This window comes from Actinotignum saccati (assembly GCF_051265055.1).
Taxonomy (GTDB): domain Bacteria; phylum Actinomycetota; class Actinomycetes; order Actinomycetales; family Actinomycetaceae; genus Actinotignum.
Map to the genome: position 1 here is coordinate 230,687 of NZ_JBOZCC010000003.1, position 57,671 is coordinate 288,357.

46 protein-coding genes and 1 tRNA gene (2 of these 47 running past the window's edge) are annotated in these 57,671 nt (G+C 62.1%); 17 read left to right on the forward strand and 30 right to left on the reverse strand.

The genetic code is table 11. From position 1 onward, the window contains the following. Together ACRQEC_RS03810 and pheA are read right to left on the reverse strand one after the other, a co-directional pair. A protein-coding gene (locus ACRQEC_RS03810; protein WP_284883304.1) for an aminoglycoside phosphotransferase family protein crosses the window boundary here: on the reverse strand, positions 1–743 show its 5' portion. Its footprint begins 382 nt before the window's first position; 743 of the gene's 1,125 nt are visible here — the first part of the coding sequence; its start codon is at positions 741–743; its stop codon lies off the left edge, out of view. A gap of 42 nt (positions 744–785) precedes the next feature. After that, complete coding sequence (gene pheA, locus ACRQEC_RS03815; RefSeq protein WP_284883306.1) at positions 786–1,742, reverse strand: prephenate dehydratase; 957 nt, start codon at positions 1,740–1,742, stop codon at positions 786–788. 233 nt (positions 1,743–1,975) lie between these two features. On the opposite strand from pheA, the gene ACRQEC_RS03820 reads away from it, so the two are divergent. Continuing rightward, positions 1,976–4,465: a hypothetical protein gene (locus ACRQEC_RS03820; protein ID WP_435734851.1), complete on the forward strand. Its 2,490-nt coding sequence runs from the start codon at positions 1,976–1,978 to the stop codon at positions 4,463–4,465. A 57-nt stretch (positions 4,466–4,522) separates the two neighbouring features. Here the strand turns inward: ACRQEC_RS03820 and ACRQEC_RS03825 are convergent, their stop codons facing one another. Both ACRQEC_RS03825 and ACRQEC_RS03830 read right to left on the reverse strand, forming a co-directional pair. Then, entirely contained in the window at positions 4,523–5,317 is a 795-nt protein-coding gene (locus ACRQEC_RS03825) for a glycosyltransferase (protein WP_284883308.1), read from the reverse strand. Between the two features lie 199 nt (positions 5,318–5,516). Further along, positions 5,517–6,380, reverse strand: a complete 864-nt coding sequence (locus ACRQEC_RS03830; RefSeq protein ID WP_284883310.1) for a DUF5926 family protein — start codon at positions 6,378–6,380, stop codon at positions 5,517–5,519. A gap of 100 nt (positions 6,381–6,480) precedes the next feature. On the opposite strand from ACRQEC_RS03830, the gene ACRQEC_RS03835 reads away from it, so the two are divergent. Next, entirely contained in the window at positions 6,481–6,681 is a 201-nt protein-coding gene (locus ACRQEC_RS03835) for a hypothetical protein (protein WP_284883311.1), read from the forward strand. A 63-nt stretch (positions 6,682–6,744) separates the two neighbouring features. Further along, positions 6,745–7,605, forward strand: coding sequence for a sulfite exporter TauE/SafE family protein (locus tag ACRQEC_RS03840; RefSeq protein WP_284883312.1), 861 nt, complete (start codon positions 6,745–6,747; stop codon positions 7,603–7,605). Positions 7,606–7,705: 100 nt separating this feature from the next. Here ACRQEC_RS03840 and upp read toward each other — a convergent pair whose 3' ends face one another. Further along, entirely contained in the window at positions 7,706–8,344 is a 639-nt protein-coding gene (gene upp, locus ACRQEC_RS03845; protein WP_026429144.1) for a uracil phosphoribosyltransferase, read from the reverse strand. A 102-nt stretch (positions 8,345–8,446) separates the two neighbouring features. Between upp and tadA the strand changes: the two genes are divergently transcribed. From tadA to ACRQEC_RS03860, 3 genes are all read left to right on the forward strand, one after another. Then, a complete protein-coding gene (tadA, locus tag ACRQEC_RS03850) occupies positions 8,447–8,971 on the forward strand; it encodes a tRNA adenosine(34) deaminase TadA (protein ID WP_244899301.1) in 525 nt (174 codons plus the stop codon). A 175-nt stretch (positions 8,972–9,146) separates the two neighbouring features. Then, positions 9,147–9,235: transfer RNA gene (locus ACRQEC_RS03855), tRNA-Ser, on the forward strand. A gap of 510 nt (positions 9,236–9,745) precedes the next feature. Further along, positions 9,746–11,563, forward strand: a complete 1,818-nt coding sequence (locus ACRQEC_RS03860; protein ID WP_087070063.1) for an InlB B-repeat-containing protein — start codon at positions 9,746–9,748, stop codon at positions 11,561–11,563. A gap of 221 nt (positions 11,564–11,784) precedes the next feature. On the opposite strand, the gene ACRQEC_RS03865 is transcribed toward ACRQEC_RS03860, so the two are convergent. The 3 genes from ACRQEC_RS03865 to ACRQEC_RS03875 form a co-directional block, all read right to left on the reverse strand. Further along, positions 11,785–12,969 (reverse strand): cation diffusion facilitator family transporter, encoded by a 1,185-nt coding sequence (locus ACRQEC_RS03865; RefSeq protein WP_180948684.1) that lies wholly within the window; start codon positions 12,967–12,969, stop codon positions 11,785–11,787. A 331-nt stretch (positions 12,970–13,300) separates the two neighbouring features. Next, on the reverse strand, positions 13,301–14,485 hold the full coding sequence (locus tag ACRQEC_RS03870) for a hypothetical protein (protein ID WP_435734852.1): 1,185 nt from the start codon (positions 14,483–14,485) through the stop codon (positions 13,301–13,303). A gap of 304 nt (positions 14,486–14,789) precedes the next feature. Beyond that, positions 14,790–17,654: an HAD-IC family P-type ATPase gene (locus ACRQEC_RS03875; protein WP_101595631.1), complete on the reverse strand. Its 2,865-nt coding sequence runs from the start codon at positions 17,652–17,654 to the stop codon at positions 14,790–14,792. A gap of 198 nt (positions 17,655–17,852) precedes the next feature. On the opposite strand from ACRQEC_RS03875, the gene ACRQEC_RS03880 reads away from it, so the two are divergent. Beyond that, positions 17,853–18,632 (forward strand): hypothetical protein, encoded by a 780-nt coding sequence (locus ACRQEC_RS03880; protein WP_143231815.1) that lies wholly within the window; start codon positions 17,853–17,855, stop codon positions 18,630–18,632. Here ACRQEC_RS03880 and ACRQEC_RS03885 read toward each other — a convergent pair. Continuing rightward, on the reverse strand, positions 18,629–19,666 hold the full coding sequence (locus ACRQEC_RS03885; protein ID WP_244899299.1) for a sugar-binding transcriptional regulator: 1,038 nt from the start codon (positions 19,664–19,666) through the stop codon (positions 18,629–18,631). The genes ACRQEC_RS03880 and ACRQEC_RS03885 overlap by 4 nt on opposite strands. Positions 19,667–19,781: 115 nt before the next feature. Between ACRQEC_RS03885 and ACRQEC_RS03890 the strand changes: the two genes are divergently transcribed. From ACRQEC_RS03890 to ACRQEC_RS03915, 6 genes are read left to right on the forward strand one after another with little or no spacing between them, the layout of a single operon-like run. Beyond that, positions 19,782–20,771 (forward strand): phosphotriesterase family protein, encoded by a 990-nt coding sequence (locus ACRQEC_RS03890; protein WP_026429010.1) that lies wholly within the window; start codon positions 19,782–19,784, stop codon positions 20,769–20,771. A 1-nt stretch (position 20,772) separates the two neighbouring features. Continuing rightward, entirely contained in the window at positions 20,773–21,429 is a 657-nt protein-coding gene (locus ACRQEC_RS03895) for a 3-dehydro-L-gulonate-6-phosphate decarboxylase (protein WP_087070059.1), read from the forward strand. After that, entirely contained in the window at positions 21,417–22,301 is an 885-nt protein-coding gene (locus ACRQEC_RS03900) for an L-ribulose-5-phosphate 3-epimerase (protein WP_234984425.1), read from the forward strand. The genes ACRQEC_RS03895 and ACRQEC_RS03900 overlap by 13 nt, the downstream gene beginning before the upstream one ends. Positions 22,302–22,309: 8 nt before the next feature. Further along, on the forward strand, positions 22,310–22,978 hold the full coding sequence (locus ACRQEC_RS03905) for an L-ribulose-5-phosphate 4-epimerase (protein ID WP_026429007.1): 669 nt from the start codon (positions 22,310–22,312) through the stop codon (positions 22,976–22,978). After that, positions 22,975–23,922 (forward strand): sugar kinase, encoded by a 948-nt coding sequence (locus ACRQEC_RS03910; protein ID WP_087070058.1) that lies wholly within the window; start codon positions 22,975–22,977, stop codon positions 23,920–23,922. Before ACRQEC_RS03905 ends, ACRQEC_RS03910 begins: the two co-directional genes overlap by 4 nt. A gap of 29 nt (positions 23,923–23,951) precedes the next feature. Continuing rightward, on the forward strand, positions 23,952–25,304 hold the full coding sequence (locus ACRQEC_RS03915) for an MFS transporter (protein WP_087071139.1): 1,353 nt from the start codon (positions 23,952–23,954) through the stop codon (positions 25,302–25,304). 201 nt (positions 25,305–25,505) lie between these two features. Here ACRQEC_RS03915 and ACRQEC_RS03920 read toward each other — a convergent pair whose 3' ends face one another. From ACRQEC_RS03920 to gndA, 5 genes are all read right to left on the reverse strand, one after another. Next, complete coding sequence (locus ACRQEC_RS03920) at positions 25,506–26,258, reverse strand: iron ABC transporter ATP-binding protein (protein ID WP_026429004.1); 753 nt, start codon at positions 26,256–26,258, stop codon at positions 25,506–25,508. Positions 26,259–26,365: 107 nt separating this feature from the next. Further along, entirely contained in the window at positions 26,366–27,421 is a 1,056-nt protein-coding gene (locus ACRQEC_RS03925) for an iron chelate uptake ABC transporter family permease subunit (protein ID WP_087070057.1), read from the reverse strand. After that, on the reverse strand, positions 27,418–28,419 hold the full coding sequence (locus ACRQEC_RS03930; RefSeq protein ID WP_026429002.1) for an ABC transporter permease: 1,002 nt from the start codon (positions 28,417–28,419) through the stop codon (positions 27,418–27,420). Before ACRQEC_RS03930 ends, ACRQEC_RS03925 begins: the two co-directional genes overlap by 4 nt. A gap of 63 nt (positions 28,420–28,482) precedes the next feature. Then, positions 28,483–29,535, reverse strand: a complete 1,053-nt coding sequence (locus ACRQEC_RS03935) for a siderophore ABC transporter substrate-binding protein (protein ID WP_284896028.1) — start codon at positions 29,533–29,535, stop codon at positions 28,483–28,485. Between the two features lie 567 nt (positions 29,536–30,102). Then, positions 30,103–31,560 (reverse strand): NADP-dependent phosphogluconate dehydrogenase, encoded by a 1,458-nt coding sequence (gndA, locus tag ACRQEC_RS03940; protein ID WP_435734853.1) that lies wholly within the window; start codon positions 31,558–31,560, stop codon positions 30,103–30,105. A gap of 343 nt (positions 31,561–31,903) precedes the next feature. Between gndA and ACRQEC_RS03945 the strand changes: the two genes are divergently transcribed. Further along, complete coding sequence (locus ACRQEC_RS03945; RefSeq protein WP_284889791.1) at positions 31,904–32,242, forward strand: helix-turn-helix domain-containing protein; 339 nt, start codon at positions 31,904–31,906, stop codon at positions 32,240–32,242. Then, a complete protein-coding gene (locus ACRQEC_RS03950; protein WP_435733382.1) occupies positions 32,239–33,009 on the forward strand; it encodes an ImmA/IrrE family metallo-endopeptidase in 771 nt (256 codons plus the stop codon). Before ACRQEC_RS03945 ends, ACRQEC_RS03950 begins: the two co-directional genes overlap by 4 nt. A gap of 738 nt (positions 33,010–33,747) precedes the next feature. On the opposite strand, the gene pgm is transcribed toward ACRQEC_RS03950, so the two are convergent. Together pgm and ACRQEC_RS03960 are read right to left on the reverse strand one after the other, a co-directional pair. Then, on the reverse strand, positions 33,748–35,418 hold the full coding sequence (gene pgm, locus ACRQEC_RS03955; RefSeq protein WP_284889789.1) for a phosphoglucomutase (alpha-D-glucose-1,6-bisphosphate-dependent): 1,671 nt from the start codon (positions 35,416–35,418) through the stop codon (positions 33,748–33,750). Next, positions 35,415–36,611 carry a glutathione S-transferase family protein gene (locus ACRQEC_RS03960; protein WP_284889788.1) on the reverse strand — a complete coding sequence of 399 codons (1,197 nt, stop codon included), beginning with the start codon at positions 36,609–36,611 and terminating at the stop codon, positions 35,415–35,417. Before ACRQEC_RS03960 ends, pgm begins: the two co-directional genes overlap by 4 nt. 844 nt (positions 36,612–37,455) lie before the next feature. Between ACRQEC_RS03960 and ACRQEC_RS03965 the strand changes: the two genes are divergently transcribed. Then, the gene (locus ACRQEC_RS03965) at positions 37,456–38,124 is read left to right on the forward strand and encodes an ATP-binding cassette domain-containing protein (RefSeq protein WP_284889786.1); all 669 of its coding nucleotides are present in this window, start codon (positions 37,456–37,458) and stop codon (positions 38,122–38,124) included. Then, positions 38,121–40,505 (forward strand): ABC transporter permease family protein, encoded by a 2,385-nt coding sequence (locus ACRQEC_RS03970; RefSeq protein WP_284889785.1) that lies wholly within the window; start codon positions 38,121–38,123, stop codon positions 40,503–40,505. The genes ACRQEC_RS03965 and ACRQEC_RS03970 overlap by 4 nt, the downstream gene beginning before the upstream one ends. 43 nt (positions 40,506–40,548) lie before the next feature. Here the strand turns inward: ACRQEC_RS03970 and ACRQEC_RS03975 are convergent, their stop codons facing one another. The 14 genes from ACRQEC_RS03975 to ACRQEC_RS04040 form a co-directional block, all read right to left on the reverse strand. Continuing rightward, positions 40,549–40,908, reverse strand: a complete 360-nt coding sequence (locus ACRQEC_RS03975) for a fluoride efflux transporter FluC (protein WP_435720308.1) — start codon at positions 40,906–40,908, stop codon at positions 40,549–40,551. After that, positions 40,905–41,360: a fluoride efflux transporter FluC gene (locus tag ACRQEC_RS03980; protein ID WP_435720311.1), complete on the reverse strand. Its 456-nt coding sequence runs from the start codon at positions 41,358–41,360 to the stop codon at positions 40,905–40,907. Before ACRQEC_RS03980 ends, ACRQEC_RS03975 begins: the two co-directional genes overlap by 4 nt. A 19-nt stretch (positions 41,361–41,379) precedes the next feature. Beyond that, positions 41,380–43,104 (reverse strand): DUF2079 domain-containing protein, encoded by a 1,725-nt coding sequence (locus ACRQEC_RS03985; protein ID WP_284889783.1) that lies wholly within the window; start codon positions 43,102–43,104, stop codon positions 41,380–41,382. Between the two features lie 7 nt (positions 43,105–43,111). Further along, the gene (locus ACRQEC_RS03990; protein ID WP_284889782.1) at positions 43,112–44,812 is read right to left on the reverse strand and encodes a DUF2079 domain-containing protein; all 1,701 of its coding nucleotides are present in this window, start codon (positions 44,810–44,812) and stop codon (positions 43,112–43,114) included. Then, positions 44,812–47,649, reverse strand: coding sequence for a lysylphosphatidylglycerol synthase transmembrane domain-containing protein (locus tag ACRQEC_RS03995; protein ID WP_284889781.1), 2,838 nt, complete (start codon positions 47,647–47,649; stop codon positions 44,812–44,814). The genes ACRQEC_RS03990 and ACRQEC_RS03995 overlap by 1 nt, the downstream gene beginning before the upstream one ends. A 135-nt stretch (positions 47,650–47,784) precedes the next feature. Next, entirely contained in the window at positions 47,785–50,340 is a 2,556-nt protein-coding gene (locus tag ACRQEC_RS04000) for a heavy metal translocating P-type ATPase (RefSeq protein ID WP_284889780.1), read from the reverse strand. After that, positions 50,341–50,586 carry a heavy-metal-associated domain-containing protein gene (locus ACRQEC_RS04005; RefSeq protein WP_284889779.1) on the reverse strand — a complete coding sequence of 82 codons (246 nt, stop codon included), beginning with the start codon at positions 50,584–50,586 and terminating at the stop codon, positions 50,341–50,343. A 94-nt stretch (positions 50,587–50,680) separates the two neighbouring features. Next, positions 50,681–50,869: a hypothetical protein gene (locus ACRQEC_RS04010; RefSeq protein WP_284889778.1), complete on the reverse strand. Its 189-nt coding sequence runs from the start codon at positions 50,867–50,869 to the stop codon at positions 50,681–50,683. Next, positions 50,862–51,809 (reverse strand): BsuBI/PstI family type II restriction endonuclease, encoded by a 948-nt coding sequence (locus tag ACRQEC_RS04015; protein WP_284889777.1) that lies wholly within the window; start codon positions 51,807–51,809, stop codon positions 50,862–50,864. The genes ACRQEC_RS04010 and ACRQEC_RS04015 overlap by 8 nt, the downstream gene beginning before the upstream one ends. Further along, positions 51,806–53,245, reverse strand: coding sequence for an Eco57I restriction-modification methylase domain-containing protein (locus ACRQEC_RS04020; RefSeq protein ID WP_284889776.1), 1,440 nt, complete (start codon positions 53,243–53,245; stop codon positions 51,806–51,808). Before ACRQEC_RS04020 ends, ACRQEC_RS04015 begins: the two co-directional genes overlap by 4 nt. Positions 53,246–53,332: 87 nt before the next feature. Next, a complete protein-coding gene (locus tag ACRQEC_RS04025; RefSeq protein WP_284889775.1) occupies positions 53,333–54,583 on the reverse strand; it encodes an ATP-binding protein in 1,251 nt (416 codons plus the stop codon). Between the two features lie 114 nt (positions 54,584–54,697). Then, positions 54,698–55,381: a DedA family protein gene (locus ACRQEC_RS04030; RefSeq protein WP_016441929.1), complete on the reverse strand. Its 684-nt coding sequence runs from the start codon at positions 55,379–55,381 to the stop codon at positions 54,698–54,700. A gap of 104 nt (positions 55,382–55,485) precedes the next feature. Further along, entirely contained in the window at positions 55,486–56,940 is a 1,455-nt protein-coding gene (purB, locus tag ACRQEC_RS04035; RefSeq protein ID WP_284889774.1) for an adenylosuccinate lyase, read from the reverse strand. A gap of 128 nt (positions 56,941–57,068) precedes the next feature. Further along, positions 57,069–57,671: the 3' portion of a fructosamine kinase family protein gene (locus tag ACRQEC_RS04040; protein ID WP_284889773.1), read on the reverse strand. 240 nt of this gene lie beyond the right edge of the window; only the last 603 of its 843 coding nucleotides appear in the window; the start codon falls outside the window, past its right edge — the gene reads right to left on this strand; the stop codon is at positions 57,069–57,071.

A 57,671-nucleotide genomic window follows, 5' to 3' on the forward strand; every position in this document is an offset into this window, starting at 1 on the left:
TGCACGACGACGCTGCCCGGCTGGTAGCTCGCCAGGAAATCCTCCGCTTCGGCGAGCTTCTCATCGAAAGCGGCGGGCAGGATAACCTCCGGGGAAATGGCGGGCAGCGGTCCGCCAGTAAAATCAGCGGGCAGCGATCCACCCGGAGCGAGGGCGCGAATCTCCGCGATCCGCGCTCGGGTGCGAGTAAGGGCACCCTTGGCGAAACCGTGATCAAGGCGAGCTCCCGCCCCGTGGAGCAGCGCGAGGGCGGCCCCGGCCTGGTAATGCACTCGCGGGGATAATTCCCACGGGCTGCCCAGAACGTCACATCCGGGTAGATAGTCGAGGATGGCGAGCGGGGCGGCGTCGTCGTACCAGAGCAAGCGAGCCACGGTGCCGCGCGCCTCCAAAGGGCCGGTCCACGCGCGTGCGCGGGCTTCGCGCCCCACGCTGTAAGCAGTGTTCCCGGCGGTTTTGAGAATCCAGGACACCCCGGGGCCGCTGAGGTGAAGAACGGTGCTCTCGCGCTCCGGCCAAGAAAGGTCGCGCACCCGCACGGTATCCGGGCTGGTCAGCGCGCCGCCGGAATGCCCGTCGCCGGTCAGTGACCCGCCAGAACGCCCGTCACCTAAGGCGCCGCCGGTCAGTGACCCGCCGGTTAGCGAGCCGCCGCGCAGCTCCGCCCACGCGGCCGTAAACGCTGCATACTGCTGCCCGGTAAGCAGTGTTCGCAGTGTGAGCGGTGTGTGCAGCGGGTTCATGGTGCCTCGATGAATACTGGCTATAGCGGGCAAGCGCTTCCGTTAGCGGGTGACCCGGCTGAGCAGCGAGGCGACCCAGGTGCGCGCGGCACCGAAATCTTCGTCGGAAGTCCCGGCGTGCAGGCGCGTGACCTGCCGATCCGCGCGCGCGTAACTACCCAGGAACGTCACTTCCGGGCAGATGCGATGCAGCCCGACCAGCGCGGCCTGCACCCGCTCGTCGTGAATATGGCCCTCGGCATCCAGGGAGAAAGCGTAACGCCCCAGCTGGTCGCCGGCCGGGCGCGACTCAATACGCGATAAATTAACACCAACCGCGGCAAATTGTTGCAGCATTTCCAGCAGCGCGCCGGGCTTCTCCGAGGCCAGCCGCACCATCAGCGTTGTTTTATCCGAGCCCGTCGCCGGGGGAATCTCCCCGGGTTTACTCACTTTAATGAAGCGCGTGACGGCATTGCGATTATCGGCGATCTCATCGGACAGCGAGGCGAGCCCGTACACGCCGGTGGTGGGCACCGCGCAAATCGCCGCATCAAAATCCGCATCCGGATTTTCCGCCAGTTCGCGCGCGGCGGCGGCCGTAGAGGTCGCCGGCACGTGCACGGCATCGGTCAGGTGCTCGGTGATCCAGGTGCGGCACTGCGCCCACGCGTGCGGATGGGTGGCGACCCGGCGAATATCCGCGGCGCGCGTGCCGGGCCGCACCGCCAGCGAGAACGCAATCGGAACCAGCATTTCCCCGCGAATTTCCAGCGGCGAGCCGGCGGTGAGGGAATCGAGAGTGGCATTAACCCCGCCTTCCACCGAATTTTCGATGGGTACCACGGCGGCATCGGTCTGCCCGGCGCGCACCATCCGCAGCGCCGAGGGCACGTCCACCGCGGGCACGAAGGTGGCGGTGTCCTCGCTGGCTACCTGCTGCAAAGCGGCAAAGCAAAACGTGCCGCGCGGGCCGAGGAAAGAATAGCGGACCGGTTCGGTAGCGGGCGAGGATTGCATGGTGTCCTTTCGTGCGTGGAGATTGCGTGAAGAAAAGGTACGACGGCGCAGCTGGGCGGCGGTGCACCTGCCCGCGCTGTCGCCTGGTTATTGTATCCCGCCCCGGGGTGGGGCGTTCGGGGCGTCCGAAAGGGTAGGTGCTCGGGGTGTGTTAGAGGTGTGTTCGCAGTACGCGGGGCGTGGGGGTGTTCGGGGCTTCTAAAAGTGTCGTAGGTGCCGAGTAGGCTGGTTCCATGCGGAATTCTCACGGTAATAGCCACGGCGGGCGCACGATGCGGCTGGCCGGGTTCTGGGCGGCGGTGCTTGCTGTTGTGGCGATGGTGGTTTTCGGGGCCACGCTGAGTGGGGCGCCTGCGTCCGCGCGCGCGGTGAGCTTGCCGGAAGCGCAGGGTGCGCCGGCGAGGCCGCTCGGCTCGGCAGCGCAAGCGGCACCGGAGCAAGCGCGCCCCACGGTGATGATCGGGGTGGCCGGGCTGCGCTGGGCAGATGTCGGTGAGGAAAGCACCCCGCGGCTCAGTGCGGCTTTGGCAGGTTCGGGCACGGATAATTCGGGCGGTTACGGCGCTGCGCTCGCCAATATTTCCGTGCGCACGGCCGCGCCCACCACCTGCGCGGCGGATGGCTGGGTGAGCCTCGGGGCCGGTGCCCGCGCGGCGGTCACCCCCGCGGCCAGCTCCTGCGTGGCGCCGGAATCCCTGGTTACCCCGGATGGTACGGTGCGTGATGCGGAACAGATAAGCGAAGAAAGCAGCGCCGCCCACTACCCCGTGGTTATGGGTGCGCTAGCGCAGGCCGTGGCTCCGGAGCGGACGCTCGCGGTGGGCCCGGGCGCTGCCCTCGCCCTCAACCGCCAGGCGGAATCACGTATCGCCTACCGCGATCTCGCGGATGTGCTAGCGGATGGTTCGGTGCTCGCCGGGCGGGACCTTACCGTTATTGACGCGGGAAGTTTCGATGCGGCGAACGCTGCGGCGGAAGGTGGCGATACGGGAAGTACTGGTGCAGAAAGCGCTGATGGAGGAAGCGCTGGTGCGGAGAATGTCCCCGTCGGGAGCCTGGCCGAGCTCGATGAACGCCTCGGGAATATCATCGCGCTTGTCACCGCGCATCAACCGCAGGCCCGCATCGTTATCACCACTGTGGCTGATCGTGCCGAGCGGGCCGAACTTGGTTTCTTCGCACTGCTGGAGCCGGGCGAAACAACCGCGCTCGCTCGCTCCACAACCACCCGCACCGCCGGCCTCGTTCAGCTCATTGACCTGGCACCCAGTGTGCTCGCCTGGCACAACGGCGCTCCCGCGCTGCTCACCGTAGATAGCGGTGGAAAAACCACGCTGGCCACGGCCAATGCCACCCTGCACGGCCAAGCACTCCGTGCTGATCTAACTGCGCAGCTGAGCCCGCAGTTCTACCTCCTGCTTGCCGGCCTCGGGCTGGTCTGTTTCGCCGTTATTGCCGTACACCTGGTTCGTTTCCATCGTTTCCCACCCGCAACAGTGGCAGCGGCTGCTGGCAGTTCTGCCGGGGCTTCAGTTCCGCAAGCTGCTACCGCGCCCGTACCCCCTACCCGGGCGGCAGCCCGCCGTGCCCGCCCCACCGGTTTCGCGCAGCTCCTCGCGTGGCTCGCGGCCCTGCCCGTGAGCGCGCTCCTTATCGGGATTATTCCGTGGTGGTCCTTCTCCCGCCCGCTACTTGGCTGGTGGAGCAGCCTGGCCGTCCTTGCTGCGCTTCTTGCCACCTGGGCGCTAGCCGGCCCGCGCCGCCAGGCCCCGGCGGGGGATCGTTGGATTGCCGCGCCGCTAGCACGGTTGGGAACACTCAGCGCTACCGTGATCGCGGTGGACGTCCTTGTCAGCACCTTTGGTGGGGGATACTCCCTCGCCAACACCTCGGTTATGGGATCCCTCCCCACCGTTGCCGGGCGTTTCTTCGGCTTTAATAACTCGGTCTTCGCTATCTTCGCTGTCGGCGCGCTTGCCGCAGCCGCCACCCTCGCCGCACGCATACACAGCGCCGGCGGCTCGGCCACACCCACTAACCGGGCAACCCGTATGGCTGGTTTCGCTGTACTCGCGGTGGGTGCGTGCGCCATCGCCCTGGATGGGCTTCCCGTTTTCGGAGCGGATGCCGGCGGGCCACCGGCCCTCACCCTCGGCTTCGCCTATCTCGCCTGGCACACCTGGGGAAAGCGTTGGACCTGGTGGCACACCGCGCTCGCGGCCATCGCCGGGGTGGCGGTTTCGGCCGGCCTGGCTGTGCTTGACCGTGCGGTGGGATCCACCACCCACTTGGGTAACTTTGTAGGCAGGGTGGAACACGGCGGGGCTGGCGCCGTCGTCGCCCGAAAACTGTCCCAAGCATTCTTTGGCCTGCCGCCCCTGGTGGCCGGTGCGCTGGGCGCCACCCTCCTCGTGGGAGTATGCATGGTGGTGTGGCTAGTGACCTCGGGGCGCTGGGATTTGCGGGCCCGGCCAGCAACCGCGCAGGTACATGCGTGCGTTACAGCCCATCCGCACCCGGCCGCTGCAACCGCCGCGGGCTTCCTCGCCCTCGGCTACGCCTCCCTTATTAACGACTCCAGCCTGGTCATCCTCGGAGTCGGGGTCGCGCTGCTCGCCCCCACCTTTGCCCTTGGGCTCATGCGGGCCGGGGAAAGTTCCTTCGGGGAATGCGCGGGCACGGATGCCGCCCAAGAACCACAAGAAAAACCGGCTGGCAGATAACGGCCAGCCGGGAAGAAATTCGCGGGATTAGATTGCGGAGGACGGAGCGATGCGGGCTCAGGAATGCTCCAGCACCAGCGCGCGATAAGGAGCGAAATGCTCGGTGCCGCTGGAACTAGCAGCGCCGCGAGATTCCACGGGTACCTTGACACCGTGGAAGCGGCGCGACCACACCGCCCGGAAAACATCACGATACTGCCCGGCCCGATGCAGAGTCCCAGCCACATCATTCCCGGTAGCCCGATGGCGGATATCGCACGGAATCTCCTGGAGAGTCAGGCCAGCCACCAGCATATCGATGGTCATCCCCACCTCAACGCCCCAACCCTTCGCGAGCGGACGCGCCGCATCAAAAGCCGCCGCCGTCATACAGCGCTGACCGGACAGCGGCTGAAGCGGAGACCAACCCGTAGCCCGCTCAATCGCACGGCGCCCCAAACGAGTCACAAAACCATGACCGCCCGCACCCTCCTGCGGAGGCAAAGCAGCAATCGCGCAATCAACTCGGCCATCCACAACCGGCCCGATAAGAGGAGCGCACTCAATAGCCGAATCGCCCAGATCCGCGTCAAGGAAAAGTAAATGGCGGGGCGGGCGACCCTCAACATCACGCATGCGGACCACCTTCGCCCCGGTCTCCATCGCCGAAGCCTTTCCGCGATTCACCGAATGGCGCACCACTGTAGCCCCGGAAGCGCGGGCAATAGCCTGGGTTTCGTCATCCGACCCGTCGTCAACAACCACCACGAGGTCCACACCCGGAAGCGCATACGCTGCGCGCACAGTACGCCCCACGTACTGCTCCTCGTCCTTCGCGGGCACGACCACCGCGACCTGACCGACTTTACTCACGGCATAAGTGTATAGGGAAAAACGGGGCCTTTGCTTACCGTTTCTATAAACTAGTGGAAGTTCACTAAAGACGGCTGGCTGAACGCGAGGCTACCTAAGCCGGGGCGCCGGCGCTGCTGACTGCAAGGTCCCCCAAGACCGGCGCGCGCCCGCGCCGCCTAACGCAAGGAAGCCTGGGGCCGGCTCGCGCCCGCGCCGCTTAGCGCAAGGTCACCTGGCGGGAAACCAGCCCGGAGCGGGCCCGCTTTTCTTCCGAGGTCAGCGGCTCGGTCGAAGCAATAGCTGCACTCAACTTCTCCGCGAACTTCGCCAGCGGCTCTTCCAATTCCTCCGCTTCGGTGCCGCGCGCCAATTCCCACACCGGGACCGACAATCCGTAGGCCCGGAACGCACCGATGAAGCGGGCGTCGTCGTCCCAACGCTCCTCGCCGGAGACGCGCAAACGCGCCAAACCGTCCAGCACCGCATCGCGCGGTTCGGGGCGCACCCAGCGCAAAAACTCGCGCGACATCCGGCACCAGTAAGCACCGTTCACGGATTCGATGCGCGCGGCGGGAACCATATCCGCGCGGGCATCACGCAAGGCCGCCTGCGATTCGGGGGTGGCGGCTTCCTCTTCCGTCATCCAGAAAGCCGGATCTTCTTGCAGTTCCAGCTCGGAGAACGAGGCCACAATATCCTGCAAGCGCGGGGAACCGGCCTCCGGCTGCGTGCCGCCCGGGTAGCTTTCTCCCGGCTTGAGCTCCAGACCGGCGAGCACACGCGTGGCAATATCCAAAGAAGCGTCGCCAGAATTCATAACCGTCTGCATCGCAACCAGGAGCTGGCCGTCCGTGCGCCGCAGCGCGCCGACCATATTCGGCAGCAGCGTGCCAAAAATAACCTTTTCGCTGCCGTACTCTTCGGTGAGGGTGACGGTCATGGTCGCCAGCGGCAGCAGATCGCGCATCGCCACCAGCTCCGCCTCGGCATCCAGCCCCTCAAAAGGCCGCTCAACGAAAGGAATAATCGCGCGCTTCTTCTTCGGGGTCGCCGAATCCTTCTTGCGGTTCTTCTTAGCCATAAGTCCTCGTCTTCTCGCTTCTATGCAGGATGATGCCGTTTACCCTCGAGATTCTACGTGAGATGCGGCCCGCGGGCGATGGTCACGTTAGAGTTGCGTTATGGATCTGCTCATAACGACGACGCCGCAGCTTGCCGACCTCACCACCTCTCCGGCCCTCCCCGCACCCCTGGCGGGCGAGCTCCTCGCCGCGCCCGCCGCGGATCCGACGGCGGTGTCCATTATCCGCTGGGTGGGAATCGCGGCGGTTGCCGTGGGTGTTGCTGTCATTATTTGGCGCTGGTGGGCGAATCGCGACTAAGGGTGCCTTGACTTTGCGCCGGTGGAGGCCGTTGCGGGCGCGGTGCTGCGATAGAGTGACGCTGTGCTTGCCTGCGGAGTTGGAATTGCTGTCGGTTTCGTTGTTGGTCTGCTCGGGGCCGGCGGCGGCATCCTCACCATCCCTATTCTCCTCACCATTTTCGGGCATGGCGCGCACCAAGCTTCCGCCGAATCCATCATTATCGTGGGGATTACGTCGTTAGTCGGCATGATCTCCGCGGCCCTGGCCCGGCGCGTGCGCTGGGCAACCGGCCTGATATTCGCCCTGGTGGGCATTCCAGGAACCCTGGCAGGAGCTTTCCTCGCCGGCGCGGTATCCGGGCAAGTCCTGGTGTGGTCGCTGAGCGCTCTGCTCGTGGCGGTGGCGCTGAGCATGTTCTGGCGCGCCGCGCGCTCGGACGGCGAATCGGGTGCGGACGGCGAATCGCACTCGGGCACCGCGCTGGAAAATTCGGACACTTCGGAAAAGCTAGCCGCACCGGGGAATCCGACCGCATCGGAAAACCCGCCCGCCCCCGCCCCACGCTGGCTCACCTACCTCGTCACCGTCCTGGGAGCTTTCGGCGCGGGAGCGCTCTCCGGCTTCTTCGGAGTGGGCGGCGGCTTCGTGGTGGTCCCCGCCCTCATCTTGCTGCTGCGCATGCCCGCCCGCTACGCGAGCGCCACCTCGCTGCTCGTCATGAGCATCAATATGGCGGTGGCCGGGCTCGGCCGCATCCCGCAATTCGCGGCCGGCCTCGATGTGGACTGGCTGGTCGTCGCGCTTTTCACTGCCGGCTCGGCGTTGGGAAGCATCGGCGGGGAAGCCGCTGGCCGGCGCATTCCTGATCGCATCGCCACCATCCTCTTTGGCGTGCTGCTTCTCGCGGTAGCGGCCGGCACCCTGGCCAGCGACCTCCTCTAAGTGGGGCGTGGGCCAGGAGGCGGCGTCGTCGTTCTTAAAACCGGAACGGGTGAGCACTGTTCACCGTGTAAACGGTGCTCACCCGCGTGGTTCTGGTGTTTTAGTCGACGACGCCGTACAGGCGGTCCCCGGCATCGCCCAGACCCGGCACGATGTAGGCCTTCTCGTTGAGGCCCTCATCGATGGAAGCGACGACGATCTTGACGTCCGCATCCTCGGGCAGGTGCGATTTCACTTCCTCCAGGCCCTGCGGGGTGGCCAGCAGGCACACGCAGGTGACATCCCGCGCGCCGCGTTCGAGCAGGTAGTTGATGGATTCGTGGATGGTGTGGCCGGTGGCCAGCATCGGGTCAAGAACAAAACACTGCCTCCCGGTCAGATCATCCGGGAGGCGGTTAGCGTAGGTGACGGCCTCGAGAGTTTCCTCATCGCGGCGCAGGCCGAGGAAGCCAACTTCGGCGGTGGGAAGGAGCTTCGTCATTCCTTCCAGCATGCCCAGGCCGGCCCGCAAAATCGGAACGACGATGGGCGCCGGGCGGGCCAGCTTCACGCCGGTTGTGGTAGCCACCGGGGTGGTGACCGTTACTTCGTGCACCGCCACATTCCGGGTGGCTTCATAAGCGAGGAGAGTCACAAGCTCCTCGGTTAGCTGCCGGAAAATTGCCGACGGGGTGGTTTCATCACGGAGGACAGAGAGTTTATGCGCGACCAGAGGGTGGTCAATTTCGAGGATGTGCATGCTTTAAGGATAGCGGTACCCGGCGGGCGACGCGCGCGGGCGGCTCGGCTTGAGGCTCGTGACACAGGCGGCTCGCCGTGGGGCTCGTGACACAATGGAGCCATGCGGGGAGATATGCGAGCCGATTCGCGGGGGAGTGCGGATGCGCCCGAGGACACGCCTGAGGATAGGTGCGGCGATATGCGGGCGGCGGAAAAGCTATTTATGCGCGAAGCGATGGAGCTGGCGGCACGGGCCGCGGCGGGTGGGGATGTGCCCGTCGGCGCGCTCGTGGTGGTGGACGGCGCCGTGGTGGCGCGCGGTTGGAATACCCGCGAATGCGAACATGACCCGGCCGGGCACGCGGAAATTATGGCCCTGCGCGCGGCCGGTGCGGCGCTCGGGCGGTGGCGTTTGGACGACGCCGACATCTACGTCACCTTGGAACCGTGCACGATGTGCGCCGGGGCGATGGTCGGTGCCCGGATTCGGCGGCTCATCTTCGGTGCCTGGGATGAGAAAGCGGGGGCGGCTGGCTCGCTGCGCGATGTGGTGCGCGACCCGCGCCTCAATCACCGCATCGAGGTGATCGGGGGAGTTCTGGAAGAAGAAACCTCCGCTCAGCTGCGGAAATTCTTCCGCGGATGAGGATGCGGGGTGGCGCGGCCCGTGGGCGGCGGGCGGCGAGCGGTGGCGCCAACTGGCGCGGCCCGCGGGTGACGGCGCGTTGGTGGTGAAGCCGGCCGTTGCTCCTCGAAGCTTTAACGTGATGTGCTCCGCATTGATTAGGTAAATTCGGGGTGCGCCGTGTAATCTATTCTGCGGTGGCGTGTCCGAGCGGCCGAAGGTGCATCACTCGAAATGATGTGTAGTTAATAGCTACCGCGGGTTCAAATCCCGCCGCCACCGCCATGGCCCGCATTGCAGGTTTCCCTGCGATGCGGGTTTTCGCGTCTCTGCCCACCGCGCGATAGGCGCGTAGGTGAAGCTTCAACAGCGAGCCCACAACAGGGTGCAAATCTACGCACTATTTTGGCCGGATTTCTGCTCTGGATTTGCACTACGCGACTCCGATGGTCCCCAATTTGCATCCTGAGGCATTCCCCGGTGCCCAGCTTCCCCGGCCGGTAGCTGCGCCGTCGGCCGAAGTGACATTGCTGGCCGAAGCTGCGCCGTCGCCGCAGCTGCGCCGTCGTACCGCACGAAACTGCGCCATAAACGCAAGCGCTCCAAAAATCTGCAAAATATTATTTATGTTACGTAAAACTGCGCGGCGTAAAATCAACATAAAACTTTTGTGAAAATGATCAATCACACAGTCGTGACCTGCGCAAACGCTGAATACCTTAAGAATTAACTCTCCAATTGTGATTTACTTGAGTTGAGTTTACTCATCACTCATCTAAGGTAAGGACACACCACATGCTCACGCGAAACCTTTCGAGGGTGCTGGCGGTGATCGCTGCTATTGCGATGGTCGTCGTTGGGCAACCCCTGCGGGCGGAGGCGGCGCCTCAGTCTGTTGATTTTAACTACGTGATCGGTGAGAAGATACAAAAATTTGAGTTCACCGCTCACAATCCAGATAACCCTTCGGAAAGTATTACCTATCCGAGCGACCCGGCCAAGCGTTACAACTACAAGCGAATTCCGGCGGGCTGGGTGCTCAACGGTCAGATCGTTATGCAGCCGGGCTGGAAGATTACCAGCACGGGCTCGGATCTGCTTTACCCCGATAACCTCGAGCAGAGCGTGACCGGGATCGGGAAGGACGCCGTCCTCACGTACCACGTGAAGGACGTGAAACCGACCGAAAATATTTACTTCCAGCAGATCTCCTACGAACAGTTCAATTACGCCACCTATGACCTCAACGGCGGTACCTGGACCGATAAGATTCCGACCGATCCGCTGCATCAGGCCCAGGATGGCTCGTTCTACAGCATGTTCATCACCCCGCACGGCACCGTGCAGAAGCCCACGGACCCGGTGCGCGAGGGTTACACCTTCCTCGGGTGGATTGGGAAGAGCACTCTCAATATTCCGGCCGTCGAGCCGCCCTACAAGTACAACGTGTACACAGTGGATAAACCTTACCGTTTCGACGAAATTGACCCGAACCGGCTGCTGGGATACCGCCGGCAAAACGTGGTCAATCTGACCGCGGCATGGGCCAAGGAGCCGGCCCTCGAGGTGAAGAACATCGAGATTTGGGAGGGTGAGGCATTCACTCCTTCGGATATGGTCGTCTCCGCCACGGATTTTGCCGGCAAGGATCTGACCGATCCGGCCAACGGTGGCTCTGTCACGCCCGCGGGCGATTATGACAATGCTGTTGCTGGCGAATACCCCATCACTTTCACGGCGAAGGACAGCAAGGGCGGTATGGTTACTCGCACCGCGAAGCTGATCGTCAAGAAGCGTTGGACCCCGCTCATTCCCGCCCCGGAGCTCACGCTCAAGAACGTGGAAATCAAGGCCGGTGAGCCTTTCGATCCGGTGGATATGGTGGTTTCTTCCAGCGGCACGGCCGTGCCCAGCCCGGATAACGTATACGATCCGAAGACTCCCGGTACCTACACTCTCACCTTTACGGTGACGAACGAGCAGGGTGTGAAACGTACGGCGACGGCGCAGCTAGTTGTCAAGCAACCTTGGGTCATCATCGAAGCTGCTCCGGAGCTGAGCCTCAAGGATATGACCATCACCGTGGGTGATCCTTTCGATCCCGCGGATATGGTGGTGTCCTCCAGCGGCACCGCGGTGCCCAGCCCGGATAATGCCTATGACCCGAATACCCCGGGAACCTATGATTTGAGCTTCACGGTGACCGATGAGAAGGGTGCCACGGTAACTCGGACAGCGAAGCTGACCGTCAAGCCGAAGCCCGAGCCGGCACCGGAACCTGCGCCTGAGCCTGGAACGGAAACTCCGGAGCCGGGTGAGCCTGGAACTCCGGGTCAGCCGGGCAACCCGGGCCAGCCTGGTGACCCCGGTCAGCCTGGGCAGGCATCGGGTACGACGCCCAGCACGCCTGAAACTCCCGGAACTCCTGGTGAACCCAGCCAGCCCGGCACAACCGGTGCGACCGCTACCCCCGGCAAGCAGGGCACGGTAGCCAAGGCGGGCAGCCGTTCCCTCGCCCATACCGGTAGTGATGCGGCGGCGCCCTTCGCTCTGGGTGGCATGCTTGTTCTGGCAGGCGGAGCCCTCGTGGCTACTCGCCGCAAGAATTCTTAGGGCTGCTTGCTAATTGCCGGTGCTCTATTCTGCCGGTTATTCTGCCGGCTCGCTATCCCGCTAAGGCACTAGCAAAAACACGTGTGGGGGCACCTCCGATTGGGGTGCCCCCACACGTGTCTGCGGTTCTTATCAGCGGTCTGCGGTTGCTTTCGGTCACGCTCGCGGTATAGATGCTCGCGGCCCAGTGCTTACTCACCGCCCGCGCTTAGCGCCACTCTCTACCCATGCGGCACGTACTCACATTTGCTATGCTCGGCCGGCTCCAGCTGGAAAGTGGAATGCTCCACCTTGACCGGGAAATGCTCGGCGACGCACTGCTGGAGCTGATCGAGGATCCGCGGGGCGTGCCCGTCGAAGAAGCACTCATCCTCAACCACCACGTGGGCGCTGAGCACCGGCAGCCCGGTGGCGACCGTCGTCGCATGCATATCATGCACCCGAATCACGTGCGGCAGATTCTCCATATGCTGGCGCACTTCGTCCAGGTCCAGGCCCTGCGGCGTCGCCTCCATCAACACGTTGAGCGCAGTGGACAGAATCCGCAGCGCACGCGGAATAATAAGAATTCCGATGAGGATCGCGGCAATCGCGTCCGCGCCGCCCCAGCCGGTGAAGTAGATCGACGCCGCCGCCACGATCACCGCAACCGAACCGAGCGCGTCATTGCAAACTTCCAGGAAGGCGGCCTTCATATTGAGGCTGGCGCCGCGCCCGGTGAAGAGGATCAGCATGGAAGCGATATTGCCCAGCAGGCCGATAATGCCGAAAATCAGCAGCGGCGCAGCCGGCATCTCCGGCGGGTCGGTCAGGCGTTTGATCGCTTCGATGATCACGAAAATACCCACGCCGAGGAGCAGCGTCGCCTGCAAGCACGCGGAAATAATCTCCGCCCGAGCATAACCCCAGGTGCGGCGGTTGGTTGCGGGTTTGGTGGTGAGGTGAGCGGCCACCAGCGCCATGACCAGGCCGGCGCTATCGGTGAGCATATGGCCGGCATCCACAAGGAGGGCCAGCGAGCCGAGCCAGAACGCCCCGATCACCTCGGCGATCAGAATCGAGAAAGTAATACCGAGCGCCCAGGCGATGCGCCCGCGTTGCGCCCCGGCGCCGTGCACATGCCCGGGCCCGTGCTCATGGCCGCTGGCATGATCATGACCGGCAGCGGGAGCTACCGCGGTGGGCGTACGAGCCAGGTGGCATAGGTGCGCGTTGTCGCCATCCTCGCTAACTTCGCCATTTTCGCCGTTTTGGCCGGCCACGCTAAATGATTCGCCATCCTCCTCGGATGGCGTGCTCTCCTCCGACGCCGATGCGGCGGAGGCGCCAGAACTGCGCTGAGCGCAGGTGCATTGCCCGCCGGCGTGGTCGCCGTGCTCACAATGATAATAATTATTATTATGCATAACATAACCTCCTTGGGGCTCTGAGTGTACCTGCCCGCCCGTGTTTTCGGCAGGGTACGGCCTGTGATGCAGGGCATGTACGACGACGCCTATGTGGCCACGCGCATAATATGCAGTGATGTGGGCCGGGGAGGTGAGAAAGTCCGGGACGGTGAGCAAGTCCGGCGAGGCGGCGGGCGGAGCCAGCCGGTTGGGCCAGCGAGCCGCGGCGGCGAGGTAGCGGCCCGGGCCAGAATGCAAAGCACCCGGGCGCTAATTCCGTGAAAGGAATCGGCGCCCGGGTGAATGAATGCGCAATAGGCCCACGGGGGTGCTGATGAGGGCGACGCCCCTACTGCATTGTGATATCTATTCCGCAGGAGTCCATGACGAGGATGAAGTTGAGCAGGTCAGTCATGAACTTGGGGTCCTCAATTTCGTTGCCGGCCATGATGTCGCCCTTGCTGGCGCGTTCGATGACATCGATGAACTGGTCGGATAGCTTGCCCTGTGCGGCATTGCCGATGCAGGTGCCGACGTCGTCACGCGCAGGTTTACCAAATGCTGCGGTGAAGCTCGGGTCCTTGAGGAAGGTATCGAAGAGCGCTGCGATTTTTTCCGGCGGGTAGGTGTAGGTCAGCCCTTCTTTGCCGTCCTTACCTGTTGAGCCGCCCGAGTCACCGGAGGGTGCGGGGGCGGGCGTGGTAGGCGAATCAAGGATGGGTGCCTTGCTGGTTTCCGGAGCGGCCGTGGCGTCCGGGGTGGCGGGTGCGCTAACCGAAGGAACCGAGCTGGGATCGGGCTGCGCATCATCGCTGGCCTTATCCCGGTTGAGGAAGAAAATAAGGCCAACAACTAGAGCGATCAACGCGATGATTCCCACGCCGATACCAACAAACAGGCCGGTTTTGCTCTGCTTGGGCTGCTGACCGTAGCCGACCGGATAACTCCCGCGCGGACCATTCGGGCCGCCAGGTCCGTTCGGGCCACCTGCGCCGGGGTACTGATTGCCCGAGCCGCCCGGGTAGCCGGCGCCGCCATATTGCCCGCCGGGATAGCCCGGGCCGCCGTACTGCCCGCCCTGGCCGGAACCGTATTGCGGGGCCTGACCCGGATAATTACCCCGCTGCGGGTAACCAGCCTGGCTGCCGTAGTGATTGCCTTGGCCAGCCTGGCCGGGATACTGGGTGCCGGTGCCGGTGCCGGCGCCGGCCTGAGCTCCCGGATATGCGGGGCCGCCGTAGTGCCCGGCTTGCCCGGGTTGTCCGGCTCCGTACTGCCCGCCCTGCCCGGCGGCGCCATACTGGCCCTGACCGGGATAAGCGGCGGTAGGTGCACCGTAGGCCTGAGTGGGGTAATCGCCCGAAGGTGAGCTGGGCGTGGAAAAAGCTTGGGTGGGCGCGCTGGCAGCATCAGCTGCGCCGGCGGCTTCGGGCGCGCTGCCCGTGCCGGGAGTGGTGTTCTCGGAGCCGTGCGGAGGGAAAGCTCGGGTGGGTTCGCCGCCCTGCGGCGAACGGGTTGCGTCTTCTTCGCTCACGATAAATCCTAACGATGCGCGGGAGCGGCGCCCGGCAACTCCACGCGCTGACCGCGTACGGTAACCGGCGAAAACGCCCCCGATGTGACAGGTGGCTAGCCGCTTTCCGCGCGCCTCCGGATATGCCGGAGCGCCCGGTTACACGAGCCAAGCCACATTCATTCAATCAGAGAGCGGCCGGGAGCGGCAAGCAAGTTTCGCGTTTGCCAAGCTCAGGGGCCTTCGGCCAGCAGAGAAACATCCGCTACTTCGCGCTCGCATTCAGTGTCACGCGCGTCCAGCCTCACGCGCAGCTCAGCCCGTGCTACTTCACCGCAGCCGCCACACTCACCCTCGCGCCATCCCCCGCGCGCCGCTCCGCCGTCGCCTTCTTACGCAGCTCAGCCTGGGTGCGCTGCGCGGCCCGCTGCTCCGCGCTTTGCCAGAGCCGAGCCGGCTCCCCGAAGCGTAGCCCCAAGAACCACCACAGCGCCTCGATTAGCGCCGCGCCAACCGCACCCACCAGCGTGCCCAGGGCCATCGCCCCGGAGTTAGAGGAATCCAGCATGAACACGCGCTGCGTGAGGGGCCACAGGAAAATCACCCCGTAACCCACCAGCGGCAGCAAAATAAGAAGAATCTTCCACCAGACATAGGGCCGGGCCACCACCACGAGCACCCACGAGGAGGCAATAATCATCGTCAGGAGCGTCGCGGTGGACACCTGAGTCGCATATGCCGAGCTAGCTGCGCCGTCGTACAACATGACGTAGGTAATAAAAGTCGCAACCCCCACGATCAGGCCCGCCGGGAAACCGAAACGCATGACGCGCTGCACGAAACCGGGGCGGGCGGCGTCGTTATTCGGCGGCAGGGAGAGGAGGAAGGCCGGGATGCCGATGGTGAACCAGCCGGTGATCGTCACGTGAATTGGTACGAAGGGATAGGGCAGTGCGAAGAGTAGCACCGCGATGGCGAGCACCGCCGAATACACCGTTTTGGTGAGGAAAAGCCGCGCCACGCGTTCGATATTTCCGACCACGCGCCGGCCTTCGCCCACCACATGTGGGAGGGAGGCGAATTTATCGTCGAGGAGCACGATTTTCGCGACCGAGCGAGTGGCGGAGGTGCCCGAACCCATGCCGATGCCCAGGTCGGCGTCCTTGAGGGCGAGTACGTCATTGACGCCATCGCCCGTCATCGCGACAGTGTGTCCCGCCCCGCGCAGCGCCGCGACCATGGCGCGCTTCTGATCCGGGGTCACCCGCCCGAATACGGCATTCTCGTTGATCGTTTCCGCGAAGCTCGCCTCCGGGATGGTGCGCGCGTCCACGGGAGTGCCCACATCGACGCCGAGCTGCGTGGTCACCGCACCGACCGCCGCGGCATTATCGCCGGATATGACTTTGACCGCCACGCCCTGCGAATCGAAATAGCGCAGAGTATCGGAGGCGTCCGGGCGGATTTTCTGGTCTAGCAGAATAAAAGCGAGCGGCTCGAGGTTGCCGGGCGCGTTCGCGGCCGTGACCGGCGTATCGCTGCGGGCCAGGAGCAGCACGCGCTGGCCGGTGGCGGCGATGGCGGCGGCGCGCTCGCGGGCGGCGGCGAGGGCCGGGTTGCTAGACGTGGCGGCGCTGCCTGCGGCGGGGTCGCTAGTTGGAACGACGGCGCTAGTTGGGGCGGCGGCGCCCGCCGGGCCGTCCGCACTCGCCAGATCGAGGAGCACATCCGGGGCGCCCATAATCCAGTGCTGGCCATTGGCGAAACTCACCCCGGACCACTTCTTTGCCGAGGTGAACGGCTGGCGCTCGGCTACCTCCCACGGCTGGGCCGGCGCGCCGAGGGCTTCCTGGATGGCTTCCATGGAGGAGTTCGGGGCCGGGTCGGCCGCGCCCAGCTGGGCCAGGGCTTCCCGGGCGGTGGCCTGAGCGCGCGCGGCGGAAGTGGCGGCGTCGTCGTGCTGTTCCCGCGCGGTGCCGGAACTGGAACCGGCGCAAGAACTCGCGCCGCCGGAATCAGAACCGGAATCAGAACCGCTGCTCACAGCCGCGCCGGGCACCAACTCGAGCCCCGCGAAACGCAGGGTATTTTCGGTAAGAGTGCCGGTTTTGTCCACGGCGACGGTATCCACGCGCGCGAGGCCTTCGATGGCCGGCAGCTCATTGACCAGCACGTTCAGGCGTCCGAGCCGGATCACACCCAGCGCGAAAGCGGTCGAGGTGATGAGCACCAGGCCTTCGGGGATCATCGGCACCAGCGCGCCGGTGACCGAGAGCACGATGTCGCGCCAGTGCGCGCCGATGGCGGCCCAATCCAGGCCCACCACGCGGATCTGGCCCCAGATGGTCAGCAGCCCCACGGGCACCAGCACCCAGGTGATGGCTTTGAGGATGCGGTCGATCCCGTTTTGCAGCTGGGAATCGACGAGCGAGAATTTCGAGGCGGCGGAGGTGAGTTTGGCGGCGTAGGCGTCGGCGCCCACGCGGGTGGCGCGGTAGCTGCCCGAGCCGGAGGAGACGAAGGAGCCGGACATCATCGCGGCGCCGGGTTCCTTGTGGATGGAATCGGATTCGCCGGTGAGGAGCGATTCGTCCACCTCGAGGTAATCGGCTTCGGTGACGAGGCCGTCCACCACGACCTGCTCGCCGGCGGCGACCACGATAATATCGCCGAGCACCACCTCTTCGCGCGCGATTTCGTGCACCTCGCCCTCGCGGCGCACTCGCGGATGTGCTTCGCCGATAACCGCCAGGGAATCGAGGGTGTGCTTGGCGCGCAGCTCCTGAATAATGCCGATAATCGAGTTCGCAATAATGAGCAGGCCGAAAGCGCTATTGATCCACGAACCGGTGAGAATCACGGCAATAAATAGCACGCCGAGCATGAAGTTAATGCGGGTGAAAACGTTATCGCGCACAATCTGCGCGGCCGAGCGCCCCGAGCGGTCCGGGAGGGTATTCGCCTTGCCCTCCGCGGCGAGCTGGGCGGCCTGCGCGGCGCTGAGCCCAAGGGCCGGGTCGCTCGCGGGCACGTGCTCGTTGCCGGTGGTGGGGTCGGTGGCGGGATCGGTCAGGGCGAGGGACTCGGGTTCCCGTTGCGCGGGTTTGCTTGCGGCGGGGGCCGGGGCGGTGGGCGCCGGGCCGGGCGCGGTCGAGTCAAAGTCCCGCTGCGCGGGTGCGGCGTCGTTCATAAAAAACGATTCTAGGCAAGGAAGCTGGACGGCGGGTGAATGTTTCTTGGGTGCGGGGCGCAATGGGGCTGGGACGGCGCGGGCGGTGACGCAACGGCGCGGGCGGTGCGCAACGGTGTGGGCGGTGCTCGAACGGTGCGGGCGCGCCGGGTTGCGGTGCCCGTCACACTTACGCGCCGTGCGGCGGTAGCATGAGGTATGGCACGAAAGAATATTTTCCGCAGCGTCGCGGGAATCTGCGCGGTTGCGGCCCTCGCTTCCTGTAGTAGCACGACGACGCCGCAGCAGGCCGCAAGCACCCCGGCACCGTCGGCCGGTTCGGCAAGCGCTACCCCAACGGCGGGCGCGGCGGGGTCATCAAGCAATGCAGCGCCCTCGCCTGCTGCGGCTGGCTCGCCCGGTGCGGAACCCGCATCGGGGGAGGCGATCATGGCGGAAGCTCTGCGTGCGGTCGATGGCATGACGGAGTTCGAGGTCGGGGTGCTGCGCACCAATAACAGCTCTGGCCTGGATGATTGGGCTTCGCGACTCAGCGTCAATGAGCTGGTGCAGCGCTATGACGGGGATAAGGTGCTCGAATATACCATCAACGGGCAGCCTCCCAATAAGGCGAGCCTGGCGCCGCTTTCGAAGGACGATATGCGGTTCCTGATTCGCAGCGCCGATTACGGCGCCGAAAATGAGCGCGGGGTTGTATCGGGGGAACTGCGTCAAGGCACGAAACTTCCTTCACTGGGTACCCAGCTCATGGATACCTGCGCGCAGGATGGCGACTGGGTCATTCTCGCGGGCAGCGTGGGATATAACCGGCGCACCGGGGTGATCGAATACGTGGATTACATGGTGGAAAGCCCCGATTTCACTCAGGGAGTGCGCGGGCCGGACGGACAGGCTCGGGAGGAAAATATGGCCTGCCGCACCGTCTGGGACTTCCGCTCCGTGAACGGCTCGGTGATCGATAAGCCACCGGCGAGTTAGACCTCTTCAACGAGAGCCGCAGCGGTGTAATCGTCGGTAATCAAGGCGTCAAGATAGCCACCCACCAGCACTGCTTCTATAGCGGCAACCTTTTCCGTGCCGTAAGCCACCCCCACCACAAAAGGGATATCGCGCAGTTTAGAGGGGTGGAGGCACACGGTACGGCGGCACAAGGACACATCAACATGCTTTCCCTGGGCGTTAAGGTAGTGCCCGTTGAGGTGCGCCACCGCGTGTTTCCGAGCCAGCTCACGTTGAATCGGATGGGTGATCCATTTGCGCAGCAAGGGGCTAGAACCAGCTATGGACACCGCCCCGACTCCCACCAATGCCACATCGGCACGAGCGGCTAAATCCAAGGTGCGATGCACCGATGGTTCCTGGCTCATCGCCTGCGCAGCTAACTCGGTTTCAAACACCAGCGGTACGGGAAGAACCCAGTGGTTGCCCCCGAGTTTCTTCGAGGCGGCTCGGCATAAATCCGGGCTATCTATGAAGGGGAGTCCCGAACCGGTCATTCCCAGAATAGGAACGACACAAGACGAGGTCCAGGTGCGTCGGGGCAGTTTCGCTACCGTAGCGGCCACCGCGCGACCATTAGAAATTGCCACGGTAGAACGAGGGTTGCAATGTGCCAGCAACACATCTGCCGCGGCGGAGCCAATGGCAGATTTAGTGTCCGCTTCGCTGGTGGCGACCACTCGTACTTCCTTGAGCTGGTAGGTATCGAGTAGCTGTTGCTCCAAACCAAGGAGACGTGCCGAGGGATGGGAAATTTCTATTTTCACAATCCCGGCCGCGCGAGCCTGTGCCAATAACCGGGAAACCGTCACTCGAGAGTAGCCAATTTCAGCAGCTATGTCGCTTTGCTTGGCATTATCAAGGTAGTACCTTTTGGAAACTTCCAGGAGTAATTCGAGGTGCTCGCGGTCATAAATAGTATGTGCTTCCTTGGACATATGTTCAGCATAGCTGATAGCACCACTTTCGGAGTGATGATTATCGCCGTTATTCGGCGTGAATCTGGTGCTCATTCATCAATTCACGGAACATATGTTCAAAATACTCCTTTTCTGCTTGACAAACTCTATCTACGCTGAATGCCAGGCCTCAGATAGAGGTAGTCAGTTGCAATCAAAGGAGAATGCAATGAGTTACGCACGCACAATCAAAGGTGATGTGGCGCCGGAGACCCTCGGGGTTGTAAATGCGCATGACCACTTGATTCGTACGGGAGCCGGGGAAGTGTACATTGACCCCGATCATTTGCTGGCGGATGTGGACAAGGCCGTCGAAGAAGGAACATACTTTGCCGAGGCTTCGCTGAAGTGGAGTCCTCACGGCGGCACGGTTGTGGACATGTGTCCGGCTAACTCGGGGCGTGACCTGGAGAAGTTGCTGGAAGTTAATAACCGGGTGCCGAATCTGCAGGTGATTGCCTGCACCGGTTTCCACCGCGAAAAGGTCTACCTCGAGACCCGTTCGCACTGGGTCAGCCGCTACACGGTCAACCAGATTGCCGACCTGTTGATTAAAGACATTACAGAAGGTATCGACCGTTTCGACTACTCCGGGCCTATCGTGGAACGCACCAAGATGAAGGCCGGGTGTATCAAAGTCGCGACTTCCTACGGCATGATTACCGATTTTGAATACAAGTGCATGCGGGCATGCGCTATTGCTTCCATTGAGACAGGTGCACCGATTAACACGCACACCACGTACGGCACCTGCGGGATTGAACAGGCTCGGGAGCTCATTAAGCTCGGTGTGCCGGCGGACCAGATTGCCATCGGCCACATCCAGCGCAATGCCGATGTGTGGTATTTGAAGCAAATCCTCGATACCGGAGCCTGGCTGGAGATTGACGGCACTCACCGAATCAAGTACCAACCGGATTCCAACCGGATCATGGAGCTGCGCGAACTTGGAAAACTGGGATACGGCAAGCGGATTATCCTGGGAACCGACTCGGGTAAGGCCTCCTATCAGAAAGCCTACGGTTCCGTGACAGGGGTTGACTTCAATCCTGCCGTGGATGGACCTCGCATGCTCGACGAAGGTTTTGATCGCGCTTACGTGGAAGACCTGCTGATGTACAACGCGCAGCGCTTCTTCACCATGCGTAAGGACAGCTAAGATGCGGCCACAACTGCAAATTGCCCTCGATACCTTAACTATGGAAGACGCGCTGGCGCCCCTGCAAAAAGCGCACTCCCAGATTGACATTATCGAGTGCGGCACCATCTTGATTATCAATGAAGGCCTACGGGCAGTGCGAGAAATCCGCGCTTTGTTTCCCGAAAAACCGATTCTGGCCGATGTACGCATCGCGGAAGCGGGTTCCCTCATTGCCCGGAATTGCTTCGAGGCGGGAGCGTCGTGGGTGTCCTGCGTGGCGGGTGCATCGCTGACCACTATTGAACAGGTGGTCAAGGTAGCCGAAGGTTTCCACGGCGAGGTGCAAGTGGAACTGGCTGAGGAACACTACACCCTGGAAAAAGCCCGGAAGTGGGCGGATATTGGGGTGAAACACGCCATCGTGAAGCGCTCGCGTGACTTGGAAGCCGCGGGGAAACTCACCTGGGGACCTCATGACTTCGAACGCATCGCGCAGTTGAAGGAACTCGGTTTCACGGTAACTATCACCGGAGGGATGAGCGTGGCTGACCTCGACGCATTCTCGGGGCAATACCCGGATATCATCATCGCGGGTCGCACTATCACCCAGGCCGAAGATCCCCTGGCGGCCGCCACCGCCCTGCAAACCAAGATAAGGCAGGTGTGGAACGCGTGACGCAGCGAAAAGAATCCACTGTCACCCTGGGAATCTACGAAAAAGCCTTGCCTAGCACAGATGACTGGGGTGTATTTTTCCGCAACGCCAGGGAAGCTGGGTTTTCCTTCGTGGATCTTTCCATCGATGAAAGCGTCGAGCGCATGAAGCGCCTCGAGTGGGATTACCGCCAACGGCAGAACGTGCGGGAAGCAGCAAGGCAGGCCCATATCCGTTTAGGGGGCATCTGTCTTTCGGCGCATCGGGCAGTCATGCCTGGTTCACAAGACCCGCAGATGCGCCAGCGAGCCCTTGAACTGTACCGGAAAGCGATTGATTTCTGTGTGGACATGGGTATTCCGGTCGTGCAAGTGGCGGGTTACTACGCCTACTACGAACCTCACGACCCCGATGCGGCGCAACGCTACCTGGAAACTCTTGCCCTCGCCTTACCCTACGCGGAACAACGCGGCATTATCCTCGCTATCGAAAATGTGGATGGGAACGACCTCGCAGCTATACCTGACGTGGTCAAAGTTCTCGAGCAGCTGCCCTCGCCCTGGCTGCGCATCTACCCCGATATCGGCAACATTGCCGAACACGGCGGGGATGCAACCAGCGAATTGGCAGCGGGGGAAGGGCGCATGGTCGCTTTGCACGTCAAAGACGTACTTCCCGGACAACCTCGACGGATACCGCTGGGCGAGGGATGTGTCGATTTCCCGGCAGCCTTCCGAGAACTCGCGCGTCAGAACTGGAGTGGCAGAATCATGCTCGAAATGTGGAACGACGACGCTCCGGACTCAATCGCGAAGTGCATCGCCGCACGCGAATATCTTGAGGTGCTCCTGAGGCAATCAAACATTATCGTCATTCCCCCAGAAAGGACGTAACCGTAACTATGCTCGAGCAATTACGCGAAGAAGTGTGTGCCGGCAACTTAGAACTACCACGTCACGGATTGGTTGCCTGGACAGGCGGGAACCTTTCCGCCATTGACGAGGAAACCGGCTACATCGTCATTAAACCCTCGGGGATGCGCTACGAAGACATGACACCCAAGGACATGGTGGTCGTGGCTCCCGACGGCCGGGTAGTGGAAGGGGAACACGGACCGTCCTCGGATACGAGCTCACATCTCTATATCTACCAACACAAAAAGGATGTCAAATCGGTCATTCATACTCATTCCCGCTACGCCACCGCATTTGCGGCGGTAGGGAAACCCATCCCCTGTTGCCTAACAGCCATCGCGGATGAATTCGGCGGCCCTATTCCTTGTGGAGGGTATGCCAGAATCGGCAGCGATGAAATCGGAGCGGAGGTCATCCGTTCCATCGGGGATTCCCCTGCCATATTGATGAAGCAGCATGGCGTGTTCACTATTGGTTCGTCTATTGCCAAGGCGCTACAAGCTGCTGTGATGGTAGAGGATGTGGCTCGCACCGTCGCGATCGCCACCGGCCTCGGGCAGATTGAGGATCTGCCAGCTGAGGAAGTATTAGCCAATCATGATCGTTACCAAAATCGGTACGGCACTATGAATGCAAGTTTAGGAGTTCGACAATGAAGTACGAATTAACCACCATTGGTGAAGGTCAGATTCGGCTGACCTGCCCCAAAGGAGAACACCTCGTTTCCTCCCGGGGATTAAAGATGACCGCCGCGTGTTCTGAAGCGAATGTTGCCGGATTACTGGCCCAGCTAGGCAAGAAAACGGCTTGGTGTACGGTACTGCCCGAAAGCGGCCTTTCCGAAAGGGTTCTCTCGGAATTCCGTTCGGCCGGGATCGACCTGTCTAACGTAGTGATGCGGAAAGAAGGGCGGGTGGCACTCTATTTCCTTGAACCAGGCGAGATGCCGCTACCCGGCAAGGTCACCTATGACCGTTTACACACCCCATTTCGGGACATTGACATCGACGATGTCAACTGGGATGACATGCTAGATACCAAGATGGTGTTCGTCACCGGTATCACTGCTGCTTTGACGGAAAAAACCGCTAAGGTATTGACCTACTTCGTTGATCAGGCCCATGAGCGGAAAATCAAAGTAGCGCTTGACGTCAACTACAGATCCCTCCTGTGGGACGGCGCCCAGGCACGTAAGGTGCTAGAACCGATTGCCCGGAAGTCTTCCATCGTGTTCTGTTCCCGCAGGGATGCTGGCTCGGTTTTCGGGCTCAAGGGTAGCGGCCCGCAAGTTTGCCACGACCTGCGCGAATTCCTCGAGGTTCCGGTGGTTGTTTCCACGGATCAACTGGACGGCACCTATTCTTCTACCGCTGAAGGCGAGAAGGTCTACGACGTGGAACGTGTGCCCGTGATGGATCGGCCCGGGGCCGGAGATTCCTTCGTAGGCGGTACCTTGTATGGCTATCTCAATGGCGATCTCGATGCCGGGGTACGGATTGGGATGCGAACCGCGAAGATCGCGCTAACACATCACGGTGACTTAACCCGTATCAGCCACGGCGAACTGGAAACTGCCGACAACTCTGACATCTTGCGCTAGAAGTGGCGACGTGTAAAGGAGAATTAATGATGAGTAGTTCTGTAACTGCAATGCAGCAAGTTGACTCCCGTCCGCTAACCCGCAACCAGCGCAGTTTGATCGGCATGACCGTGGTGGGTAACATTTCGGAGTTCTTCGATTTGTTCCTCATTGGCTTCGTCATCGCCCTGTTGATGAAAACTCCAGGCTGGGAACTCACCGGAATGCAAGCCGGCATCATCGGAGCGGCTTCCGGCGTGGGTACCGTAGTCGGAGCGATTATGTGGGGCCGCCTCGCCGACAGCTTCGGACGTAAAACCGCTTTCATTAGTTGCATCGTGGTTTTGGTGGTATTCACGGCTCTGTGTCTGACCATCACGCCCGGTCAATGGCTGTTACTGGCTCTCTACCGCGTTGGTGTGTGCATCGGGGTTGGGGGTCTGAACATCACTTCTATCCCCTATGTCCAGGAATTCGTTCCCGCGAAACAGCGTGGCTTACTCTCTGGTCTGACCTCGGTTTTCATTCCTCTGGGTATTTTCTTAGGGTCCTTGGCAACAAAGTTCCTCGGTGAACCCTTGGGATGGAAAGGACTCATTGCCCTGGGGTGTGTACCCGTTGTTCTCGTGGCGTGGGCCTTCTTCGTCCCGGAGTCGCCGCGCTACCTGGTGTCGCGCGGTCGGGTGGAAGATGCACGCAAGGCCTATGCCTGGGCACTCCAGATTCCCGTTGAAGAAGTGGGTGAGCTTCCTGTTTATGAACAAAAGCAAGCGGCATCATACGGAGTTATTTTCACCAAGTATCCCAAAGCGTTGGCGATTGTTACCTTTGGCTCCTTCTGTTTCATCTTAGGTTCCTTCACCATTCAGTCCTGGGGACAGGCCATCCTCGGCGAATCCTTCAAGTTCGATATCTCCACGGTGGTCTACATGTTCATGGGTGTTTCCCTGGCAGATCTGCTCGGACGCTTGGGCTCAGCGTGGATTTCTGACCGCATCGGGCGGCGCACAACCATGCTGATCTGGGGCGTCCTTGGCGGTATCGGCTGCCTAATTGCGGCCTTTGCCAGCCAAATGGATGGATACTCAGCCGGGATTATCTTCTTCATCGGCATCCTCATTGCCATGGCCTTTGGTGACGGCGCCTTCGGTATCTTGAACGCCTTCGGTGCCGAGCAATTCCCCAACGAGGCTCGCTCCACCGGGCTCGGCCTGGGGTACGGGATAGGTGCCACGGCAAAGATATTCGGTCCCTACATGGTGGGAGCGATGATCGGAGGAGGTAAACCGACCCCGGAAGTGGTTCTGGTGCCCTTCGTCATCTTCGCGGTATTGCTCTTCATCGGCGCGGGCATCTATATGTTCGCGAAAGAAACTAAGGCTTTGCAATTAGAAGAAGTCTAGTTTTCTTATGTCGCCATCCGTGATGGTGTAGCCTTGTGTTTCATCAAAGTCCTCCCGAGGAATGAACTGGCTAATTTGTCATTAACCAGGTTCACTCCTCGGGAGGTTCTGTATCAGGGTCAACGCAGGGCCTACATGAATGAAAATAATCTCCGTGCTGGGCCGTGCAATTCTCATTGCGCCCAGCACGCACGCCTCAGGCTAATAAATCGCGACCGGGCCGCAGGGGCCGGGGATCACGTCGATCTCCGCGTCGAAAATCGCGGAGAGGCGCTCCGGGGTCATAATATCCGCCGGGGTGCCGGCATCCATGACCACGCCTTCGCGCATGGCAATAATGCGATCCGAGTAGCGTGCCGCGAAATTAATATCGTGGATAACCAGCACGATGGTGCGGTGAAGCTCGTCCGCGGCCTGGCGCAGGTGGCGCATCATCTGCACCGAATGCGAAATATCCAAGTTATTGAGCGGCTCGTCCAGCAGCACGCAATCGGTTTCCTGGGTGAGGACCATCGCCACGTAGGCGCGCTGGCGCTGCCCACCGGAGAGCTCATCCAGGTAGCGCCCTTCCAGCTCGGTCAGCCCAAGGAAATCAATATAGCGGGAAATGATCTTCTCATCCTCGGCGGTCAGGCGCCCATTCGAATACGGGAAACGCCCGAAGCCGACCAGCTGACGCACCGTCAGGCGGGTAACGAAGTGATTTTCCTGGCGCAGAATCGCGAGAATCTTGGCAAGATCGGCGGATTTCGTCGTCGTCACATCAAGACCCGCCACCGCAATCGCGCCCGCGTCCATACGCATAAGCCGCCCAATCATCGTGAGTAGCGTGGACTTGCCCGCACCATTCGGACCCACCAGGGCCGTCACCCCGCCGTGCGGAATATCCAAGGTGACCGGGCCGATCCGCACCTCCGAACTGTAATCGCGGCGGGTGCCCTCCATACGGATCATCGGATCGGCGCAGCTCAGATCGGCCGCACGCAGATGCGGGGAGACCACCGGCGGCACCGGCGCGGGAACCTCAAGATGCGTGCCTGCTGTTTTCTTGCGGTGGCGCATTACAACCGCCCCTTTCTCAATACGACGACGAGGAACGTCAGGCCGCCCACCAGCTCAATAATGATGGAGACCACGCCTTCCGCCGAGAAAATATTTTTCATCACGAAGAAGCCACCCATGAGCACCGCGTAACCAATCACGGCGGCCATGGGGAAGAGGAAACGGTGATCGTAGGTATCCGCCGCCTGGTAGGTGAGGGTTGCCACGAGGAAACCGAAGAACGTCATCGGCCCCACCAGCGCCGTGGACACCGAGACCAGCACCGCGATAAGTGTGAGCGAAATGAGCAGCATCCGCAGGTGATTGACGCCCAGCGACACCGCCACATCGCGCCCCAGCGCAATCGCGTTGAGGGAACGCGAAATGAGGAGGAGCGCCAGGCCCGCCCCGAGCGCTAGCGGCAGCGCCGCCACGAACACATCCGAACGCGCATTCGCGATGGTGCCGAACATGCGCGCGGACAGCACATCAAATTCGGAGGGCGTGAGCATACGCTGCATAAACGCGGACAGTGAGCCCAAGCCAGTGCCGATAATAATGCCGATAAGCAGCATAATATGCAGGCTGCCGAGCTTACCGCGCAGCAGCCAGCCGTACAGCGCCAGCGCACACGCCACCATAATCGCCACCTGGATGAGGAAGGCCCGCACCCCGGTGAAAGCCACGAATCCGGCCACCCCGAAGAAGAAAATCGTGGAGGTGTGAATCACCGAATACAGCGACTCGAAACCCATAATCGACGGCGTAAGAATCCGGTTGGTGGTCACCGTCTGGAACGCGAGGGTGGCTAGCGACTGGCAAAAGGCCACCAGCAGAATCGAAAACACCGCCTCGGCTCGCATCCGGGTAATAATCCAGAAGCCCTCGCTTCCCACCGCCACCGGAATATTCCACACAAAATAGAGCGCGGTGAAAGCCACGCCGAGTAGCGCGATGCCGATGAGCAGCAGCCAGTAGCGCCGCCGCGCCCGCGGGGTCGCGAAGGCACCCGCGTGGCGGGGAGCTGCGCCCGTGGCACAAGATTTTTCGGGAGATTGTGGTACGACGACGCTCATGAGAGCCTCCGGCGCTGCCGCAGAATAAGGAAGATGAACACGGCCGCTCCCAGGGTGCCGAGGATCAGTGACACCGGGATTTCAAAGGGAGCGATGAGGGTGCGGGATACCAGGTCGCAGACCGTGAGGATCCCGGCCCCGAAAACGCACACCCAGGGGAGGTTGGAGCGCAGATCATCCCCGCGCAGCAGCGAAATAATATTGGGGACGATGAGCCCGAGGAAGGGAATGCGGCCGATCACCACGGTGACCACGCCGGTGGTCAGGGCGATCACCCCGGTGCCGAGCAGCACGATGAGGTTGTAATTCACGCCCAGGCCGGTGGCCACATCCTCACCCAGGCCCGCCACCGTGAGGCGGTCGGCCAGGATGAAAATAAGCACCGTGGCGATAAGAACGATCCACAGCGGTTCGTAGCGCCCGGCCACCACATTAGCGAAACTGCCCTGGAACCACACCCCTAGGGTTTGCAGGGTGTCAGTTTTGAGGGCGAAGAACGTGGAAATGGCGCTGACAACCGCGCCGAGCATAATCCCCACAATCGGCACAATCACCGAGGAGCGCAGCGTGACCCGGCGCAGCACCAGGAAGAAAATAATGGTGCCGATAAAAGCGAAAAGGATGGCGGCCAGCATCTGCTCGATAAGCGAGGTATGCGGGACCAGGAACATTACGACGAGCAGCCCGAGGCCGGCCCATTCGGTGGTGCCCGTGGTGGTGGGTTCCACGAATTTATTTTGGGTCAGCAGCTGCATAACCAGCCCGCACATGGCCATGGCGGCGCCGGCCAGCACCAGGGAGGCGGTGCGGGGGATGCGGGTGGCGAAGTACATGAATTCGCCACCTTCGTGCTCGGCGATATTGTAGGTGCCGGTGGTCATGGATAGGTAGACCAGGCCGGCCAGAATAATAATGCCGAGGGTCAGGGGCAGGGCGCGCAGCAGCCTGCTCGCGGTAGGTCTGCGTGAGGAAAGAGAACTCTGCGGTGGTGTTGTCATGGGCGTACATGCTGCGGGGGGCGGGTTCCCGGCCCCCGCAGGTTGGTTAGCCTCTAGCCTGAGCTACTTGGCGGCCTTGAAGGCCTTAGCCAGGTCGTTGAGGAATTCGATGTAGGTTTGCGGACCTTCATTGACGTAGGTATCCGCGGGCATGGTCAGGATCTGCTTCTTCTGCACCGCCGGCACATTGGCCATGGCGGGGGAGTTGGTTACCAGATCAGCACCGTGAGCTTCGTTGCCTTCGCCCACGCCGGCATCGCGGTCCATAATGAGGATCCACTCGGGGTTGGCCTGCGCCAGAGCTTCGTCGGAAACTTCGTCACCCTTGTGGTTCGAGGTTCCTTCACCCAGATCGAAGGCCGGGGTGAGGTTGAGGAGCGGGTAGAGCGGCCCGAGGGTACGGCCCACGCCCGGGGCGAGGTAACCCATCTTGCCACCGTTGGTGTTGATGGACAGCACCTTCTGGCCGGCCGGGTAGGCATCGCGCGCGGCGGCAATCGCGGCATCCAAGTCCGCGTTGAGCTTGGCGGCTTCCTTTTCCTTGCCGAAGATCTTGCCCAGATCCTCAACGTCCTTCTTCATGCCGTCCATGAGCAGTTCGCCGGACTTATTGGCGTCCGCATCCTGTTCTTCCTTGGGTAGCACGATATTCATATCGATAATCGCGGCGTTCGGAGCGGCAGCCTTGATCTTGTCATAATGCTGGGCGAAGCGCTGGCCCACAATAACCAGATCCGGGTTGGCCGCGGTAATCGCCTCGAAATTCGGTTCGCGGTGGTTGCCGATATTCACGACCGAGTCATCCTTGACGTACGGATCGTCCTTCGGCATCACATCCTTGGGGGCCGCGAGGAGCTTGACGCCCCATTCATGCAGGGTTTCGAAAGTGCGGTTATCCAGGGAAACCACGCGCTCCGGATTGACCGGAACTTCGTGGGTGCCGTGCGAATCCGTAATCGAAACGCTGCTGGGGGCTTCCGAGGTGGCCTCAGCGGCGGGTTCTGAAGCGGCGGCCGAAGGGGAGGAGGTATCCTTGGCCGAGTCATTGGAGCAAGCGCCCAGAGCGAGGGTGCCGGCAGCCACAAGCGCGAAAAAGCCGCGAACTGTCTTCTTCATCGTTTACCTTTGCGTAGAGTAAAAAATTGTTAGGGAAGGAAGTCCTAACCCATCCATGAGTGTACTTATACGGGACACCATAATTCAAGGCTATGTGCATAATGCGGCATTATGCCAGTTCCGCGCTGTGTATAGACCTTAACTAATATGGCATCTTTTGGAGACACTGTCACGGAACAGGGTTTCGGGGTGGTCGCGGTGCTGGCCCGCTAGGACCTCGGGCCGGCAGGCCGCGCGGTAGCGCGGCGTCGTCGTCGTGCTACGTAACGTTCCCGCGGACCGAGGCGGGGTAGAAGCACCTCGGCAGCAAGATGTGGAACGGATCTTGCCACCGAGGTGCAGTCGCTGTGGTGTATAGCCACTGGCGAGGGATAGTTATGCACCCCGGTGAGAATTCGGGAGGCCCGCGCCCGCGGTACTACTCTTCAAGGTTACGCTACCGAAGGTTAGTGCGGCGGGAACGGCGCCCCGGGATATGTCACATCTGTGGATAACTCAACAAACGTTGATTGGCCCCAGCACGCCCGGCCCTGGCGTTCTTAAACGCAGCTACTTAGCCCAGCTGGCCTAGTCCCAGCGCTCTTCCGGGCGAGCCGGATCCTGCCACACGGTGTGGAACACGCCCTCGGTATCGAGGCGGCGATAGGTATGCGCCCCGAAATAATCGCGCTGGGCCTGAATGAGATTGGCCGGGAGGCGTTCGGCGCGCACGCCGTCGTAGTAGGCCAGCGAGGACGCGAAGGCCGGGATCGGCACCCCGCGCTGCGCGGCGAATACCACAATCCGGCGCCAGGCCTCAACCGCCCCGGAAATCTCGGAGCTGAAATAGGGGTCGGCCAGGAGGAGCGGGAGATCGGGCTGGCGGGTGTAGGCCTCGGTGATGCGGTCCAGGAAAGCCGCGCGGATAATGCAGCCCGCGCGCCAAATCCGCGCCATCGCGCCCAGGTCAATGCCCCAGGAATTCTCCAGGGAACCCTTGCGGATGAGCTCGAAACCTTGGGAGTAGGCCACCATCTTGGAGGCGTAGAGGGCCAGGCGAATATCCTCGATGAAGCGCTCGCGATCCTCCACCGTGACCTCGGTGGTGTGCCCGGGCAGGGCGCGGCCGGCGGCGCGTTCGGCGGCGTCCCCGGACAGGCTGCGCGCGAAGGTTGCTTCGGCGATCCCGGTGGCGGGCACCCCGAAAGCAGCGGCGTTTTGCACGGTCCAGGCCCCGGTGCCCTTCTGGGCGGCGGCGTCCGCAATCACATCCACGAGCGCGGTGCCGGTGGTGGCATCGCGCTGGCGCAGCACCTCGGCGGTGATCTCAATGAGGTAGGAGTCCAGTTCGGTGGAATTCCAGCGCTCGAAAACGTCGCCAATCTCCGCGGCGCTCATGCCCAGGGCGGTGCGCATCAGGTCATAAGCTTCCGCGATGAGCTGCATATCCGCATATTCGATACCGTTATGCACCATTTTTACGAAATGGCCGGCGCCGTTGGGGCCCACGTAGGTGCAGCACGGTTCGCCGTTCTTGCGCGCGGCAATCGCCTCGAACATGGGGCCCAGGCGATCATAGGATTCGCGGGTGCCGCCGGGCATAATCGAGGGGCCCTTGAGCGCGCCCTCTTCACCGCCGGAGACCCCGGTGCCCACAAAATGCAGCCCGCGCGCGGAAATCTCCGCTTCGCGGCGCACGGTATCGGTGAAGAGTGAATTCCCGCAATCCACGATAATATCGCCCGGCTCCATGAGATCGGCGAGTTCCTCAATCACCGCATCGGTGGGCTTGCCGGCCTTGACCATAATAATGGCCACCCGCGGGCGGGCCAGCGAGGCCACAAAATCCGCCATGGATTCGCTCGGGTAGAACTCCCCTTCGCTGCCGTGCTCGGCCATCACCCGCTCGGTTTTCGCGGCGGTGCGATTGTGGATAGCAACTTTGTAGCCGCGGCTGGCGAGGTTGCGGGCCAGGTTCGAGCCCATCACCGCCATCCCGGTCACTCCGATATCTGCAACGCCAACGGGCGGGGTGGGAATAGACATGCGGCTCCTTCTTCTACGACTTCTCAGAACGCCTGATTGAGGTTTCTAACGGATCTATTCTAGAGTCCCGCGCGCAGATCGTGGATGCGTGTTCCGTTCGCTTCCGTGGTGTGCGTGCCGACTTGACGCCCGGGCCACCGCCACGGTGCCGGGCTCCGGTGCCGAGAGTGGGAAGAACGACGACGCCGCCACTGCCGCTCCCGCCACCTCTGCCGCGGCTGCTGGTGGGGCTGCGCCACCCGCCCCGCGTCGTCGTAAGAAGTGTGCTGCGCGTTATTCCTACGGCGTCACGTTTCTGCAATACTGTGAGGTGAAGAACCACCATCCAACGAGGAGCCGCGCGATGGAACAGGTAAACGAATATGCCCTGGCGGTAGGTCAGCAGGTTAAAAAATACCGTGCCCACCAGGGGCTTAGCTGTGAAGACTTAAGCGGTAAAAGCGGCGTTGCTCTGCCTGTGCTCACCAGGCTTGAGGCAGGCATGGGAGACGTAAACGGGGCGGATGTTTTGCTCCTAGCGGCTGCGCTGGGCGTAGGGGTTGAGGCTATTTTTGGCCGAACACTGATCCAGGACGATATTACTTTTGCTGCGCGCCCGGGCGAAAAAGACGGCGCCATGAAAAAGATGCGTGATGCGGCTTTCGATTACTTCGCTGCTTTGCGTATGGTGACAGCACCATGAGTGCCGAAACTGATGGGAGTGGCGCGGCGCTCCGTCTCCGGGAAAAATTCGGTTTGGGCACTGATCCGATTAGCGACATTCTTGAGTTGCCGAAACTCCTCCACGTGGATGTTTTGTGTATCGCCGTAGGCGGTGACGAGCACGGTCTCACGGCGAGGGACGAAGAAAACGACTCTTTTGTTTTTGTTGTTAATAGCGCTCTGCCTTACGCGAGGTTTCGTTCGACAGTTGCTCATGAAATAGGGCATTTTGTCTTTCAAGAAGATCTCACTAGTGCAAAGAATCATGGCTATTCGGGGTCGTCGGAAACTCGCGCCCATGCCTTTGCTCGCCACTTGCTTTTACCGTTATCTGCCACCGAAACAATCTGCGCTCAGCAGTCCGGATATCCGAAGAAGGCGTGGCTCAATAGCCTTGTGCGGGACTACGGTGTCTCGTCTCAAATTGCTGCCTTCCAGATGTCTAACGCTGGGCTGATTGGTTCGAAGGAACTCAGTGAGCTCAGGCAGTATTCCACGAGGAAGCTTGCGGAAGAATACGGGTGGATAAGTCAGTGTCTTGCCCGGGAGGCTTCTGTTTCTCAATCTTCGCAAAGACCTCCGGTGTATTTACAAGAAAAAGCTAAGGAGGCGTTCGCGCAAGGAAAAGTTACCGCTGAAGTGGTAGCTGAGATTCTAGGAGTGGATGTGAGCGCTTTAGGTCCTCCACCTTCGGTTGTGCACCACGTCCCAGATATATCTAACGACGACATCTCTGGTTTGATGTGATTATCCTCTTCGACACCTGCTCCCTTTTGCATTTCTTGGCCTCCGGGGAGCATGGCATCCTCACTTCTTGGGCCAAGAAAAAGGGTGCGATCCTAGCGGTTTGCGAGCAGGTCGAGAAAGAACTTGTGCGGGTGATGGCACGCCCGAAGTTCGCTCGGACACTCGCGGATGCCTGTTGGCGGGAACTCCGAGGGAGTCTGACGGTTCTATCGGATTCAGTACTTTTGTCTCCGGCGATGAATCGGGCCATTACTGACATTTGTCGCCGCAATCGTCTCGACGGTAGACCTCCAGCTAAAATTCTTGAGGATGGAAACAACCTCGGAGAATTTCTCACCGCAAGCCACGCTCTTTACGCCGCGCGGCAGGGGGACCTTGTGGTTGTTGTTATCGACGATAGATACGGCCGCCAACTTGTTTCCGTGGCGAAAACATATTTGCCACGCCCGAGTGCGGAAACCGGCTCAATTTTCGCTTCGTGTGTGAGGGACGTTGTCAATGCTGCGGATACTTCTTGGTTCAGCAGCGGTATAACCCCGGGCGAAGCACTAGCGCGAATGGAAGAGATTGAGCCTGTTCCCCGTTGGTTTTAGGATCTGGATGTTTGCCCATAGCAAAGCCATCAACTATTTAAGGACTAGGGATATCGCCGAAGATGACGGGGCGGGTGGCACAGCCACCCGCCCCGCGTCGTCGTCGTTCCTATGTAGTGACGTTCCTATGTAGTGACCTACTTATTTAGTTACCCAACGCGGCCGCAACCACGGCGCGTGCCTCTTCCTGAACCTGGGCGAGGTGCTCCGGGCCGCGGAAAGATTCGGCGTAAATCTTGTAGACATCCTCCGTACCGGAAGGCCGGGCCGCGAACCACGCGTTTTCCGTGGTGACCTTGAGGCCGCCAATCGCCGCGTGGTTCCCGGGTGCTTCCACCAGCTTCGCGGTAATCGGCTCGCCGGCCAGTTCCGTGGCCGTGACGTCCGCCGGGGAAAGCTTGCCGAGCTTGGCTTTTTCTTCCTTCGTGGCAGGGGCGTCGATCCGGGCGTAAGCCGAGGAGCCGTAGCGTTCCACCTGCTCATCGTGGAGCTGGGAGGGGGACTTGCCGGTCACCGCGGTGATTTCCGCCGCGAGCAGATCAAGCACAAGCCCGTCCTTATCCGTGGTCCACACCGAACCGTCCTTGCGGAGGAAGGAAGCGCCGGCGGATTCTTCCCCGCCGAAGCCGATCTCGCCGCTCACCAGGCCGGATACGAACCACTTGAAGCCCACCGGGACCTCCACGAGAGTGCGGCCAATGCCGGCCACCACCCGGTCGATAAGCGAGGAGGACACTAGGGTTTTCCCGACGTTCACCCGCTCGGACCACTGCGGGCGGTGGGTGAAGAGGTATTCGATGGCCACCGCGAGGTAGTGGTTGGGGTTCATGAGGCCGGCATCCGGGGTGACGATGCCGTGCCGGTCGGAATCGGCGTCGTTCCCGGTGGCGAGGTCGTACGGGGCGCGGCCGCTCGCATCCGGTTCCATGCGGTGGAGCAGGCCCGCCATCGCGTAGGGCGAGGAGCAATCCATGCGGATCTTGCCGTCCCAATCCAGAGTCATGAAAGGCCAGGCCGGGTCCACCTCGGGATTGACCACGGTCAGGTTAATACCGTAGCGGTCCGCGATTTCCTGCCAGTATTCGGCCGAAGCGCCGCCCATCGGGTCCGCGCCAATGCGCACGCCCGCCTTGCGGATCGCCTCGAAATCAATGATCGTATCCAGCGCGGTGACATACGCATCGCGGAAATCGTAGGTGCCCACCTTCGCGACCGCATCCTCATAGGGCACGCGGGCGATGTTCTTCCACCCCGCGGCGATGAGCTCATTGGCCCGCGCCGCGATCCACTTCGTGGCATCGGTATCCGCCGGGCCGCCATTGGGCGGGTTGTACTTGAAACCGCCATCGCGCGGCGGGTTGTGGGACGGCGTAATAACGATGCCGTCCGCCAGGCCCGGGCCGTCCAGGCGCAGCGCGTGCGGAGCGCCGTTCGCCTCCAGGATGGCCAGCGAGACCGCCGGGGTGGGAGTCCACGAGCCGCGAGCATCCACCCGCACATCAGCGCCGTTGGCTACCAGCACCTCGATAGCGGTTTTTTCCGCCGGGAGGGACAGCCCGTGGGTATCACGGCCCACGAAAATGGGGCCGTCATAGCCTTGCTTAGTGCGGTAGTCCACGATCGCCTGCGTGGTTGCCGCGATATGGGCTTCATTAAAGGCGCCATCGAAAGCGGAGCCGCGATGGCCGGAAGTTCCGAAAACCACCTGCTGGAGGGGGTTAGTCGGATCGGGTTCGATATCGTAATATGCCGCCACCAGCTCATCAACATTGATGAGATCTTCGGGGCGGGCCGGGGTTCCTGCGCGTTCGTTCATACATTGAGTATCCCACGAATTGCGCTCCAATCGCGGGACTTGTTCCGCGGGTGGATAACATCGTCGTTCCTGCCGTGCGTACGGCTGTGTTCGGTGCCCTGCGCACGGCTGTGCGCGGCTTCTGTGGCGCTAGCGAGTTCTTCGCGGATATTCCCCCAGTGCCCGGCGCGTGCGGCCAGTGGAACTTCCTCGCCGGGAGCAACCGGCCCGGGTGCGGTGGAGCGTTCCCCGCGGGTGGCCGGCCCGCCGAAAGGCGCACCACCCAGGGCTTCGCGGCCGTGCGGGCTGAGCCACCCGGAGGTATCCGGGCCCAGCGGCACGATCTGGTTGGGGTTTACGTCCAGATGAACCCGGTAATAATGCGAGGTGATGTGCTCAAAATCCACGGTGTCCCCGAAACCGGGGGTCTGGAAAAGATCGCGCGCGTAGGCCCAGAGCACCGGCATCTCGGTCAGTTTCTTTTCATTGCATTTAAAATGCCCGTGGTAGACGGCATCGAAACGTACCAGCGTGGTAAAGAGGCGCACATCCGCTTCGGTGATGTGGTCACCCATGAGGTAACGGCGGCCCTCCAGCAGCTCGGAAATATTGCGCAGCGCGGTGAAAAGGCGCAGGTAGGCGCGGTTATAGGATTCCTGGCTGCCGGCGAAACCGCAGCGGTAGACGCCGTTATTAATCTCGGTGTAGACATAGCGCATGAGTGCGTCCATGGGCTGGCGCAGTTCCGCGGGGTAAAGATCCGGGGCGCCTTCGCGGTGAAAATCGCGCCACTCGGTAGAAAAATCGAGCGTCATCTGCGCAAAATCATTTGTGGCGACGGCGCCGCTAGCAAGATCCACCAGGGCTGGAACCGTAATTCCCAAGGAGAAATTCGGGTCGCGGGCCAGGTAGGCATCCCGCAGGAAATGGATCCCGAGCACCGGATCCACCCCGCCCGCATCACGGTCAAAAATCCAGGACCGCTCATCGTGGGTAGGGCCGGGTATGCCCAGTGATATAGCATTTTCCAGCCCGAGCAAGCGGCGCACAATCAGCGTGCGATTCGCCCACGGGCAGGCGCGCGCCGCGATGAGACGGTAACGCCCAGGCTCCACGGGGAAGCTGGCACTGTCGCGGCTCACGCGCGTGGTGATATAACGAGCGTCGCGGCTGTAGCCTTCGCCGCGGCGTGTAAATGTTGCTCCGATGGTCATATTCGCCTCCCTGCGCGTTGATGAGTATGGGGTGTTGATCGGGGCATCGGTCGCTGATACCCCCTGATCGTTGAAGAATATATCAGATTGGGTGGGTGGGGGCCAGGTCTTGAGTTGGTTAGGAAACGGAGTGCGCGGGAGAGTGCCGCTTCGGGGCGATTTTATGTGTCTTATGCGCATTTCGTTGAGAGTTCTGTCCGGATTGTTCGCTTCACGAACCTCTTCGTCTAGGTGGTCTGCTGCGGCGGCGGAGATGGGGGCATGTTTTCCTAAGGTGCGTGTCTGTGTTGCAGATGCGGTACGGGTGAGCGCAACTGTGACTGAAAGCATATTTTATGTATAATGAATAGTAATGTGCCGCGCGAATGAAGTGGTGCATGCCGTAAGGCTCCAATGACTATTTCAAGGAGGAAAGATGTCAATTGCAACAGGAACTATGCGTAAGACAATTGCTAGCGTAGCGTTGGGTGCGCTCGCTGCAGCAGGTGCATTGTCACTCACCGTTGGGGACGCGCAAGCATTGGGCGGTAACTGTAGCGCGTGGCTTCAAAGCGACGTTGGTGCTACGTGGGCTGAGGGAAGTTGCTCGTCGCTCAATTCGGATACCAAAGCAAGGGTGACCTTGGATTTGGCGTCATTCCCGGATTTCCATTCAGCATGGTTCACTAAGCTGAACAAGACTTACCGGACGGGTGCCTGGTCTGCTTCAATGCGCATGGGCTGGCCGCGGGATGCCCGAATCGATTATGGGCGGCGGTAGATAATATCAATAAGGGGGGGGGTGAGGGGGACTGTTCCCCCTCATCTCTCTTCATAACTAAACTAAGTAAAGGGGCTTGCGGCAATGGCGGTAGACGTGATCGGGCTTGATTTCGCATATAAAGCCCAGCAGGAACAACGCATTATTTTTTCGGGTGCCGCGGCGAGCTTTTCGCCGGGGTGTTTTTATGCGCTCATGGGCCCTTCCGGTTCCGGCAAAACAACGCTCTTCCGCATTCTTGCCCGCGAGTTAGAACCAGATGCGGGAAAAATAGTCATCGCAGGCAAAGACCTTACCAGCATTCCACCGCGTGAATTGCGTGCTTCAGTCATGTGCCGGATTTTCCAGGACTATCTTCTCATTCCGTTTTTATCACCCCTCGACAACCTTCTTCTAGCGGCTGAGATCACCACGGGCCGCTCAGGTAAAGAAGATAAAAAACGTGCGCTTGAGCTTTTAGACCGCGTGGGGCTAATGGAGCATGCGTATAGGAACGTTGATTTACTCTCGGGTGGTGAACAGCAACGAGTCGCTATCGCACGAGCATTAATGGGCTCGGCGCGAATCCTCCTTGCGGATGAACCCACCGGGGCGCTCGACCGTGACAACACTGAACATATAGCTCTTTTACTCGCTGACCTGGCTCACGAAGAGGGCCTTATTGTTATTGCGGGTACTCACGATAGCCAGTTCGCTGCTCATGCCGATGCCATTGTTCGCATCAGTGAGCATCAGCTGATTCTGGAGTCATGATCATGGGCAAACAGCGCGTCCTCCTCATCCTAAAAATGGCGGGGCAACGTTCTTTCGCTACCTTGCGAACCGCAGTCCTGGCGCTTATTGCCGTAGCGCTAGCGGCCACGGTGGCTGCCTGCGTATCCGCACATGGGCGTGCGGTGGAACGTGGTGCTACGGCTTCGTTTGGCTCGTATTTCCAGCAAGTGACGGGAAATGCCGCAGTGCAAAGCTATATGGAAAAGCTTGGAAGCAGCGGTCGCGCGGTGGCCCTTTCCCGAACCCGGGCGAATCTTCTCTCTACACAAACTCAAAGCGCCACGGTTGCTGATGTGACTATGACCAGCGGTCCCGCGAACATCGGAGTATTGCGCCAGGGAAGTTATCCGGTGCGACCGGGGGACATCTCCATCAGCGTGGAAGCTGCACGGCAACTGCATCTGAGTGTGGGTGACGTTCTTGAAGTCGTCGATACTCAGGCCACAGAAGGGGAGAATACCGGAACCGATACGGAATTCCGGGTGAGTGGCGTGACGGAAAACCCCGCCTCCATTCGGGAGCTAAGCGCCGTCGCATTGACGGATAACTCTGATGTACTTGGTCAAGCCGATGTGTGGCTTACCAATGAATCGTTGGCGCCGATTGAAGTTGAGCTTACCCGCGGTGGTGGGCAGGCGACGACGGCCGCGGTAACGTCGGCACGAATGGGCGCATACACACTCAGCAATCAGACTATCCCGCCACAGCTGGCATGGTTTATGGGCTTAGTGATGCTCAGCGTGGTGATTGTGGCTCTCTACGGATCGGGCCGGTCGCGAAGGCGTGAGATCTACCGGATCCTCCTTTCTCTGGGTGATACCCGGTGGAAGGCTTCCGCAACAACGTGTGCATCCGCCACCGTGACCGCCCTGGCCGGAGGAATTCTCGGGTGGGGTAGTGCTGCCGCTGTACACGTGAGCTTTGCTGGGGTCCTCGGAGAGTATGTCGAACAGCGCTGGGAAGAACCGGAATGGGGAGCCATTAACTCAACAGCGGTAGCGGTGCTTCTTCTCATGCTTATCGGTGGTGTGCTCGCCGCTGGTGCGACGGTTTTCTTCGAGGCACACCGGCACCGCAGCAAACTGCACGGTGAGATATTTTCACGGCGGCTGTTATTGGGGATTGGGATTATCGGCACGGTGCTCACCGTAGCTTTCGTTGCAGCACGGCAACTGTATATCTTCCCTTACGGGCACTACGCGGCGATGATTGCGGGTGCTTTGAGCATTCCGAGTCTCGCCTACGCACTTCAGCCTGGAAGCCGGCGTTACCCTGTTACCGCGCGCTTGGCACAGCGGATGCAGAAAATGGCGTTATTGGGTATGGCTGTGGTTTTTGTTCTTTCCTATTACGGTTCCCTCTACGCGAGTAGTGTGGCGGTGCTGAGTAACTGGACTAGCCGTCAGGTGAGCGGCGAAACAAGTTATCTCTCCATCACGGGTGCTAATAAAAACGCAGTCGATAATCTGATGCAACGTTACCCAGAAATCTCGGAGCGCACCGCTATTTTCGGTGACGTAGCAACACACGACCGGATGTATAGAATTGTGGATTCTGCGGGAGCTCCGTGCATTAAAAGCGCATCTGATCTTGGTGATTGCCCTACCGTGGCGCTGGATCTGGTCATGGTCGCTTCGGGTGGGCTTCTTGACCGCGGGTACGTTAACCACGCTCCGGCTTCTTTCGTTTCCGAAAGTGGGGCGACGACGCTACTCGGAATCGCGCTCTCTGACGGGCAGGTAACCGGGACTTTTACGGCTGATGGGCTCATCGCGGATGATCGCCTGGAAAATAACGTGCTCAGCGGTTTGATTCTCGCACCCGATTCTCCGCTACTCACGCAGTTAGGTGTGGGGGAACCATATTCTTATACGGTCATTATTTTTGGCTTCGGAAGCCTTTCTGATGAAGTCCGCGACGGTATCCGTTCCACAGTTTTATTAGAAGCGCCTTTCGCGTTCCTTGTTGATCCAGATGAACCAGGAATACGGCAATTGAAGGCGCAGGCGGTAGTACGCCAGCTGCTGGCCCTGTTGGTGGCCCCCATCGTTCTGCTAGCAACAGTGACGGCCGTTGTCTCTGAGCAAACGACGGAACGTCGGCTCATTGAGCTGGGCGGTGGAGGGAATCGCGCTCGTTGGCGTTTGGTGGCCCCGTTGATCACCAGCTACGTGCTCAGCCTCGGCTCCGGGGCTGTTCTTGGACGGCTGGCCGCAATGGACCGCCTGCCCTTCACATATTCTCCGGTGACGCATGACTATGGATGGTTGTGGGAGCTCACGCTCGCGGGGTTGCTTGCCGTACTTCCGGCGCTGCGACTAGGAATTCGACCTTTCGCAGAAAATGAGAACCGTCGGTGATCTCCCTAGCCTATCGCTTCATAAGAACTCACTCTACCCGGCTCTACCCGAGCGCCAGGCCGGCGAAGAACGCCGCGACGCCGAGGAGGAAATTCCCGAGCAGGAGGCTGATGCAGACCCAGTAGCGGCGCTTTTCGAAGAGGCCGAGGGCGTCGGTCATCGCCGTCGAAAAAGTCGTGAAACCACCCAAAAAACCGGTGGTGACGTAGAGACTGTACGGACCGATCCAGGTGGAAAGTGCCCCGCCGCCGGTCACCAGCCCGAAGAGGAAACAGCCGATCACATTCACCGTGAAAATCCCGGCAGGCCACGTCGGCTTGAAACGTGCGGTGAGGAAAGAATCAAGAATCCCGCGGCACAGGGCACCCAGCCCACCCGCTAAACCAAGAAGCAGGAACGTCATGCCGCATCACCACCCGCGCGCCGGCGCGCCGCGAGGAAGCGCTGGCCCAGCGCTCGCCCGCAGGCCATCCCGGTGAAAGCCAGCAGGAAACCACCGAAAAGAGTGCCTCCCGCAGCCAGGCCGGCCAGCCGCGCCAGCTCGCTAGGCGCCCCGCTGAGTACTTCGCTGGTGGCCAGGTGGGCGCTGAGCGCCACGAAGCTCGAATAGGTGGTGAAACCACCGCAGAAACCGGTGCCGAGCAGTAGGCGCAGCCGGGCCCCGCATCGGTGCACGCCCGTGGTGAAGAAACCGGTGATGAGGCCGAGGAGGAAAGCCCCCGCAAGATTGACGATAATCGGCGCCGCCACGCTCGGGACGAGCGCGCGGGCTACCGTGCCGGCCCCGCCGCCGAGGAAAACAAGGAGCAGCCCGGTCGCGTCGCGATAGAGCGGGCGCGCGGAAGACGTTGAGATAGATCTAGCTGCAGTCGTGTTATTTTCCTTCCTCGCGCGCGGGGGCTTCGCCGGGCAGCACGGTCACGTAGCCGCCTTTATCGCTAGCAATATGCCAGGTGCCCCCGAAGGTGGTGCTGGCCCAGTCGAGAATCTGTTGCGCATCCCCGTGGTTGGCCTTCGATTGGGGTGCGAAGACCACCGCATTCGCCCCGGCATTCCCGCGGGTTCCCTCCCAATACACCGTATTATTCGGCACCAGGTAGGCCAGCATATGTATATCAGTAACCACGTGGGAACCATCCGGCACCGCGGCCAGGGCTTCCCGTGCGCCGGCTCGCTCCTCCGCGCTCGCTCCGCCGTAACGCCCCTGGAGCCACCAGCCCACCGCGTTCGCGCGGGTACCGACCAGCGTGGCAATCACGCTGGCGGCCAGCGCGAGCACAATCAAGCCGCGCTTGACGTGCCCGCTGCGCGTGGCACGTTCGCTGCCCGTGGCACGTTCGCTGCCCGTGGCGCATTCACCGCACGGGGTGCACTCGCCTCGCAGGGTGCACTCGCCTCGCGGGGAGCACTCGCCATGCGTCGCGTGCTCGGCATGCCCACGCCGCGCCCGAAGCCTTATAGAACGCTCCAGCCGCCCCAACCCATCGAGCAGCGCGATGGTGGCAATCGGCATGAGCACGGCGGAATAATGCCAGTCCAGCCCCCAGTAGAACTCCACGTTTCCCGTGAAACGCCAGGCCAGAGTCGGGAGCATGAGCAGAATCCACGGGCTGGCCAGGCCCACCACCCCGGCGCTGCCCAGCAGCACCGCCAGGGTCATGAGCTTCGTAGCCGCTCCGGTGAAAAGCCCGGCATCGCCCGTGAGGCGATCCGTGTAGTCCCAGGCGCCATCCGGATTGAAAGCCGGCAGCAGCACCCAGATAGAAAGTACAAACCACACCGCGCCCCATATCGCCAGGCCCACCGCCCAGCGCCCCGCGGGGGTGCGGCACACGGTGGATAAGCGCGCTCGCGGTGCTGGCCCGCGCCGCTGCGGCGCGGCGCCGTCGTCGTTCTGCTCCGTTACGCCGCAGACCGCCCGCCGCTGCGCGAAAAACTCCGCCAGTAGCGCGGCTACGCCGAAAGCAACCAACGTGAGACCGAGGTCTTCCTTCACGAAAACGAGCAGGCCGAGCGGGAGCGCGGCGCGCCGGTAGCGGCCCTCCACCCAGGCCGTTAGCCCGTAGGCGAGGAGGGGCACCGCGAAGGCGATCTCGTGGAATTGCGCGGCCACCGCGGCGGTCAGCCCCCAGGACACCGCGTAGAGCAGGCCGAAAGCAGTTCCCGCTCCGGCCCCGCAGCGCGCCCGCGCCAGGCGGGTGAGTGGAATCGCGGAGATCGCGAAGAGCGCGTTTTGCACAATAAGCAGGGTGGCGCCGCTGGGCCACAGCGCGAAAATCGGGCCGAGCACCACCAGGATGGGATGGAAATGATCGCCCCACAGGTTGAAGCCGGGGCCTTTAATATCCACGATGGGTGCTTCGAGATGCGCGTAACGCTGGGCGAGCTGCGTGAAAATGCCCAGGTCCCAGGAGGACGTCTGCAAAGACGCCCACTGGTGCAGCGAAAACGCGGTAAAAATAATGAAACTGAGGAGCGCCACCAGGTACGGAACCGGGTCGGTGCGCAGCGGGCGGTACCAGGTCGCGGTGCGAGCCAGCTTCATGCGGCGCGGCACCGGCATGCGGCGCGAAACTGCCATGCGGCGAGCCATCATCATCCGTTTCTCACCTTCCGTCCGTGCCGTCGCGAGCCACCACCACATAGCCGGCGTCCTCCGTGACAATATGCCACTGCCCGCCCACTTTCGCGGTAATCCACGCCACCACCTGGGCGCCGTCGCCATGGTTGAGCCGGTTGGAAAACACCACCGTGTCAATATACGCGCCCCCGTAGCTGTGCTCCCAGTACACGGTATTGCCCGGTACCACGTAGGCCATCATGACCACGTCGGCGAGGATGTGCCGTCCGGTGCCGGCCGCCGCCACCGCCGCGCGGGCCCCGTCGCGCTGCTCGGCCGTTTGGGAGGCGCCGTAATCGGAAAAATACACGTATTGCTGGGTATTGGAACGCCCCGTGAGCCACGAGCCGAAGCCGTTAGAGGCGGTGCCGAGCACACTGGAGGCGAGCGCAAGGGTGAGGGCCGCCGCGGCTAGACGCGGGCGGCGGGCCAGCACGCCCAGGGCATCGCGTTGCACGGGTGCGGCCGCGGGAGCTTCAGATTCTTGCGCCTCCGGTGGTGGTACGACGACGCCGCGCGCACCCGCCCGCGCGAGCCCATCGGTCAGCGCGACGGCGATCATCGGCGCGAGCACCGCCGAATAATGCCACAAAATAGTCCAGTAATAGGGGTTATCCCCCACGAAACGCCAGGCGAGAGTGGGGAGCAGCAGCGTCGCCCACGGACTGCGCAGCCCCACGATTCCCAGGGCGGCCACGATATAGCAGAGGGTGCCCCAGCGGTTAGGCTCGAGGATCATGCTCGCCAGGTCGAGGCCTTCGCGTACCCGCCCGGCGTAATCCCACTGCCCGGAATTATTGAAAGCCGGGAGGATGACCTGGGTGGTGGCCAGGAACCAGGCGGTGCCCCAGGCGGCCAGGAAGGCGCCAATGCCGGCCAGTTCGCGCCAGTCGCGCGCTCCGCGGCTGCCGCACTGCCCTGCGCTGCCGGCCGCCGCCGCACTGCCGGCCGCCGCCGCGCCGCCGATGCTGGACGCACCGCCGTGCCCGCGCGCCCCGCGCCAGCTGAGCAGCGCCACCAGCACCCCGAAGCAGGCCACCGTGAGGCCGAGGTCCTCCTTGACGAAAACCAGCAGGGAGATGAGCACGGCGGCGCGCCCGTAGCGGCCCTCCAGCCAGGCTGTCAGCCCGAAAGCGAGCAAGGGCACCGCGAAGGCGATTTCGTGGAATTGCACCACGAGCGCGGACGTGAGCCCCCAGCTGGCCGCGTAGGCCACCCCGATGAGGGTGCCCGGCACGGCCCCCACCCGGGCGCGGGCGAAACGCGCGATGGGATATACCGACATCCCGAAAAGCACCGCTTGGAGGGTGAGCAGGCTCAACCCGGAGGGCCAGAGCCAGAACAGCGGTCCGGTCAGCAGCAAAATGGGATGGAAATGATCGCCCCACAGGTTGAAGCCCGGGCCTTTAATATCCACGATGGGTGGGAACTGCCAGCGGGCGTACTGGTCGGCCAGTTGGGTGAAAATACCCTGATCCCACGAAGGAGAGGAGAAATTCACCCAGGTATACCAGGAGAAGAACATGTACACGGCGAAAGCACCCGCGGCCAGGAGCAGCGCCGTCGTATCACAGTGCTTGCGCGCCCACGCGAGTACCGCGCGCGGCGCCCCCGCGCGCACCGGTGCCCTTCGGGAATGTGCCCGCACCCCGCGCGCGTCCAGCTTCCGCGCCGGCCTGCCGCGCATTAGATAATGTCCTTTTTCTGGAGGTGCCGCAGCGCGAACCAGCCGATGGGCACCCGCGCCCAGAAGGTGAGCAGGCGGTACAGGATCGCGGTGGAGAAGGCCACCGAATACGGTAGGCCCGCGATGGTGAGCCCGCCGGTGAGGGCCGCTTCCACCGGGCCGATACCACCGGGGGAGGGCACCAGGGAGCCCACCGAATTGGAAACCAGGTAGGTGATCGCGAGGGTGACCACCGGCAGGGTCTCCCCGAAGGCCGCGAGGGAGAAACCGAAGGCCGCCACGAAACTCACCGTCATGAGGAGCGAACCGCCGAAACCGGCGAGAATCCGGGACGGGTGGGTAGCCAGCCACACCACGCGCGGCCACACCTGCTCGATGGTGGGGCGCACCAGCTCAATGACCTTGCGGCGCAGCGGGCGAATGAAGTACACGGCCGCGCCCAGGGCCGCCACCGCCGCCACGATGAGCATCACGGAGGTGCTCGGGATGGAAAGATTCCCGAAGTCGCCGGTGAGCAGCCCGAGAGCCAATAGCAGCAGCACCGTGGTAATAAATTGCGCGATCTGCACCAGGGACACGGTGGCCACCGCGACAGGGGTGGCCACCTGGTTACGTTGCAGGTAGCGCAAATTGAGGGCGAGTGGACCGATGCCGGCCGGCATGACCAGCCCCAGCACCGAGGCGGCGATCTGCACCTCGCTGGTTTCCCACAGCGGCAGGCGTTCGGCGGTGTAGGCTTTCAGGCACAGCGCCGCGCCCACGTACGTTGCGAAACTGGCGATAAACGCGGCGAGCATCCACCACGGGTTGGCATTGCGAATCGTTTCTTGCAGCTCGGTGAAATTAATGGAGCCGAGCAGAATAAAGATGGCAAGCACCCCGATGACGATGGTAATAATCGTCTTCGCGGAGAATTTACGCAGCTGGATGGTCTGGGTGGCGGTGCCAATATCCTGCGGGAGGACCTCCAAGAGCACCTCGCGCATGCGCTGCACGCCCTTTTTATCCTCGAGTTCGGCCAGGGTTTGCGCCGGCATAATGGTGCGCTGGATCGTCGGGGCCACCGAGGAAAGCCGGTCGCGGGAAATGCAGCGCAGCGCGGAAGCGACGGCGCGCTCCGGGCCCACCGCCACCGCCTGGAGCAGGTACAACTGCGCCAAATCAATATGCCGGGAGAGTTCATTAGAAGAAAAACTGCCGTTGCGCCAGTGGGTGATGAGGGCTTCGTCTCCGCGCACCGCGACCACCCCGGCGCGAATATCGTGGTGGGTGAGCCCGCGTGCGTGCGCGCGTTCGAGCGTGAACCACATGGAGTCCAGTGCCGCGTCGGAGATATCTTCCGGCTCCAGATCCGTGAGGGGAACGGCCTCGATATCCGCAAAAGCGACGACGGCGGACGCGCCAGCCGCCGCGTAATGTGCATCGCGCCGCGGGGCCACCCCGGCGTTCACCGCGAGGGCTTCCATGAGGAGGGTGCGCTCGGCAGTTTCCTCCACGTTATCCCCGGTCCGCTGGGTGACCTGGGTGAGGGTGGCTCGCTGCCAGGCACTGGCCAGGCGCCCGAGGACCGCACGATCCGAGTCAATGAGGGCGGCAACGTAATGGGCGCCGTCGGCCAAAGTAACCACGTAGTGGCGGGAATTGACGTCCCCGATAAGCGGGCGGACTTCGTGGCGGGCCTGGGCGATGAGGGCGCGCACGTTAATATCGTCCTCCGGTTCGCCCAGCTGGTAGGCGCCCGCCACGCTCGCGGGGAGCGCGCCCTCGGTTTCCGCGCCCGCGTCGGCAGCGAAAGCGGCGCTGGTATGCGCGCTGCGGCCGGTATCGCTGCTCGTTCCGCTATGCCCGGTGAGGGCCTCGCGCAGCTCTTTGAGAATCGCGGTATCCACATATCCGAGCGGGCCGGTCACGGGAACGGACCACGCGTGCATATCGGCGTCGTCGCCCGCATCCACGCGGATAATGCTGCGTGCGTCCAGGCCGGCGCGGCGAATAAGAGTGACGACGGCGGCGCCGGTGGCGCGGTCGGGCGAATCCCCAAAAGCGTAGAGCGCGAAATAGCCGCAGGCCATCCCCACGAACACGGTGGTAAGCGCGCCGGTCAGGGTTTGGGCGCCCTGGAGCACGGACAGCACCAGCACGATTCCCAGCGCCCACCAGCCGGTGCGCACCAGCCGGCCCTGGCGTTCGGAAGCGGCCACCACCAGGATGGTGGCGATAATCGAAACGTAGGGGAGCATGCCCACGGCGGCCTGTTCTTGGATGGTATCCGAGAGGTCGATGGTGATTTGCGAGGTGGGCATGAAGCGCTCGAAAAGCCACAGGGAGCCGTAGCAGATGGCGAGCGCTCCGGCCATGGCCACCAGTGCGGTCACGAGGGTGCGCCAGCGCCGGTAGCGGATGATATCGAAGAAAAGCAGGAGGGGGAGGAAAAGCGAGACGAGGCCCTCGAGCACGTTAATGGGCATGGAGAAAATGGTGCGGAGGGTATCCGGGGCGGCGTTGGCGACGTCGTGCGTGACGGCCACGGTGGTGGTGTATCCGAAGCGGGAGATGAGGAGCATCCCGGCGATGGCCAGGGTGAAGAGGATGCCGCGCAGCAGATTGGCGGGGCGGCGGGTCCAGCGCGCGATTTCGTCTACGAGGAGGACGCGGTGCACGGCGGGCTCGGCGGGTTCGGCGGGCTCTACGGGTTCGGTGTGCTCCTCAAGGGAAGCTTCCGCAAGTGCCGGTGAAGCAGCGGAAACGGAGGTGTGTGCTTCTGGCGCGCTTATCGCAGCCGGGGCGGCTTCTACCTCCGCCGGCTGGACCGGGCTCGTTTCCTCGTTGTGGCGCACCAGCTCAGTCTAGTTGATAGGTATTAGTTTCTCCTGTGACCTGGCGTGGTTATTCGGTGGGCGCGGTTATTCGGTGGGCACGGTGCCGGTCGCGGTGCGCGTGCGGCGGCGTGCGCCCAGCGATTCGGTGCCCGGCTATTCGGCCCGGCGCAGCCGCAGCGAATTGAGCACCACGATAACCGAGGAGGAAGCCATGGCCGCCGCCGCCAACCCAGGGAGGATAATCCCGGCCACCGCCGCCGGAATGGCGATGAGGTTGTAGCCGAAAGCCCAGGCCAGATTCTGGCGGATGACCCGTAAGGTGGCGGCGGAGATGCGCAGCGCCGCCCCCACATTGCGCAGATCGGAATTGACGATGGTGATATCGGAGGCGGCTTTGGCCACGTCCGTGCCCGAGCCCATCGCGATGGAGAGGTCCGCGGCGGCCAGAGCTGCGGCGTCGTTCACCCCGTCCCCGACCATCGCAACCCGCCGGCCCTCCGCGCGCGCCGCTTCCACCACCCGGACTTTTTCTTCGGGGAGGACTTCGGCGTGCACGATCTCGATTCCGGCGGCCCGGGCCACCGCGCGGGTGGTGGCCGCGTTATCCCCGGAGGCCAAAATCGGGGTGAGGCCCAGGTTTTTGAGTTCGGCGACGGCCGCGGCGGAGGTGGGGCGCAGCTGGTCGCGCACCGTCACGAGGGCGAGCGCTTCGTGTGCGCCGGCTTCGCGTTCGCTCCCCTCGCGCCCACGCGCCGCGCCGTCGTCACCTACGCGTGCCAGCATCACCAGGGATGCCCCGCCACTCGCGGCTTCTTCCAACACAGCCTCCCACCCGGAGAGGTCCACGCCGGCGTCCCGCAGCGCTCGCGGGGAGGCCGCGTAGTAGCGCTGCCCGCCGATGGTGGCGCGCACGCCCTGCCCGGCCAGATTCTCAAAATCGGTGGTGGGGGCGAGCTCCAGCCCCTCCTCACGCGCCCGGGCCACAATGGCGCGGGCGAGGGGATGCTCGGAATAGTTCTCCACGCTCGCGGCCAGGGCCAGCGCTTCTTTCGCTTCGTTGTACGTGTTTTCTTCGTGGGTCGTTTCTTTTTCCGCCGCTTCTTTGTCCGCGGCTTCTTTTTGGGCGACGACGCCGCCACTACCGCTAAGTGCCCCTGCCGGCGGGAGAATCACCCGGTCCACGGCCATGGTTCCGGTGGTGAGGGTTCCGGTTTTGTCCAAAATAATGGTGTCTACGCTGTGGGCGCTTTCCAGGGTTTCCGGGCCGTGGATGAGGATGCCGCGCTGGCTAGCCCGCCCGGAACCCACCATGAGCGCGGTGGGGGTGGCCAAGCCTAGAGCACAGGGGCAGGCCACCACCAGCACCGTAATGGCGGTCATGATGGCCAGGTCCAGGGGGTTACCGAGCGCCAGGCGCACCCCGAACGTCACGAGCGCAATGAGGATAACGGCGGGTACAAATACTGCGGAGACCCGGTCCGCGAGCGCCTGTACCGGGGCTTTCCCGGATTGGGCGCGGGTGAGAAGGCGGCCCATCTGCGCCAGGGTGGTATCGCGGCCCACCCGGGTGGCCCGCACCCGGATCGCGCCGGCGGTGGTGAGGGTCGCCCCGGTGACCTCATCGCCCGGGCCTACATCAATCGGGGTGGATTCGCCGGTGAGGAGGCTGGCATCCACCGCGGTAGTCCCGGAGACCACCACCCCGTCGGTTGCAATTTTCGTGCCGGGGGCCACGAGGAATTCGTCGCCGACGGCCAGGTTGCTGGCAGGAATTATTTCATCAACATCCGCTCCGGAGGCGGTGCGTACCCGGCGTGCGTCGTCGGCCCCTAAAGCGAGGAGGGACCGCAGCGCATCGCCGGCACTGCGGCGCGAGCGGGTCTCCAGCCAGCGCCCCAACAGGAGGAAGGTGACGATCATGGCTGCGGTTTCGAAATACACGTGGGAGCCGTGCGGGGCGCCGGTGGCGAGTGCGTGGATGCCGGTCATGGACATGCGGTAGTCGGCGCCGCCGGCCCCGCCCCACAGCAGCGCCCAGAGCGACCAGCCCAGCGAGGCCAGGGTGCCCAGCGAGATGAGGGTGTCCATGGTGGTGGAGCCGTAGCGCAGCGCGGCGGCGGCCGAACGGTGGAAAGGCCAGCCGCACCAGAGCGCGATCGGGAGGGTGAGCGCGCCGATGACCCACTGCCAGTACGGGAATTGCAGGGCCGGGATCATGGAGAGTGCCACCACCGGGATGGAGAGAGCCAGCGAGATCCAGAAACGCCGCCGCAGCGAGGCGATACGGGCGCTCGCCTGGGCGTCGGCTGCTTCACGCGTAGCTGCTGCGCGGGCGGATTCGGCTTGCGCGCTCGGGTTGGCGGTGGCCGGGTGTGCGTCGTCGTGCGGATCGGTTGTGCCCGCGCGGGCACCCGCGCCTGTAGCGGTGCTGCTCCCGGCCGTGGGGGTGAGGTCCGTGCGGGAAATGAGCTGGGCCTCGTAGCCGGCCGCGCTGACCTGGGCAAGGAAATCGGCGGTGTCCAGCTGCGCCCCGGTTTCGCTGAGTTCGAGGCGTGCTTCGTCGGTAGCGAGATTGACGGAGGCGCGCACCCCGGGCAGCTTATTGAGTTTCTTTTCCACGCGCGCCACGCAGGAAGCGCAGGTCATCCCGGAAATCGCGAGGTTCACTTCGGCAACGGGAGCTGCGCTATCCGGCGTGGTGGATGTCATTTAGCGGATGATCTCGGTCACGGTGTAGTCGCCGGCTTCGGCTACTGCGGCTTTGAGGTCGTCGTCGGAAAAATCGTGCGGGGTGTACACGAGCACCGAGGAGGTGCCTTCCGGGTTTAGGGTGACGAGCACGCTGTTGACATCCGGGAGAGCATCGAGTTCCGCGCTTACGTGCTTGACGCAGTTTTCGCAGGTCATCCCGGTGACTTTCAGTTCGATAGTGCGATCAAATTCTTCTGTTGCCATGGTGCGCCTCCTTCTTCAGCCCCGAGGTGGGGTGCACTCGGTTTAACACGATTCCTGGCGGTGCTATTCCCGCATAGCTTGCGGCTCGGGAATCCTAGTAGCGTTCTTCTTCACGCATCTGTTTCAGAATCTCGCTTGCCGTTGGCCCATCGGGCGTAGGCTCGGCGGGCGTAGACGCAAGCTCAACAAAGTCCGGCCACGGAATTGTTGCTTCCTGTACGTCCCCGTTTTTCCACAGCTGCAGCAGTGGAGAATCTTTCTGCTCGAGTGGCTTTTTATCCATGTTTTTCATTGTATGGCCCAAGGAATCGCTTGCCATTGAAATGAATCAAATGCGTTGGATCGGTAGCGACCCACGCTTCTGTTTCCCATGCAAGATCGGTGAGGAACCTGCGCATAGTGACTAAATCCGGAAAACAGGATACGTAGATGAGATCTGCTGTACAGGAGGCGAAAAGTCGTGACAATTCGTTTTTACGCGTGTGGTCAACTGGGCCGTGTGTGGAAGCAGCTTCCATGAGGAACAGCCAATTTTTACCCGGGTCGTAGACGATCAGATCGGGAAGTTTTCCGTGTGTATTGAGCTGAACCCCGAGCGATCGCAGCCGTTCTTCGTCGAAGAGCAGAAGTTTCGAATCGGCATCTCCCACGTACAGCACTTCGCCGCCAGGAATGAAGAAGCCACAGAAATCCTCGATCATGGCCTTCAGGAGAGTATTTTGCCCACCACCTTTGAGGCTTATGCCTTTCCCGTTCGGGAGAGTCACGGGAACCCGGGTGAGCTCTCTGGCTTGGGCGTATCGCGTAGCAAGCCCGGGCATATCAGCGAGGTACTCAGCAACAGCAGCATCAAAATCAGGAGTTCCGAATTGGCGTATCGCGAGTATCACTTCGGGGTTGAGGCGGTAGTTATTTAGGGACGAATTTGTTGGGCGCGATGGATCGTCGTCGTTATAAAGACAAAATCCCGCCTCAATGAACTGGTGTAGAACAAACCTACGTACTGTTTCACGTGAGTTTTCAGCAATCGGATAGTCAAGCTTGTCGCGCATCCAGTCCATGATGGCTCGCACGCCCATCCTCTCGGTGGTTGCCTTTACCCAGGGGGTGTGCGCATCTACACCGGCTAATGCCATGAGCGTACGCCCGGACATGGCGTTTGTGCGCTTGTCGTCGAATTCCAGCGCTCTCAAGATGGCGCGCGCTTCTTCTAAAGTACTCATGCTGCTTTTATTCTCCCGTCACATAAGTGCTGTATGTTCAGCGCTGGATTGCCGTTTTGCCGAGCAAGGATGGCCAGCGCATGGCGGTCCGGGAATTTAAGGAGGCGAAGATCGGTGGCATTCACTTGAGTATGTCCACTGAAAACACGGAAGTAGGCATCAATCTGCGGGGAGTTAAGCCAGAGTGCGATCCCGCGGGCCAGCACCGGGTCGAGGCCGCCACCGGATTCGTGGATGTAATTGAGCTTATTGTCGAAAGCTGAGGGCTCTGCGCTGGTCCAAACGGCCGATATAATCCTGCGCGCTTCTTCTTTGGAGGAGAATCTTTTTACCAGCACATAGCTTCCGGCCGGACATAACAGTTTTAGCCCGGCACTATCTACGGGGTGAATCCACTGCGGCTTTGACAGTGTGGCTCGCGGATGAACAACCCGGTGATCGACGATATTCGCCGGGTAGATCAAGCGTTGAGAGCGAAGGTCGGGATCAGTATGTACTATTTCTTTGCAGCGAAAACCAACCACCTTGCCAGTTGAAACACTGAGCCCGAGATCAGCCAAAGTATAGGGGAAACTTTCCATCCAGGAAACCGCATCGCTATCGCTTTGCGAGGCCGGCACAAAAATAGCGTTTGATCGGATGACCTCCGCGGCTGATACAGTGCGTTCACGAACCGGAGCGTAAGCATCCATGGAAGAACGGATGAGGATCCGATCCCCTTGGATTCCCGCGCTCACACACATAATGATCGACTCTTGCAGAACATCCATATCCCCAAAAATCAGGGAACGAGACTCAAAGGTGTGAATCGCGTCAAGGGAAACCCTGTTGGTGAGATCCTTGCGGAAGCGTGAATAATAGGTGCCATTCATCCATGAGCGCGGCGAAATAACCACCATCTGGCCCCGCGGCGTCAATTGGCGAATCCCCAGTGCCATGAAGGCCGCATACACGTTAGGAACCTGTATTCCATGCGCGCGCAGCGCTACATCATCCGGGCTGCCCACGCGGAGTTTGTGATACGGAGGATTCTGAATAATGAGATCGAAGTATTGCCGTGCTCGCGGAGCCCATTCGATGTAATTTTCCGGCACAAGCGTGACCGTGGCACCCAAGTGTGCGCAGTCCGCCAGGGCTTCCCGCAGTGCGGGGAGAAGATCTGGATCGTTTTCCACCGCGGTGATCTCAAGCGTGAGATTCGGGTGGGCCGCGCGCAGATAACTAGCCACCGCAACGCTGAGCATTCCGGTTCCTGCACCGGGATCAAGGATACGGATCACGCCAGATTCCGGCAGATGCGACATCCGCACCATCCGTGCCATGATGCCAGCAACGGCCGGCGGGGTGAAGAACTGCCCACGCGCTGCTTGTTCGGCGGAATCCAGGCAGGCTAGAGCGGCATCACGCCTGTGTTCAGCCCGCTCCATCATCTCCATGGGGCAATCCTAACGTAGGGCCCCGACACAAAATATGCCCCCGAATTTGCGAGCGCTGCGCGGCCGGAGTGTGCGCCGTCGTCGCATTTACGCCCCCAATAGCGCGAGAGGGATAACGTAAATTCCGTCGGGGCGGCGGTATGCCTGGGTGCCGGTGTTGAGGACCATGAGCAGCGGGTCGTGTTCGGGAATTTGCTTGCGTAACCACAGCAGGTGCTGCACGTCATGCTCGCTAATCGCGTTGGCGAGTTTCACTTCCACTCCGGCGATTTCTCCGCTCGGGCCCTCCGCTATCAAGTCCACCTCGTGGTCTCCGTTGCGGGTTCGTAAATGGAATACGCGAGCCCGGTTGGCTTCGGCTGCGACTCGCACGCTCAGCGCGGCTAGAGACTCGAATAATTGCCCCAAGAACTTCTGCCCGCGTGCACCCAGCAATGTGGTCTCATTCAGGTTGAGTAGCCGCAGCGCCAGCGCCGGATCGGCTAGCTGGTGTTTGGGTGCAAGTTGCAGTCGCTTCAAGGCGTTGCTGGCGGGTGCCCAACCGGGGATGGGGTCCAAAATCCACAGTGCGGTGAGGTGTTCCCGGTACGTAATCGTGGTGCTTTTTGCCGGCTGCGTGCCATCCCCACCGGTGGTGGCATCTAATAAATTGGCGTACGAGGTTGTGAGGGAACTCGCCGCCGCGTACGCAGCTAACCAGCGGTGCAATACTTCCGGGCGGCGCACCGTTGCCCCGTAATCAGGTAAATCACGGTCGATAATCAAGCGCAGATACGAATCCAGTAACTCTTGGGTCACTTCAGCGGATTTCGTCATGATCCCGGGGAAGCCGCTCCGGGCTATGGCGCGGCAATAATCCGGCAAAGCAAAATCCGTATGGCCGGTTATGTCTTGATTCGGGTTCTTGAGCAGGTCACCGAAACTCACGCTAGGCTCAACGAGTTCGCGTTCGAATAATGCCATCGGGCGCAGCCGTAAAGAGAGCACTCGTCCGGCTCCGCTGTGCAGCCCGCCGGCATCGAAAGGCGTGGCTGAGCCGGTCAGCAGGAATCTTCCCGCAGGTGCACCCCCGTCTACCTGGCGCCGCACAGAATCCCACACCGCCGGGACTTTCTGCCATTCGTCCAATAAGAGGGTGCCGGGCGGGACGGTGGTGAAATCCGGATCCGCGGCCGCCACATATTGAGTTTCGGGGCGGTCAAGCAGCCATACTGTATTCGCGCGCTGCAAGGCGGTGGCGGTTTTCCCCACGTCTTTCGCGCCGTCAATCGCGATTGCAGGAACCTCGGGAAGTAATGCGTCTAGCCGCTTATCAATCGCTCGCTCATGGTAACGCATAGCCCTATCCTACCGTTAGCAGGCGCCCTACGCTACCATTAGCCGGCTTTCTATCCTACTTTTAGCCGAACTTCTACGCTACCTTTAGCCGGAATTGCTTGAGAGTTTTACGTCCTAACGCCCGCGCCGGTTCACAACCACGCGGTGAATAATCCACCCCACCGCGATCACCAGGCACACCACCGCCACGATCTTCGCGAAAATCCCCACGTAATCTTCCACGATGGTCCAATTCGCACCCAGCAGGTAACCGGCGTAAATCAGAATCGTATTCCAGATCGCTGAGCCCACCGCCGTCAGCGCGGTAAATTTCAGCATCCCCATATTCGTCACGCCGGCGGGCAGCGAAATAAGGGAGCGGAAAATCGGCACCATGCGCCCGAAGAACACGGTCCAACTGCCGTGCTTATCGAACCAGGCCTCGGTTTTATCCACGTCGGATTGTTTGGTGAGCGGGAACCACAGCAGAATTTTGCGGGTGCGTTCCCGCCCGAGCCAGGCGCCCAGCCCGTACAGCAGCCACGCCCCGGCCAGCGAACCGGCGGTACACCACAGAATCGCGCCGATGAGCGTCATATTCGAGGTGGGCGAGGAGGCCGTGAACCCGGCCAGCGGCAAAATCACCTCGGAGGGCAGCGGCGGGAAAATATTTTCCAGCGCGATAAGAAGCGCCGCCCCGAACCCGCCGATAGCGTCCATCACACTGACCACCCAGCCGGTGATCCCGCCCATCGCGCCCGGGTCGCCGCCCGGCGCCGGTGCGGTCGCCAGGACGCTCGTCCATGCTGCTACGTTCACGCTTCTCCTCTGGTTGCGAACGCCGCGAAGTGCGGCACATATGCCGTATTTTTTACGACGACGCCGCCGCGCTACCGCGCGGCCTGCCGGTTACCTTAGCAGGCTTAGCTGGCTGCGGTCCCGGGCGTGTCCTCCAGGAAATCCACGAGGCGGGCAGCCAGGCCGGTGTACCCGGCCGGGGTGAGAGCAAGAAGACGTTTCTCCACGTCCCCGGGTAGCCCCAATCCCGCAATAAATTCCCGCATATCTGCCGCGGTGACTTTCCGCCCGCGGGTGAGTGCCTTGAGCCGCTCGTAGGGGTCTTCCAGGTGTTCGGCCCCGCCCAGGGCCGCGGCCCGCATGGCCTGCTGGATCGGTTCGCCCAGCACTTCCCAATTCGCGTCCAGATCAGCGGCGAGTTTGGTGGGATTGGGATCCACCCCGGCCAGCCCGCGCCGTAAATTATCGAGGGCCAGGTAGGAGTGCCCGAGCGCCACCCCGATATTGCGTTTCGTGGAGGAATCGGTGAGATCGCGCTGCATCCGGGAGGTCACCAGCGTCTGGCTGAGCACCCCGAAAAGCCCGGAGCTGATCTCCAGATTCGCTTCCGCATTTTCGAAGCGAATGGGATTGACCTTATGCGGCATCGTCGAGGATCCGGTCGAGCCCTGCGCCGCCAGGTTCTGATGGAAATAATCCAGGGAAATATAGGTCCACATATCGGTGGCGAGATTATGGGCGATGCGATTGGCGTGCGCAATATCGTCGAAAAGATCGGCGAGCGCATCATAGGACTCAATCTGGGTGGTGAGCGGATTCCAGCTCAGCTCTAAGGATTCCACAAAATCGCGGGCCAGTTCCGGCCAGTTTACCTCCGGAACCGCGGTGGCGTGCGCGGAGAAAGTCCCGGTGGCCCCGGAGAATTTCCCGTAGTATTCCGCGGCTTCCACCCGGCGCAGGGAACGGTGCAGGCGGTGCGCGAAAACGGCAAGCTCCTTGCCAACGGTGGTGGGCGAAGCCGGCTGCCCGTGCGTATGAGCCAGCATGGGAAGCTCAGCGTGGGTGCGGGCCAGCTCACTCAGATCCGAAACCAGGCCCCAAGCGCGCGGCAACCAGCAGCGGCGCACCGCATCGCGCACGCCCAGCGCCCAGGCCAGGCTATTAATATCCTCCGAGGTGCAGAAAATATGGACCATTTCGCGCAGGTGGCCCAGCCCGCCGGCGTCCATGCGCTTCTTGATGAAGTATTCGACAGCCTTGACATCGTGCCGTGTTTCCGCCTCAATGGTGGCCAGCTCGCGTGCCGCGGCGTCGTCGAACTTTTCAGGAAGTGACCGCAAATATACGACGGCGCTGCCGGGCAACGCCCCCACCCCGGGAATCACGGCGCGTTCGCACAGGAAAATCAACCATTCGACTTCCACGTGAATCCGGTAGCGGTTGAGCGCGGCCTCGCACAGGTAGGGCTGGAGCGGGGCGGTGGCGCTGGCGTAGCGGCCGTCTAAGGGGGATAGCGGCCCGGAAATATTCGGGACGGGGGTGGACTCGGAAGCTGATTCTGGCGCGCGCTGCTCACTCATGGCTCTATTCTGGCAGATCCGCGCCCGGCTGGCAGAACCGCGGGCGTACACCGGGGTGCCCGGTGGTGGCCGGTGGTGGCCGGCGCGGTGCTGGGTACCTATCGGGAATGCACGTTCGGCTGGCAGGACTAGAGGTAGGGCCGGGCGGCGGCCAGGGTTTCCGCGCCGTAGGAACCGCCGAAAAGTGCGGCGTGGAGGATGAGGATATGGAGGCTGTGCAGGCCGATGCGGTGCGGCCAGCCGGAAGCGAGCGGGGAGACCTCGTTATAGCCGGCGTAGATCTCCTCCGCGAAAGGCGCGCGGAAGACCGTGAGGGTGGCCAGGTCGGTTTCCGCGTGTCCGCCGTGAGAAACCGGGTCGATGAGCATCCCGCCGCGCTCCGTCCACATCACATTGCCGCTCCATAAATCGCCATGGAGGAGGGCGGCCGGGCTGTGCACCAGGGCCGGCTGAGGGCTATCGAAAGCGCCGTCGCGCAGGCGCTCGCATAAACGCTCCAGGGCGTGGGTGCCGCTCGCATCCAAGGCACAGTTATCGCGGGCGGGGCCCAGGTAGGGCTCGATGCGATCCGCGGCGTAAAACTCCCCGAAGCTGCGGGCGGGGAAATCGGCGGGCACCACCGGCAAATCCCAGGAACCCAGCCGGATCCGGCGGGAGCGGTCAGCCGTGGACGGAGCCGCGGTGGAGGGAGCAGCCGCGCCACCGGGAGCCTGCCCGAAAATCCGGTGCCC

Bases quoted from the DNA above. Each gene is read 5' to 3' on its own strand.
- pheA (WP_284883306.1), bottom strand. From the start codon at position 1,742: ATGCAATCCTCGCCCGCTACCGAACCGGTCCGCTATTCTTTCCTCGGC.
- ACRQEC_RS03820 (WP_435734851.1), top strand. From the start codon at position 1,976: ATGCGGAATTCTCACGGTAATAGCCACGGCGGGCGCACGATGCGGCTG.
- ACRQEC_RS03830 (WP_284883310.1), bottom strand. From the start codon at position 6,380: ATGGCTAAGAAGAACCGCAAGAAGGATTCGGCGACCCCGAAGAAGAAG.
- ACRQEC_RS03835 (WP_284883311.1), top strand. From the start codon at position 6,481: ATGGATCTGCTCATAACGACGACGCCGCAGCTTGCCGACCTCACCACC.
- upp (WP_026429144.1), bottom strand. From the start codon at position 8,344: ATGCACATCCTCGAAATTGACCACCCTCTGGTCGCGCATAAACTCTCT.
- tadA (WP_244899301.1), top strand. From the start codon at position 8,447: ATGCGGGGAGATATGCGAGCCGATTCGCGGGGGAGTGCGGATGCGCCC.
- ACRQEC_RS03860 (WP_087070063.1), top strand. From the start codon at position 9,746: ATGCTCACGCGAAACCTTTCGAGGGTGCTGGCGGTGATCGCTGCTATT.
- ACRQEC_RS03865 (WP_180948684.1), bottom strand. From the start codon at position 12,969: ATGCATAATAATAATTATTATCATTGTGAGCACGGCGACCACGCCGGC.
- ACRQEC_RS03875 (WP_101595631.1), bottom strand. From the start codon at position 17,654: ATGAACGACGCCGCACCCGCGCAGCGGGACTTTGACTCGACCGCGCCC.
- ACRQEC_RS03880 (WP_143231815.1), top strand. From the start codon at position 17,853: ATGGCACGAAAGAATATTTTCCGCAGCGTCGCGGGAATCTGCGCGGTT.
- ACRQEC_RS03885 (WP_244899299.1), bottom strand. From the start codon at position 19,666: ATGAGCACCAGATTCACGCCGAATAACGGCGATAATCATCACTCCGAA.
- ACRQEC_RS03890 (WP_026429010.1), top strand. From the start codon at position 19,782: ATGAGTTACGCACGCACAATCAAAGGTGATGTGGCGCCGGAGACCCTC.
- ACRQEC_RS03895 (WP_087070059.1), top strand. From the start codon at position 20,773: ATGCGGCCACAACTGCAAATTGCCCTCGATACCTTAACTATGGAAGAC.
- ACRQEC_RS03905 (WP_026429007.1), top strand. From the start codon at position 22,310: ATGCTCGAGCAATTACGCGAAGAAGTGTGTGCCGGCAACTTAGAACTA.
- ACRQEC_RS03910 (WP_087070058.1), top strand. From the start codon at position 22,975: ATGAAGTACGAATTAACCACCATTGGTGAAGGTCAGATTCGGCTGACC.
- ACRQEC_RS03915 (WP_087071139.1), top strand. From the start codon at position 23,952: ATGAGTAGTTCTGTAACTGCAATGCAGCAAGTTGACTCCCGTCCGCTA.
- ACRQEC_RS03920 (WP_026429004.1), bottom strand. From the start codon at position 26,258: ATGATCCGTATGGAGGGCACCCGCCGCGATTACAGTTCGGAGGTGCGG.
- ACRQEC_RS03925 (WP_087070057.1), bottom strand. From the start codon at position 27,421: ATGAGCGTCGTCGTACCACAATCTCCCGAAAAATCTTGTGCCACGGGC.
- ACRQEC_RS03930 (WP_026429002.1), bottom strand. From the start codon at position 28,419: ATGACAACACCACCGCAGAGTTCTCTTTCCTCACGCAGACCTACCGCG.
- ACRQEC_RS03935 (WP_284896028.1), bottom strand. From the start codon at position 29,535: ATGAAGAAGACAGTTCGCGGCTTTTTCGCGCTTGTGGCTGCCGGCACC.
- gndA (WP_435734853.1), bottom strand. From the start codon at position 31,560: ATGTCTATTCCCACCCCGCCCGTTGGCGTTGCAGATATCGGAGTGACC.
- ACRQEC_RS03945 (WP_284889791.1), top strand. From the start codon at position 31,904: ATGGAACAGGTAAACGAATATGCCCTGGCGGTAGGTCAGCAGGTTAAA.
- ACRQEC_RS03950 (WP_435733382.1), top strand. From the start codon at position 32,239: ATGAGTGCCGAAACTGATGGGAGTGGCGCGGCGCTCCGTCTCCGGGAA.
- pgm (WP_284889789.1), bottom strand. From the start codon at position 35,418: ATGAACGAACGCGCAGGAACCCCGGCCCGCCCCGAAGATCTCATCAAT.
- ACRQEC_RS03960 (WP_284889788.1), bottom strand. From the start codon at position 36,611: ATGACCATCGGAGCAACATTTACACGCCGCGGCGAAGGCTACAGCCGC.
- ACRQEC_RS03965 (WP_284889786.1), top strand. From the start codon at position 37,456: ATGGCGGTAGACGTGATCGGGCTTGATTTCGCATATAAAGCCCAGCAG.
- ACRQEC_RS03970 (WP_284889785.1), top strand. From the start codon at position 38,121: ATGATCATGGGCAAACAGCGCGTCCTCCTCATCCTAAAAATGGCGGGG.
- ACRQEC_RS03975 (WP_435720308.1), bottom strand. From the start codon at position 40,908: ATGACGTTCCTGCTTCTTGGTTTAGCGGGTGGGCTGGGTGCCCTGTGC.
- ACRQEC_RS03985 (WP_284889783.1), bottom strand. From the start codon at position 43,104: ATGATGATGGCTCGCCGCATGGCAGTTTCGCGCCGCATGCCGGTGCCG.
- ACRQEC_RS03990 (WP_284889782.1), bottom strand. From the start codon at position 44,812: ATGCGCGGCAGGCCGGCGCGGAAGCTGGACGCGCGCGGGGTGCGGGCA.
- ACRQEC_RS04000 (WP_284889780.1), bottom strand. From the start codon at position 50,340: ATGACATCCACCACGCCGGATAGCGCAGCTCCCGTTGCCGAAGTGAAC.
- ACRQEC_RS04005 (WP_284889779.1), bottom strand. From the start codon at position 50,586: ATGGCAACAGAAGAATTTGATCGCACTATCGAACTGAAAGTCACCGGG.
- ACRQEC_RS04010 (WP_284889778.1), bottom strand. From the start codon at position 50,869: ATGGATAAAAAGCCACTCGAGCAGAAAGATTCTCCACTGCTGCAGCTG.
- ACRQEC_RS04015 (WP_284889777.1), bottom strand. From the start codon at position 51,809: ATGAGTACTTTAGAAGAAGCGCGCGCCATCTTGAGAGCGCTGGAATTC.
- ACRQEC_RS04020 (WP_284889776.1), bottom strand. From the start codon at position 53,245: ATGGAGATGATGGAGCGGGCTGAACACAGGCGTGATGCCGCTCTAGCC.
- ACRQEC_RS04025 (WP_284889775.1), bottom strand. From the start codon at position 54,583: ATGCGTTACCATGAGCGAGCGATTGATAAGCGGCTAGACGCATTACTT.
- purB (WP_284889774.1), bottom strand. From the start codon at position 56,940: ATGAGTGAGCAGCGCGCGCCAGAATCAGCTTCCGAGTCCACCCCCGTC.